We start from the raw sequence: 57671 nt of genomic DNA, 5'->3' as shown, positions 1-57671 counted from the left end.
ACTGTGGGGGCGGCCGGCATGTGTCCTTTGCCCTTGATTCAGCAAGGTTTGCATTAAACGGCAAAAAGCTTTTGAATGCAAGACCTTAAAGCAGAAAAAAATTTCATTTTTCAGACGGCCTGAAGCTATGGTTTTATTCATAAACAACATTTTTTCAGAAACGGTTTCATGCCGTCTGGAAAAAACTGTGGGCTTATTCAGACGGCCTCAAGATTTGTCAAAACCGCCCAATTTGTGGGAAAATTGCACGATTGAATTTAATGAAGGGCGACACCGTGTTAGACAGAGAAGGCTATCGCCCCAATGTCGGTATTATCCTGATTAACGAACGTAACGAAGTCTTTTGGGGCAAACGCGTACGCGAACATTCATGGCAGTTTCCGCAAGGCGGCATCAAGCCAGGCGAAAGTCCTGAGACCGCCATGTACCGCGAATTGTACGAAGAAGTCGGCCTGTTGCCGCAACACATCAAAATCGTTGGCCGTACGCGCGACTGGTTGCGTTATGACGTTCCTAGTCATTGGGTGCGCCGCGAATGGCGCGGTTCGTATCGCGGACAAAAACAGATTTGGTATCTTTTGCGCTTGGTCGGCCGCGACAGCGACGTCAACCTCCGTGCCTGCCATCATCCTGAATTTGACGGCTGGCGCTGGCATCAATACTGGGCACCGGTTGACGAAGTCATCGATTTCAAGCGCGGCGTGTATTTGGACGCATTGACCGAACTCTCCCGTTTCTTGCGCGGCATAGAAAGCTATGAAGACTTTATCCGTCGCAATCCAATAGAAAACCTATAACCCAAACGCTTTCAGGCCGTCTGAAAGCGTTGTTTTTCATCTTTTCAGACGGCCTTTACATTATTCCTATGGCTAAAAACAATCAATACAGCGAATCCAGCATTACCGTCCTCAAAGGCTTGGAGCCGGTCAAAGAACGCCCCGGCATGTACACCCGTACCGACAGCCCAACCCATATCTGTCAGGAAGTGATTGATAACGCGGCGGACGAGGCGTTGGGTGGTTTCGCGACTGCAATCGACGTGCAAATTCATGAAGACGGTTCACTTTCCGTCCGTGATAACGGCCGCGGCATTCCCGTCGGCCTGCACCCTGAAGAAGGCGTACCCGTAGTCGAACTCGTGTTCACCCGTCTGCACGCAGGCGGCAAGTTCAACAAAAAAGACGGCGGCAGCGCGTATGCCTTTTCAGGCGGTCTGCACGGCGTCGGCGTATCTGTTACTAACGCCCTTTCCACCCGCCTTGAAGTAACGGTCAAGCGCGAAGGCAAAATCCACCGCATCGTCTTTTCCGGTGGCGACGTCATTGAACCTTTGACTGAAGTGGGCAAATGCGCCGTCAAAGACAGCGGCACCGAAGTGCGCGTGTGGCCGGACGGCAAATATTTTGAAAGCCCGAATTACAGCATTCCCGAACTCGAACGCTTATTGCGCGCCAAAGCTGTATTACTGCCGGGCGTGCGCGTTTCCCTGACCCGTCCGGTCAAAGGCGAAGACGAAGCGTACACCCAAACTTGGCACTATCCAGACGGCCTGAAAAGCTATCTGACCGACCTGATTGCCAATGCACAAGAAGCCGTGCCTATCTTCTCTTGCGAAAACTACATTTCAGACGGCCACAACGGCGATTTCAGCATCGGCGAAGGCGCCGCGTTTGCCCTGACTTGGCTGGAAGAAGGCTCGTGCGCCAACGAAAGCTACGTCAACCTCATCCCCACCCCGCTGGGCGGCACGCACGAAGCAGGCTTGAAACAAGCCGTGTTCAACGCCGTCAACAACTTCATCAATCTGCACAACCTTCTACCGCGCGGCGTGAAAGTGCAAAGCGACGACGTGTTCAGCAAAACCGCCTTCGTCCTCTCCGCCCGCGTCCTCGACCCGCAGTTCCAAGGTCAGACTAAAGATAAGCTGACCAACCGCGACGCGTTGAAACTTGTTGCCGCCGTATCGGGCGACCCTTTGGAATTGTGGCTGAACCAAAACGTGGACTTCGGCAAAAAAATCGCCGAACTCGCCATCCGTCAGGCACAAGCGCGGATGCGTTCGGTGAAAAAAATCGAAAAGAAAAAAGGCAGCGGCGTCGCTGTCTTGCCCGGTAAGCTGACCGACTGCGAAAGTGAAGACATCCGCGAAAACGAACTCTTCCTCGTCGAAGGCGATTCCGCAGGCGGCTCCGCCAAACTCGCCCGCGACAAAGCCACCCAAGCCATCCTGCCCCTGCGCGGTAAAGTGCTTAACAGCTTTGAAGTCCATCCCGACCAACTCTTCGGCAACGCCGAAATTCATGATATTTCCGTCGCCATCGGCGTCGATCCGCACGGCATCAACGACAATCCCGATTTAAGCGGCCTACGCTACGGCAAAATCGCCATCCTGTCCGATGCCGACGTGGATGGTTCGCATATTCAAGTTTTGCTGTTGACCCTGTTCTACCGCCACTTCCCGAAACTGGTCGCCGACGGACACATCTACGTCGCCCAGCCGCCGCTGTTCCGCGTCGATGTCAACGCACAAGGCAAAAGCAAACCCGCCCGCAAATTCTATGCCCTCGACCAAAACGAACTCGACAGCATCTTGGAGCGGCTGCAAAAAGAAGGCGTCAAAGAAACCGCCTATTCCATCAGCCGTTTCAAAGGCTTGGGCGAGATGAACCCAGACCAGCTCAAAGACACCACCATGCACCCCGACACCCGCCGCCTGTTGCAGGTACAAATCCCCGAAGGCGCGGATGATGAAACACGCGACATCTTCGTCAAACTGATGGGCAAAGGCGAAGCCGCCGCCCGCCGCGCATGGATGGAAAAAGAGGGCGATACGGCAGAATTGGATATCTAATCTATTGTTTCAATAGACTAAAGGCCGTCTGAAACTTTAAAAATTTCAAACGGCCTTTTTTAAAATCATCAGAAATTAAGATTAAACAGTATTTCAATATCCTGTTACTTACCTGTTTCTATTTTCGCAGCTTAATTGTGTCTTTAAGACAAATAAAAAAGCACTGATATAATCAGCGCTTTTTAAATAATGGCGCGGCGGACGGGGCTCGAACCCGCGACCCCCGGCGTGACAGGCCGGTACTCTAACCAACTGAGCTACCACCGCGCATCCACTGTCAAAGACAATGAAAAAGAAAGTGGTGGGTGATGACGGAGTCGAACCGCCGACATTCTGCTTGTAAGGCAGACGCTCTACCAACTGAGCTAATCACCCGATAAGTCGTCATTAAATCAAAAAATTAGGCCATGCGCAAGGTTTTTATTTAAATAAAAATATATCCCATTGAAAGAATATAGAATATTTTATTTAACCGCAAAAATTACCGTTATGCCTATCCATCAATCGAAAATCAAATGTCCCAATTTATCCGCTTTAGTATGCAGATAACGCTCATTTTCCACATTTTCGCCGACATGCAATGCAATCCGTTCGACCACATTAATACCGGAATCTTTCAACGTTTGGATTTTTTCAGGATTATTGGTCAACAATCTGACCTCACGAATATGCAGATAATCATAAATCTGCTTGGCTAAAGTGAAGTCGCGCGCATCAACAGGAAGGCCGAGCGCTACATTGGCTTCAACCGTATCCAAGCCCTGATCTTGCAGACGATAAGCACGGATTTTGTTTATCAAACCAATGCCCCTGCCTTCTTGGCGCAAATATACGATAACGCCACGCCCTTCTTTCTGAATGGCTTGCATCGCCGCTTGAAGCTGAGGGCCGCAATCACATTTCACCGAAAATAAAGCATCGCCGGTCAAGCACTCGGAATGGATACGTGACAACACAGGCAGGCCGTCTGAAACATCGCCCATCGTCAATGCGACATGTTCCTGCCCGCCCTCTTCTTCGAAGCCGTGCATCGTAAATTCGCCCCATTCCGTAGGCAAACGGCATGACGCGACAAACTTCAACGCGTTACTCATTTTCCGCTTCCTCGTTTTCAGCCACGCCCAAGAGGTTTTTCAAAGGTTCCACCAAGGCTAATGCAAGGGCAATCCAGGCCACCAACACTTCGTCAGGCGCACCGTCCTTGACATCAAATTCAGCATGTACCACGCCTAAAACCGCACCGCTGGGCATACAGACAGGAACAGAAATCTGACTCAAACCGGGATGATTGCGTTCGTCCGACAATTCACCGATTTCCTGCCAATACGCCACATTCTGGCAAACATTCATCCAGCCGCTTTGCGCCGTACGCACAGCCAAAAAAGCCTGCCCGGCCGGCTCATCGATTGGAATCACATTTTCCAACGGCACGCCCCAACGGCTTAGACGAACCAGCGACAACGCGCCATCTTTCGGAAACGCAGTATAAACGGCTGCGCTTTTCAAATGCTCGGTGCGCTCGGCAACCGAATCCAAAGCCATAAAAATCTGTTTCAGCAATAATTCATGTTCGGCATCGACATAATCCGCCAATTGCCAACCATTTTCAGACGGCCACAAAATCGAACGCTCAACCGAAGCATTGCCCATTTTAATCACAGCCTGGGCAGTCAAATAAGCAACATGTATCTCATCCGCAGGCAACTTCAAACCTTGCGTCTGCAAAAAATCTTTAATCAATAAAGCAGGCATCAGCCCTTCCTCACCAAATGGAAAGTTGAGGCCGTCTGAAAACAAACCCTGCTTTCAGACGGCCGGAATAAGTCATTATATAAGGGATAAACCGACAAATTCAAGCAAACAAGACTTTGCGCCCCCATTAATCTTGTGTATAATCCACGATTCAAATTAGTGCGGACGTGGCGAAATTGGTAGACGCACCAGATTTAGGTTCTGGCGCCGCGAGGTGTGAGAGTTCGAGTCTCTCCGTCCGCACCACACTCAAAATAAGCAGCTTTCGGGCTGCTTTTTTTACATCTATTCCACTATATACCCAAAATCAAAACTGCTTTTAATTTTTTGACCTTTGCAAAAAAGGGGTTTATTTGGGGGTATAACAGACGTTTCCATTTTATCTTTCAGACGGCCTATCATTTATGTTGAATCCATCGCAAAAACTTGTCGAATTGGTCCGTATCCTTGAAGAACGTGCCTATATTTTTCCAGGAGATCCTGTGCAGGCGACGGAAGCGTTGCGACATATTGATGGTGGCAATGAGGAAAAACTGATACGCCGTGCCCAAATTATTGACCGCGACAAGCATTTGAAATATGTGTTGCAACAGGTGGAGACAGGCTCGTTTTGGCTTTGGATTGTTGCGGCGACGTTGTTATTTACGGTCGGTTTTTCCAGCACTTATCTGTTGATGGACCATCAGGGACTGAACTTTTTTCTGGTATTGGCCGGGATTCTGGGCATGAATACGGTCATGCTGCTGGTGTGGCTGGCGACTTTATTCCTGCGTTTGAAAAATGTGCACTTTATCAGCAGTCCGGCAACTTGGTTCCGAGGTAAAGACCCGGTCAATCAGGCAATTTTGCGGCTTTATGTGGATGAATGGCGCAAACCGCAAACGCGTTGGCTGATTGGCGCAACCTCACACAGTCTGTGGCTTTGTACGCTGTCGGGGATGTTGGTTTCTGTTTTGCTGCTGCTTTTGGTGCGTCAATATACGTTCAACTGGGAAAGTACGCTTTTAAGCAATACGGCATTGGTGAAAACGGTTGAGGCTTTGTCATGGCTGCCGGAACGTTTGGGCTTTCCTGTTCCAGACAGTCAGGCCGTAATTGCAGGCCGTCTGAACAATCATATCGAAGATGCGCGCGCTTGGGCGGGTTTACTCATCGGCAGCATTGTCTGCTATGGTATTCTGCCGCGCTTGCTTGCTTGGCTGGCTTGCAAGATTACTTTAAAAACCCTGCGCGAACGTTTGGATCTGAATCAGCCCTACTATCAAAACATTCTCCGCACATGGCAGACGAAGATTGTTGATGCCGATGATTTTCAGGAAAATATCGTTCCCGTTTCATCTAAAATTACGCTGAACAATGCGCCCAAATGGGCTGTTACACTGGAAACGGAATGGCCTGAGCCGCTTTGGTTTTCCGGCGTTTTGGCGCAAGAATGGATAGACAAAGGCGTAGTCGCCGGCAGAAAAGATTTGGAACAATTGGAAGCCGAATTGAAACAAACTCCAGTGCAACTTCTCATCGGCGTACGCACGCAAACTGTTCCCGACCGCGGCATTTTGCGTCAAATCAGCCGCTTGGCCGAAGCTACGGATGGCGGCGTTATCATTCAGCTTTTGAATCAAGACAGTTTCTCTGAAGATTTAGATACCAAACTGGATTATTGGCGCGATGCGCTGGCAGAAAGAAACATTGCCTGGCTGGAGCCGACCCGTTTGGCACAAGAAAAACGGCAAAGTGCTATTTGACAGATAAACCGAAGGCCGTCTGAAACCTGATGTTTGGGTTTCAGACGGCCTTATTTATTGTTGAGGATTCATCTTAATGAGGTTCGTGGCGATGCTCTTGATGATGTTTGGGCTTGGCTGCGTGGTGTCTGGCTTTAGGTGCAGGTTTTTTCATTTTTTGCGGTTTGGCTTTTTCGTGCATACGCTCTTGTTTCGGATGCATGTCGTGTTTGCCATGCGCAGAAGCGACTGGAGCCAAGACCAAACCGGCAGCGGCAACCATCAAAGAGGTCATTTGAATCAGTTTTTTCATATTTATCTTCCTTCAAGAGGTTGATTTGAGGTAAAAATAAGCATTTATTCACACTCAAGCGATGGACAAATATTAATGGCTTTGACTGTCAGCTGCTGTCTGCATTCGGCGAAATCTGTTCAAAATTCAGCAATAGAAGTATGGCAACACAATGATGCAATAAGGTTCGTCAATTTTGACAAAGCGTCTTTACACATTCCCCAAACAACAAAAAGCGCGAACCTTTCGATTCGCGCTTTTTTCAGACGGCATCAATTATTTTTTGTCGTCTTTTACTTCTTCAAAGTCGGCATCTACAACGTCGTCGTCTTTCTTAGCTGAAGACTCGGCTTGTGCGCCCTCGCCTGCTTGTGCTTCGGCTTGCGCTTGAGCGTAAACCATTTCGCCCAGTTTTTGGCTGGCTGTACCCAAAGCTTCGGCTTTAGCATCGATAGCGGCTTTATCGTCGCCTTTAACGGCTTCTTCAGCTTCTTTCAACGCAGCTTCGATTTTTTCTTTCTCGGCAGCGTCGAGTTTGTCGCCGTAGTCGGCCAAAGATTTTTTCACGGAGTGAATCAGAGCTTCGGCTTGGTTGCGTGAAGCGACCAATTCAGTCAGTTTTTTATCTTCTTCAGCGTTGGCTTCGGCATCTTTCACCATGCGTTCGATTTCTTCTTCGCTCAAACCTGAAGAACCTTGGATGGTGATGTTGGCGGCTTTGCCGGTGCCTTTGTCTTTGGCAGAAACGTGCAGGATACCGTTGGCGTCGATGTCGAAAGTAACTTCAATTTGAGGCATACCGCGTGGTGCAGGTGCGATGTCGGTCAAGTTGAACTGACCCAAAGACTTGTTGGCAGAAGCACGTTCGCGTTCGCCTTGCAGCACATGGATGGTTACAGCGCTTTGGTTGTCTTCGGCAGTAGAGAACACTTGAGACGCTTTAGTCGGAATAGTAGTGTTCTTTTGAATCAGCTTGGTCATCACGCCGCCCATGGTTTCGATACCCAAGGACAGAGGAGTTACGTCCAGCAGCAATACGTCGCTGCGGCCGCCGCTCAATACTTCGCCTTGAATTGCTGCGCCTACGGCAACGGCTTCGTCAGGGTTCACGTCTTTGCGAGGCTCTTTGCCGAAGAAGTCTCGAACGGCTTCTTGTACTTTCGGCATACGGGACTGACCGCCGACCAAAATCACGTCGTCGATGTCGCTGGTGCTCAAGCCGGCATCTTTCAATGCGATTTTGCAAGGCTCGATAGAACGTTGAATCAAATCTTCAACCAGGCTTTCGAATTTGGCACGGGTAATTTTCATGGCCAAGTGTTTCGGACCGGTTGCGTCCATAGTAATGTACGGCAGGTTGATTTCGGTTTGCTGACCGCTGGACAATTCGATTTTGGCTTTCTCGGCAGCTTCTTTCAGGCGTTGCAGAGCCATGACGTCTTGTTTCAAATCAATGCCTTGTTCTTTTTTGAACTCGTCAATGATGTAGTCGATCAAGCGTTGGTCGAAGTCTTCACCGCCCAAGAAGGTGTCGCCGTTGGTTGCCAATACTTCGAATTGTTTGTCGCCGTCGATGTTGGCGATTTCGATGATGGAAATATCGAAAGTACCGCCACCCAAGTCATACACGGCGATTTTACGGTCTTTGCTGTCGCCTTTGTCCATACCGAATGCCAAAGCGGCTGCGGTCGGTTCGTTGATGATTCGTTTTACTTCCAAACCTGCGATACGGCCTGCGTCTTTAGTCGCTTGACGTTGGCTGTCGTTGAAGTAGGCAGGAACGGTAATCACGGCTTCTGTTACTTTCTCGCCCAAGTAAGCTTCGGCTGCTTCTTTCATTTTACGCAAAACTTCTGCGGAAATTTGAGGAGGAGACAGCTCTTTGCCTTGTGCTTTCACCCATGCGTCACCGTTGTTGGCTTTGATGATTTCAAAAGGCATGGATTCAATGTCGCGTTGTACTTCTTTGTCTTCAAATTTGTGGCCGATCAAACGTTTGGCCGCGTAAATAGTGTTTTTAGCGTTGGTTACCGCTTGGCGTTTTGCTGGCGCGCCGACGAGGATTTCGCCGCCGTCCAAATAAGCGATAACGGAAGGAGTGGTGCGTGCGCCTTCTGCGTTTTCGATTACTTTGGTTTGACCGTTTTCAGAAATGGCCAAACAAGAGTTGGTTGTACCTAAGTCAATACCGATTACTTTTGCCATATTATGTTGCTCCTAAATAAACTTTTCTTAATTAATAATCCTGTGGAACATTTCGTTCCGATGGCTTGTAAATAAGGTTGCTTCATTTTTTTTCAAGGCCTATTTTGAATTTTTTTTAAGATTAAATTCAAGTGCTTGATTTATTTATCCACAAGCCGTTTATTCTTTTTTCAGACGGCCCGGTTTTCATTTTCCGATTCCGGTTTATCGGAATGATTTTCCAATAGCGGAACATCGGGTTTTGAAACCGGATAAGGCCGTCTGAAGATTTTATGCTTGATAAACTTTATCAAGCGATGCCTTCAATCTTCTTTTTTCGCCACGACAACCATTGCAGGACGCAGCACGCGGTCGGCCAATGTATAGCCTTTTTTCATTACGCTGACGATGGTATTCGGCTCTTGCTCGCTGACGACTGCCTGCATGGCTTGATGTTGGTGCGGATCGAGTTTGTCGCCCGGCTGCGGGTTGATTTCTTTAATATGGGTGGCATCAAATGCTTTTTGCAGCTCGTTTAAAGTCATTTGCACGCCCATTTTCAGCGCATCGAAATTGCCGCTTTGGTCCAGCAGCGCCATTTCGAGATAATCTTTAACCGGCAACATTTCTGCTGCAAATTTTTGTCCGGCGAATTTATGGGTGTCGGCGATTTCCTGCTGATGGCGGCGGCGCAGGTTTTGCTCGTTTGCCAAACCGCGCAATTCGCTGTCTTTGAGCTGGCCTTCCAACTCGGCGACACGCGCCTGAAGTTCTTCGTAAGTCGGTTCGGCTTGTTCGGTTTCAACGGTTTCGGCAGTTTCTACGGCTGCCGCTTCTTCTGCTTCGTGTTGATGTTGTTCGTTATGCTCCGTCATTTCTGACATCCTTTTAGCGTGTTGATATTCGATGTTTCATATATAAGGCCGTCTGAAAAAACTTCAAGCATTTGAATGCCGATTATCAAATGCCTTGTTAAAATACGTTGGAAAACGGTAAGATAACCATCTGATTGTATTCTTCAGACGGCCTCAAACATGAAAAAAGACCATTTGAATTCAACTGATTTTAATCTGTGGCACACCATCCGCGAAGAAACCGAAGCCGCCGCCGCGGCCGAACCGATGCTGGCGAGCTTCCTGCATCAAACCGTATTGCGCCACCAGTCTCTCGATTCGGTATTGGCCTACCATCTTTCCAGCAAGCTCGGCAGTCCGATTATGGACGTGCGCGCGCTGTTTGAAATTTATCAGCAGGCTTTAAGTGCGGACACCCGCATCAGCAAATGTGTCGAGGCCGACTTGAAAGCCATTTACGAGCGCGACCCAGCTTGTGATGAATATTCGCTGCCGCTGTTGTATTTCAAAGGTTTCCACGCCGTACAGGCACACCGCATCAACCACTGGCTCTATCAAAACGGCCGCAAAACGCTGGCGTATTTCCTGCAAAACCGCATGTCGGAAGTGTTCGGCGTCGATATCCACCCGGCTGCGCGTTTCGGTCATGGTTTGATGCTCGACCATGCCACCGGTTTTGTGGCCGGCGAAACCGCCGTCTTAGGCAACAATATTTCCATCCTCCACGGCGTAACGCTGGGTGGTTCGGGCAAAGAAAGCGGCGACCGCCACCCGAAAATCGGCGACGGCGTGATGATTGGTGCGAACGCTTCGATTTTGGGCAATATCCGCATCGGCAAAAATGCCAAAATCGGCGCAGGCAGCGTGGTGGTTGCCGACGTACCGTCTTCGATTACCGTCGTCGGCGTACCGGCCAAACCGGTCGGCCGCTCTTCCAAAACCCCTTCTGCCGATATGGATCAAAGCATTCAATTATCATCTACGGATTTTGTGATTTAAACCGTCTGTCATTAAAAAGGCCGTCTGAAAAAACAAATCTTTCAGACGGCCTTTTTATGTTTTGAATCTTGGCGTCAACCGCGTTTGCGCAAGGCTTCCAAATGCGTTTTAACCTGCTTGACTTTCTCTTCGGTAAACAGCTTGGCAATGTTTTTCCAAATGCTGTGATAACCGTAAGGCCCGTGTTGCATTTCGGCTTTTGCCTCTTCCACCGGCCAGCCTTGATAAATGATGCGGTACATTCCGGCAATCAAACCGGTACGGTCCGCACCGTGATAACAATGGATGAGTACCGCGCCGTTTTGCTGTTGTTTTTCAATCAGGTATAGGATTTCCGCAATCTCTTTCGGCTTAATGCTCCATGACAGCAACGGACGGTTTAACAAGGTTAAACCATACGCCTTCAAATGGTCGTCATCGTTGCGGTCGAAAAAGCGCAGGTTGATCACGCTTTGAATGCCCAGCTTGACAATGGCTTCGCCATCTTCGGCAACAGGCTGCTCGCTGCGGTAAAGCTTGTCATCGATGCGATAAAGGTTGGCATCGTGTTTGATGGGGGTTGCCCAACGTTCGGACTGAACGGCTTTGTTGCCGTTATCCGGCGGCGCGGACGAGCAAGCGATGGGCAAGCCGGAAGCGAGAAGGCACAATAAAAGACGGCGCATAAAATTCCTGTATGAAAATCAATGGGAAAACAAATATCGAAAGATTTTATCAAAACCCGTCCGGATATTCTATCTGCGCAAACCGCGTTACAATAAAGCCTCTTTTTTTCAGACGGCCTTTCATCATGACCTGCCTTGCTTGGAACACCACGCCTTCCCTTGCTACCCTTTGCCGCGCCATCGAACAACATACCGCGCCGCTTTATTTGATTGTCTGCCTGCCTGAAAACCATATTCCCGATTTTCCATTATCGAATCAGCCATCCGAGCTTGAAGGCCGTCTGAACAACCGCCTCGTTCAAGCCATGAAATGTCTTCAATTCAACAGCGTCAATATTTTGGAAAACCTATTGCCTGATGTGCATCTCTGGCTGGTTCCTCCACACCGTGCCGACTGCTTACACGAACATTTCCATCATATCGAATGGCAAACCGAAGCCATATCCCAAGCACACCCCTCTCCTCTGAAACCTTGGTTCAGACGGCCTGAACATCAAGCCGCGCCCGAACACGTACTGATTATAGGCGCAGGCATTGCCGGCGCGGCAACCGCGCGCAAACTAGCAGAGCACGGCATACGCGTTACGGTTTTGGAGGCAGGCAAAGCGGCACAGGCAGGCAGCGGCAACCGCCAAGGCTTGCTCTACGCCAAAATCTCGCCACACGATACCGAACAAACCGAGCTGTTGCTGACAGGCTACGGCTACACGCGCCGATTGCTGGAAGACTTGCTGCCCGACTCCAACGCATGGGGTGGAGACGGCGTATTGCATTTAAACTTTGACGACAGCGAACGCAAACGCAATCAGGCCTTAGGTTTGCAACACCAGCATAAACACCTCTACCGCAGCGTATCCGCCGAAGAGGCTGCGCACATTGCAGGCATAGACGTATTTTCAGACGGCCTTTACTGGCCGCAAGGCGTATGGCTGAATCCGCCCGCCGTCGTGCATGCCTTATTGAACCATCCGCTGATCGAGTTACACGAACACTCGCCGCTGACCGCCGTATCGCATGACGGCGCACAATGGACGGCACACACACCAAACGCGCATTTCAACGCCAGCCATATCGTTTACTGTATGGGTGCGCATAGCCCGAATGCCGCCGACACCAACGTCTCCGTCCTGCCTTTCCGCCAAATCCGCGGCCAAACCGGCGTTGTGTCCGCCAGCCCGTTTTCACAAAAGCTGCGTTGCGCCATTTCCGGAGAAAGCTACATCAGCCCGAGCTGGCAAGGCCGCCACTGCTACGGCGCAACATTTGTCCTCAACAGCAACGATGAAACTTGGTATCCACACGAAGAAGCCGACAACCGCGCCGCCCTGCACCAGCTTAATCCGCCATTGGCACAATCCCTGTTTTCAGACGGCCTGCAAACTCCCCCGCTCCAATCCACACAAGGCCATGCCGCCCTGCGTTGCGACAGCCTCGACCACTTGCCCGTTGTCGGCGCACTCGGCGACATCGCCGCCATACAGTCCGCCTACGCCAAACTGGCATTGGACAAAAACTACCGCCTCGACAATATCCCCTGCCCTTACCTGCCCCATGCCTACATCAATACGGCACACGGCACACGCGGCCTGGCGACAGCCCCCATCTGCGCCGCCGCCATTGCAGCCGAAATACTCGGCTTGCCGCATCCGCTATCGCAAAAGCTGAGAACCGCGCTACACCCCAACCGCGCCATCATCCGCGCGATTGTTCGGCAGCAGCCGTTGTTATCCGTTTAAAGATTTCGTTTTAAATAAAAAAGGCCGTCTGAAAGTCATCAAAACTTTCAGACGGCCTTTGGCTATCCGTTAACTGCTTAGAATTTCCATTCCAGCGATACAGCGTAATTGCGGCCTGGGGCGCGGTAGCGGTCTAAGCCTTTGCCATCGCGGTCAACCCCGTTGGTTGTGCTGTAGCTGTACAGGCCGCGCAGGGAGTCCCAAGTGGTGTATTTGCGGTTGAACATATTGTACACACCGGCACGCAAAGTCAGGTTTTTAGCCGGTTTGTAGAAGCCGTAAATATCAAACACATAAGCCGATTTGTTCAGCCATGGGTAATCTACTACTTTTTCTTGCAAAGGCGTACCCCAACCAGTGTTTTCAAACACGGTATATTGAGCGTCTTTGGCCTTTTTCGCTCCCAGATAGGTCAAGCGGGAGAACACACCCCATTTTTCGCTCGGGCTTTCGTAATCGACACCGGCAATCACTTTCAGAGGCTGAGTGGACAGCAGGCTGTTGTTGCCTGACAGTTTGCTCTTCGCATAACCGACAGAACCAAACAATTTCCAGCCTTCAGGTACGAAAGAAACCACTTGACCTAAATTCAGACGGCCTGTCAGCTCAAGACCACGGATTCGGGCCTTGTCGATGTTTTGCATCTGCCATTCCAGTTTTTCGGAATAAGGATTGCTACAAATACCATAGTAGTAATTCATCTGAGTACAGCCGACATCGCCACTGGTGGTCAGCTTCTGCTCTTCAGACAAGAAGTTGCGGTAATTGCTTTGATACAGGTTGGCATCCAAAGTACCTTTTTCGCTGCGGCCTTGCAGAGAAAGGGTATGGGTGGTGCTGCGCTCGGCTTTCAGGTTCGGATTAGGCAACCAGGTACCTGAGCCGTGGTTGTAAGTGAAATACACTTCAGACGCATTCGGCACGCGGAAACCGGAAGTTACATCGTAACCCAAACGCCATGTCTGACTCAGCTGTGCAGCCAAGCCGACAAAACCGCTCCAGCCTTTATAAGTGTTGGCTGCAGGTGGTGTTTTGTCACAAGCATGACACTCGGCATTCAGTTGCTGCGGCGTCATTTTGGTGTAGTCGTAACGGATACCTGCGCGGCTGCTGAACACGTCGTTCCATTGGATTTGGTCAGACAGAGAGAAACCGTAGTTGGTGGTTTTCACAGGGTGTTGAATCGAGCTGGTCGTGCGCAAAATACGGCCGCTGAAGTAGTAATCGTCGCGGTTTAAGTTTTCAAACTCACGTTGGCTGGCAAATGTTTTAAACGACAGGCGGTGTTGCCCGCCCAGTTGCAACGGCTGGCTGTCCATACGCAGCGTAATGCGTTTGAAGGTTGTATCCATGCTGCGGTTGTAGATTTCGTCCAAATCCTTCTGGTTGTAGTTGCGCGTCCAGGTGGAATAATCCATCGGGAACGAGCCTTTGTAGTTAACTGCCGCCACTTTGGTTTTCTGATAATCGAAGTCCACCTTCAACAACGACAACCAATTTGAATCAGGCGTCCATTCGTAAAACAGGTTAGCATTGCGCCGTCTGTTGACATCGTCGGCTTCGCGCCAAGAAGAAGCGGTCAGGTTATAAGACTCTTCAGTCGTGTAATTGTGGCCCTGCTGACCGTTGAGCGATGCTCCGATACGGTGGTTGTCGTTGATTTGATAAGCAATCTTACCCAAGAAGCTGTGGTATTTATGTTTGGACGGATCAGGAATACCGCGCGCAGAACCACGGATATTCGCTCCGCTTCCGGCACCCTCTACCGGATAGCCACGCTCACCCGCACTTTCGGTCTCATGACCGCGACGTTGCGAATACAGCAAAGCAGCATCCACGCGGTCGTTGCTCACGCCGAAACCGAGTGTATTTGTCCATTCGCGGTTGCGGCTGCTGTAACCGTTTTTCATCATCACGCCAAACTGACGCTCAGGCAACAGCAAATCATGACCTTGCAGGGTTTGGTAATTCACGCCGCCACCCAATGCACCGCTACCGGTATTGAAAGAGTCTGCGCCCTTCACGATTTCGATGTTGCGCACGAGTTCGGGGTCGATAGACAGACGCGAGCTGTTGAAGTTGCCATAACGGGCATACAGCGAGTTTTCTTCAGAATCAGGCAGGTTTACGCCGTCAATGCTGACGCCGACACGGTTGCCTTCCACGCCACGAATGGCAAAGCCTTTTTGATGGCGGCCGCTGTCGCTCAAGCCAACGTCGGTGGAATAACGTACCAAGTCTTTGTTGTCACGTACCATTTCTTGTTGGATACGGCCAAGGTTGACACGTTCCACGGCTGCAGGCGCATTACGCTGGCCTTTAACGCGGACTTCTTTTATCTCTGCTTTAACGGGTGTGGTTTCGGTTGCAGCTTCATCCGCTGCCAAGACTGGATTGCCGAAAATACTGCCGACCAGCGCGGCAATAGGAAGCATGTGTAATGGTTTCATATTATCAACTCAAGATGTAATGGATTGTTCATCCATCAGTTAATGCATAAAAAATTTCTGATAATCATTAATGATTAATAAGACAGCAACCCGTTCAAACAAAACTTTGTAGTGTAATTAAAGGCCCCTGCAAACATCTACGCCGAGACCTTGTCTGTTTGATTTAATTATTTTTTAGAGTCTGTGCGGCGTCATACCTTCAGGCGCTTCCGCACCTTCCGGCAAACCGAAGGTTTCACGCAAAATCACTTTATAGAATTCAAAAGCTTCGCGCGCGCCTTGAATGGCTTCTGCCTCGGCTTCCGGAGTCAAGTTCAAAGCGTTCAGATGCTCAACAAAAGCGCGCCAGTGTTTGCCGCGGCCGTTCGGATGAGGAGCCAGGTGGCGTGCGCCGAATTCGCCGGTGTATTCGAGTTTTTGAGCGTGTTTGAACAAGAATGCCGCGCCCAAATTAGAACCTTCGGCGCAATACAGCCAGCCGATGGCTTTATTGCCGGTTTCGTGTGGCAATTCTTTGTCAAATTTGTAAGGCTCTTCGCCCAAGTCTTTCAAGTCTTGAGTCACGGCATCGTAACGCGCCATGTATTCAAGCTCTGGAATGGCTTTGTTCAATTCGGCATCTTTATAGATATGATCGACAGCCTTGTGGAAAACAGATTGAAGTTTCAAGAATTTGATGTAGTTTTCTTTGCTGGAAAAAGGCTGAACGGACATAACCAAGTTATCAACGCTGTCGTGCGTTGTCGTGGTTTGCTCTTTCAAGCGTTTGGCAAAAGTCAGCTCTTGGGTTTCACTCATGATGTTTCCTTTGAATAGGGGACAAACGGCTTCAGACGGCCTCTTTTGTTTTGAAATGCCGTCTTCTTTGAAAAAATCGTTTTAAAAATAAAGAATGTAACTTTTTAAATGCTTCCGGCTCAGTGTTGGCGTGCCTTTTGCAATTCAATAAGTCTCATCATTTTTTATAATTAGAATATATATCATTTTTATTTTAATGGCAATAAACTCAATTGGGTCTTATTAATAAAATCTAACGGCCCATAGCCAGCATCTTCTAAAACCTTTGCTGCCTTTTCAGACGGCCTTCTTATGAAGCAGCCGCCATTCAACTAAATATCTGCTAAATTTGGGCTATCCTGCTGTTTTCCTTTATAATGCGACACTCTTTGCACCTTCTTTATCCCCTGCCGAACCATGAAACGGATTCCTGCCTACCATCGCTGGTGGCGCTACAAGTCTTATCTTCCTGATGCGACGCTGCCTGCACATACGGTGGAATGCCCCGATTGCGGCTGCCGTATGGATATTCCGCGTCTGCGTCAGGGGCAGGAAGCGCATTGTCCGGTGTGCAACCATGAAATCGTGGAGGTGGAAAACAATCCGTATATCGCGCCGATCGCCTATGCGCTGACAACCTTGATTCTGATGGCGTTTGCGTACAATATGGTGTATATCCGGGTGGATTTGTTCGGCGTAACATCGATTTTGTCGCTGCCGCAAATGATGCGGCTTTTGATTTCGCTGGATTACGGTTTTCTGGCGGAAGTGATGTTTATCCTTACTTTCGGTGCGCCTTTATTGTTTTTACTGCTCTGCCTGTATGTTTATACGGCTTTGATACGCGAAAAGGCTTACCCTGCGCTGCGCTTTGCGACGCGTGTATTGGTGCGGCTGCGTCATTGGATTATGGTGGATGTGTTTTTCATTTCCACTTTGGTGGCGTATATCAAGCTCTCGTCCGTTGCTACAGTGGAATTCGGCTCAGCGTTTTATCTGATGTTTCCGTTGTCGGTCATGCTGATTCGGACTTCGGTATCGATTCCGCAGCATTGGGTTTATTATAAGATTCACCGTTTAACCGGCGGCCATGCGGTTCAGACGGCCTCTGAAGACAAAATCTGTTGCAGCCGCTGCCTGTATTTCCGCGATAAAAACGAGCAGCCTTGCGGCGTTTGCGGTGCGGACTTATACCGCCGCCGCCCGAAAAGCCTGAGCATTTCACTGGCGTTTTTAGTGGCGGCGTTTATCCTGTATTTCCCTGCCAACATCCTGCCGATTATGATTTCGTCCAACCCGACGGCTTTGGAGATCAATACGATTTTCAACGGCATTGTTTATATGTGGGACGACGGCGACCGGTTGATTGCGGTGATTATTTTCAGCGCCAGTATTATGGTGCCGGTATTGAAGATTATCGCGATGGCGGTTTTGATTTATTCCGCATACTTCAAGCCTGTAATGAGCGCGGACAAGATGTCGGTTTTGTATCGGATTACCGAATCCATCGGCCGCTGGTCGATGATTGATATTTTTGTGATTATTATTTTGATGAGTTCGTTCCACACCAATATGGCGCGTGTTGTGCCGGGCGGTGCGGCGGTTTATTTCTGCCTGGTCGTTATTTTGACCATGCTTTCGGCCTATTATTTCGATCCCCGTCTGATTTGGGACAAGCAACAGCAGCTTTCAGACGGCCTTGATTCTGAGCAGACCTTAAAACAATGAAAAAACACGATTCTTCACCTAATTATCACGCCCCGGCGCGTGTCAAGAAAACCAATGTCTTCACGTCTGTCGTGTGGCTGATTCCGCTGATTGCGCTGATTGCCGGCGGCTGGCTTTTGGTTAAAGACATCCGCAACCGAGGCCCTGTCGTTACGCTGTTGATGGACAGCGCCGAAGGTATCGAAGTCAACAACACCATTATTAAAGTGTTGAACGTCGATGTCGGACACGTTACCCGCATCAAACTGCGCGACGACCAAAAAGGCGTGGAAGTTACCGCCCAACTCAGCGCCGATGCCAAAGACCTTATCCGCAGCGATACCCAATTTTGGGTGGTCAAACCGCGTATCGACCAAAGCGGCGTTACCGGTTTGGGAACCTTGCTTTCCGGTTCATATATTGCATTTACACCTGGCAAAAGCCAAGAAACCAAAGATGTATTTGTCGTCCAAGACATTCCGCCGATTGCCGCCATCGGTCAAAGCGGCCTGCGCCTGAATTTGATCGGCAAAAACGACCGCATCCTCAACGTCAGCAGCCCTGTTTTGTATGAAAACTTTATGGTCGGCCAAGTAGAAAGCGCGCATTTCGACCCGTCCGACCAAAGCGTGCATTACACCATTTTCATCCAAAGCCCCAACGACAAACTGATTAATTCGGAAAGCCGTTTCTGGTTGGAGAGCGGCATCAATATCGAAACCACAGGCAGCGGCGTCAAACTCAACTCCGCTCCTCTGCCTGCCCTGCTGTCGGGCGCGATTTCGTTTGATTCGCCGAAAACCAAAAACAGTAAAAACGTCAAAAGCGAAGACAGCTTCACGCTTTATGACAGCCGCAGCGAAGTGGCCAATCTGCCTGATGACCGCTCGCTGTATTACACCGCATTCTTCAAACAATCCGTACGCGGCCTGACTGCCGGTTCGCCCGTCGAATACAAAGGCCTGAATGTCGGCGTGGTTTCCGACGTTCCCTATTTCGACCGCAACGACAGCCTGCATTTGTTTGAAAACGGCTGGATTCCCGTGCGCATCCGCATCGAGCCTTCCCGTTTGGAAATCAATGCCGACGAGCAAAGCAAAGAGCATTGGAAACAACAATTTCAGACGGCCTTAAACAAAGGCCTGACTGCCACCATCTCCAGCAACAACCTGCTGACCGGCAGCAAAATGATTGAGTTGAACGATCAGCCTTCTGCCTCGCCCAAGCTGCGACCGCATACCGTTTATGCCGGCGATACCGTTATCGCAACCCAAGGCGGTGGTTTGGACGATTTGCAGGCAAAAGTTGCCGATTTGTTAGACAAGTTCAACAACCTGCCATTGGATAAAACCGTTGCCGGCTTGAACGGCTCGCTTGCCGAGCTCAAGTCCACACTCAAATCTGCCAATGCCGCCCTAAGCTCTATTGACAAACTGGTCGGTAAACCGCAGACACAAAACATTCCGAACGAGCTGAACCAAACCCTGAAAGAGTTGCGTCAAACCCTGCAAGGCGTATCGCCGCAATCGCCCATCTACGGCGATGTACAAAATACGCTGCAAAGTTTGGACAAGACCCTCAGAGACGTTCAACCCGTGATTAATACTTTGAAAGAAAAACCCAATGCGCTGATTTTCAACAGCAGCAGCAAAGACCCCATCCCGAAAGGAAGCCGATAATGCGCCTCTTCCCGATTGCCGCCGCCCTGACGCTTGCCGCCTGCGGCACCGCGCAAAGCACACAATATTTCGTCCTGCCCGACAGCCAGTACATCCGCCCGGCTGCACACGGCAACGAAATCGCGGTCAAAGTCAACCTTGCCGAACCGCTTGCTAACGGCGGCCTCGTTTACCAAACCGACGCCTATCATGTGAATCTGGCGAAAAACCACCTTTGGGCAGCACCGCTCGATGGCGCGTTGGCGGCCAACCTCAGCAACAAGCTCAACCGCCTCAATCCGCGCCATACTTTCGTCCCTGCTTCACGCAGCCAAAGCAGCCAAACCCTGAAAGTCTATATCGAAGCCTTCCAAGGCAGCTATCAGGGGCAGACCACCATCAGCGGTTATGCACAATGGCCGGACGGACGCAGCAAACCGTTTAACGCCATCACGCCGCAACAAGGCGACGGCTATACCGCCATGCTTGAATCATTGGAAAACGGTTTGTCACAAGTTGCCGATACGATTGCCTATTAAACAAAAAGGCCGTCTGAACATTTTCAGACGGCCTTTTTATGTTTCAAACATTCATCACAATGCGCGGTCAAAATACAGAGCCACGCCGGATCGCTCGCTCATCGCCAGCAAATAATCCATCAATTTTTGCGGCCATTGAATACCCCGCACAACGGTCAGGTTGCGCAAAATAGGGAAAGTCAGGATATCTTCCAAACTGATTTCACCTCCCAAACCCTCGCCTTCACACACCAACGTTTCCAGTTCGGCCAAGTCTTGATGCAGACGCTCCAGATACTGCGCCGTTTTGTGCAGATTAGTCTCGAAATTGCCGATATTTTTCTCTTTTTTGTCGATATAGTATTGTTTCGCTTCATCGGTCTCAAATTCGGGCAGGCCGATTTTGACCATGCGCGGCTGTACCAATTTGTTATTGTATTCGCCCACTTTGTCCAACCAAGCCTGAACCTCAGGACGAACCTCTTCTTTCAGACGGCCTTGATCGATATAGCGGACAATATCCAAACTTTCACCCATAAACGAACCGTCTTCTTTTTGCAAAATCGGCACTTGTTTTGAGCCAATCATGCCAATCGGCGTAGCTTCGTCATCGTTCGCCAAAACAACCTCTTCCACCGCCACATCGCGCAAGCCGAAAATCATCCTTGCACGAACGCAAAACGGGCAATGGTCGTAAATATACAGTTTCATCAAAATACTCCTTAAAATTTCAAAACGGTTAACCATAACACCCAAGGCCGTCTGAAACAAGGCTTCCTGAAACATAGTGCCACCTTTGCATACAAATCTAGGGCTGTCGGCAATAAACTGTTACAATGGCAACGTTTTTATCAAAAAGAAAAAAACGCACGCCATGACCACTATTCGCCAAACGCCCCAAATATCGAGCGTAACGCTGGAAGGCCTCCTCGCATGGTTCGACGGCTATGTTGCCGCGCTGCCTGATCCCGATAAAAACCTGATTCAGACGGCCTTTGACCTGGCTAAAGAACATTATCCCGCCGATGCCCTAACGACTTACGGCGAGCCTTTAATGGAACATTTTCTCGGCTCGATGCAAATCGTCAGCGAACTCGACCTCTTGCCCGATGCCGTAGCCGCTACGATTTTGTCCGACATCGGCAAATACGTTCCCACTTGGCAAGAATTGGTTACCGAACGCTGCAACAGCACCGTTTGCGAGCTGGTCAAAGGCGTAGACGAAGTACAAAAACTGACCCAATTCGCACGCGTGGACAGCCTTGCCACGCCGGAAGAGCGAGCCCAACAAGCCGAAACCATGCGTAAAATGCTGTTGGCGATGGTTACCGACATCCGCGTCGTCCTGATCAAACTGGCGATGCGCACGCGCACCCTGCAATTCTTAAGCAACGTTCCCGACAATCCTGAAAAACGCGCCGTTGCCAAAGAAACCCTCGACATTTTTGCCCCGCTTGCCAACCGCTTGGGCGTGTGGCAACTCAAATGGCAGCTCGAAGATTTGGGCTTCCGCCATCAAGAGCCGGAAAAATACCGCGAAATCGCTCTGCTTTTGGACGAAAAGCGCACCGAACGCCTCGAATACATCGAAAACTTCCTCAATATCCTGCGTACGGAACTGAAAAAATACAATATTCATTTTGAAGTTGCCGGAAGACCGAAGCACATCTACTCCATTTACAAAAAAATGGTGAAGAAAAAGCTCACTTTCGATGGTTTATTCGACATCCGCGCCGTACGGATTTTGGTCGACACCGTTCCCGAGTGTTACACCACGCTGGGTATCGTCCACAGCCTCTGGCAGCCGATTCCGGGCGAGTTCGACGACTACATCGCCAACCCGAAAGGCAACGGCTATAAAAGTTTGCACACCGTCATCGTCGGCCCAGAAGACAAAGGTGTGGAAGTCCAAATCCGCACCTTCGACATGCACCAATTCAACGAATTCGGTGTCGCCGCCCACTGGCGTTATAAAGAAGGCGGCAAGGGCGATTCCGCCTACGAACAGAAAATTGCCTGGTTGCGCCAACTCTTGGACTGGCGCGAAAACATGGCCGAAAGCGGCAAGGAAGACCTCGCCGCCGCCTTCAAAACTGAACTTTTCAACGACACGATTTACGTTTTGACCCCGCACGGCAAAGTCCTTTCCCTGCCTACGGGCGCGACCCCCATCGACTTTGCCTACGCCCTGCACAGCAGCGTGGGTGACCGTTGCCGCGGTGCAAAAGTTGAAGGACAAATCGTGCCGCTGTCCACGCCTTTGGAAAACGGACAACGCGTTGAAATCATTACTGCAAAAGAAGGCAATCCTTCCGTCAACTGGCTCTACGAAGGCTGGGTCAAATCCAACCGCGCCATCAGCAAAATCCGTGCCTTCATCCGCCAGCAAAATGCGGATACCGTGCGCGAAACAGGCCGGGCCCAGCTGGACAAACAGTTGTCAAAAATCTTCCCCAAACCCAATCTGCAAGCATTGGCGGAAAAACTCGGCTTCAAAAAAACCGACGAACTCTATACGGCCATCGGTCAGGGCGAGATTTCCAACCGCGCCATCAGTAAGGCCTGCGGCGCTTTGATCGAACCGGCTCCGGTACCGGTTGACGAGACCAATATCGTCAAACAGTCCAAAATCAAAAAAGGCGGCAAAAACGGCATTCTGATTGACGGTGAAGACGGCCTGATGACCACGCTTGCCAAATGCTGTAAACCCGCGCCGCCCGACGATATTGTGGGCTTTGTTACCCGCGACCGCGGCATTTCCGTCCACCGCTGCACCTGCCCTTCTTTCCGCCACCTTGCCGAGCAGGCTCCGGAAAAAGTGTTGAATGCAAGCTGGGCAGCCCTGCAGGAAGGACAAGTGTTTGCCGTCGATGTCGAAATCCGCGCCCAAGACCGCTCCGGTTTGCTGCGCGACGTTTCGGATGCGCTGGCACGGCACAAGCTCAACGTTACCGCGGTGCAAACCCAATCACGCGATTTGGAAGCCAGCATGCGCTTTACCCTTGAAGTCCGCCAAGTCAACGACCTGCCGCGCGTATTAGCCAGTCTGGGCGACATCAAAGGCGTTTTAAGTGTAACGCGCTTATAATTCCCATTCCCCCATCTAAAGGCCGTCTGAAAGTATTGCTTTCAGACGGCCTTTCACACATCGGCTGCCAATATATAACCTACGCTTCTATCCTTACAATCAGCCGTTATTTCCTGTCCGCCATATTCTCAGGCAAACTCGCCATCCGCATGATAAAGAAAGATATTTTTATTCTTATATTAACCTTAAGGAAACTTCATGGATACACGAGACCTGTTCCCTCATGAAATTTTGCAGGACGCCATCGGCAAGAGTTGTGCCAAATCTGAATTCAGCATCAAGATGTTGGTGATTTTGAGTTTCTTGGGCGGCGGTTATGTCGGCTTCGGCTATCTTGCCTGCCTGCGCGTCATCAGCGGCATTCCTGCCGAATGGAACGGTCTGGCCGCCCTGTTGGGCGCATCCGTGTTCCCTATCGCACTGATTTGTATCTTAATCGGCGGCGGCGAGTTGGCAACAGGCAATATGATGATTATGGCCTTGGGTAAGCTGACCGGCCGCGTCAGCACCCACAAACTGGTGCGCAACTGGCTGATTGTCAGCTTGGGCAATCTGGCAGGCGCCGTAGCCATGGCCTATTTCCTCGGCCACTACGTCGGCCTTGCCGAAGGACCGGCCACAGCGAAAACCATTGCCATTGCCGAAGCCAAAGTCAATATGGACTTCGGCCGCGCATTCGTTTCCGCCATCGCATGTAACTGGATGGTGTGTATGGGCATCTGGTTTTACTTCGGCGCACGCCATACTTCAGGACGAATCTTGGCCATGTGGTTCCCGGTTATGATCTTCGTATTAATCGGCTTTCAACACTTTGTTGCCAATATGTTCATCATTCCGGCCGGCATTTGGGCGGGCGCAAACGTCAGCTGGGGTCAATTTTTCTACAACATGATTCCCGTTTTCTTAGGCAACGTCCTGGGCGGATCATCCTTTGTTGCAGCCTCTTATCTCTTTGCTTACAAACACTTATTAAAAGACGATTTTTCTATTTAATGTAGTCTTTTTTTCTAAAAACCCCGTATCTGCCCGACACAGATACGGGGTTTCTGCATAGGGCCGTCTGAAAGCCCAAGTCGTTTAATTACTTTTTCTCTTTAATCCCCAAAAAACATCAGGAAAGATAGTTTCACACACTTTCCTTCGTCATCATCGGTAAAAATTTATATATTTTTATGTTTTTAAATGACTTAGCCAAAAGGCGGCATCAATTTCGAATAAAGGCTGAGTTCTTCGCTTTGCAAAAGCGACTTTTTACGGTATGCTGGTTTAAATTATTTACAATTTAATGCATTAAGATTTCGTATTTTATTGTATTTGAAAATAATTTATCCTGTCTCTCTCGCAAAAAACAGGATTTTTAAGCTGTATTTTTATTAGAAAAAAGTTTGGGTATGAATTGCTTGCAATTTCAAACCCGTTTTAAAAGTTAGATGAGGAATAAGTACATGAATCCCATGTATATCACTTTCGCGATCTATTTGGTCGCCGTATTACTGATCGGCCTTGCCGCCTATTTTTCAACCCGCAACTTCGACGACTACATCCTCGGCGGCCGTAGCTTGGGCCCGTTCGTGACTGCGATGTCTGCCGGTGCTTCCGATATGTCAGGTTGGCTCTTGATGGGTTTGCCCGGTGCCATTTACCTGAGTGGTTTGAATGAAGCTTGGATTGCCATTGGTCTGATTGTAGGCGCATACTTCAACTGGCTTTTGGTTGCAGGCCGTCTGCGCGTGCATACCGAATACGCCAACAACGCACTGACGCTGCCTGACTACTTCTTCCACCGCTTCGGTGCCGGCGGTCACTTGATGAAAGTGGTTTCCGCACTGATTATCTTGTTCTTCTTCACTATTTACTGTGCTTCAGGCATCGTGGCCGGTGCTACCCTGTTCCAAAGCCTGTTCCACGGTATGTCTTACACTCAAGCCATGTGGCTGGGTGCCGGCGCAACCATCGCCTATACCTTCTTGGGTGGTTTCTTGGCCGTAAGCTGGACCGATACCCTGCAGGCTTCTTTGATGATTTTTGCATTGATCCTGACCCCTGTAATGGTGTACTTGGGCTTGGGCGGTGCAGATCAAATGAATGCCGCTATGCAACAAGTCGCTGCCTCTACCGGTAAAGAATACGGCAGCCTATTTGCTGGTACGACCGTCATCGGCATTATCTCCACCGCGGCTTGGGGCTTAGGCTATTTCGGCCAACCGCACATCTTGGCTCGCTTCATGGCTGCCGAAAGTGCCAAATCCTTGGTTTCCGCACGCCGCATCGGTATGACTTGGATGATTCTGTGTATGGCCGGTGCCGTGGCTGTCGGCTACTTCGGTATCGCTTACTTCGGTGCCAACCCTGCCCACGTTGATGAAATGAACGGCAACCACGAACGCATCTTCATCGCTTTGGCCACCCTGCTTTTCAACCCTTGGATTGCCGGTATCATCTTAAGCGCGATTCTCGCCGCCGTAATGTCCACCCTGTCTTGCCAATTGTTGGTTTGCTCCAGCGCGATTACCGAAGACTTCTACAAAGGCTTCCTGCGTAAAAAAGCACAACAAGCCGAGTTGGTATGGATTGGCCGTCTGATGGTTTTGGCAATTGCCGTGATTTCCATCCTGATTGCTTCTGACCCTAACAGCAAAGTATTGGGCTTGGTGGCTTACGCATGGGCAGGTTTTGGTGCCGCATTCGGCCCGGTTGTTATCCTGTCTGTACTGTGGAAACGCATTACTGCCTACGGCGCACTCTCCGGCATGATTGCAGGTGCGCTGACTGTAGTGGTTTGGGCCGAATGGATCAAAAAACCTGCTTTGGCCGCACAAGAAACAGGTTTCTCTACTGTCTATGAAATCGTTCCAGGCTTTATCATTTGCACGCTCGTGATTGTTTTGGTGTCCCTGATCGACAAAAAACCTTCACGTGAATTGCAAGAACGCTTTGAAAAAGCAGACGCAGAATACCGCGCCTCTAAATAAGGTGTTTTCAGACGGCCTGCATGATTCCGTGCAGGCCGTTTTTACGACATAAACTGTCTCAAAATAATCTGATACTTATCAGAAAAAACAGCAATTTATGCGGATGCATCTTGTATCCGCATCATAAATTTATTACGATATTACTATCCTTCAGAATACCTGTTTTAGCAATCCTATCCAGGCCGTCTGAAATCATGAAAAAACCTCTGGAGAACTTAAATAATGTTTAACTTTGCTTTTCCAACACAAACTCCTCTGCGCCAAGCGATAACCGATGCCTACCGCCGCGATGAAATCGAAGCCGTACAGGATATGTTGCAACGTGCACAGATGACCGACGAAGAGCGCAATGCCGCTTCCGAGCTTGCCCGTCGTTTGGTTACCCAAGTCCGTGCCAGCCGTACCAAAGCCAGCGGTGTAGATGCCTTGATGCATGAGTTTTCCCTCTCCAGTGAAGAAGGTGTTGCACTGATGTGTCTGGCCGAAGCCCTGCTGCGTATTCCGGACAATGCCACCCGTGACCGCCTGATTGCCGACAAAATCTCTGAAGGCAACTGGAAAAGCCACTTGAACAATAGCCCTTCCCTCTTCGTTAACGCGGCCGCATGGGGTCTGCTGATTACCGGCAAACTGACCGCGACAAACGACAAACAGATGAGTTCCGCATTGAGCCGTCTGATCAGCAAAGGCGGCGCGCCTCTGATCCGTCAAGGCGTTAACTACGCCATGCGCCTGCTGGGCAAACAGTTCGTCACCGGTCAAACCATTGAAGAAGCGCTGCAAAACGGTAAAGAGCGCGAAAAAATGGGTTACCGCTTCTCCTTCGATATGTTGGGCGAAGCCGCATACACCGAAGAAGATGCCAACCGCTACTACAACGACTACGTCCAAGCCATTCACGCCATCGGTAAAGATGCCGCAGGTCAAGGTGTTTACGAAGGCAACGGTATCTCCGTCAAACTTTCCGCCATCCACCCACGCTACTCACGCGCCCAACACGAACGCGTGATGAGCGAACTGCTGCCGCGCCTGAAAGAATTGTTCCTTTTGGGTAAAAAATACGATATCGGTATCAACATCGATGCCGAAGAAGCCAACCGTCTCGAATTGTCTTTGGACTTGATGGAAGCTTTGGTTTCCGATCCTGACTTGTCCGGCTACAAAGGTATCGGTTTCGTTGTTCAAGCCTACCAAAAACGTTGCCCGTTCGTTATCGACTACCTGATCGACCTGGCCCGTCGCAACAACCAAAAACTGATGATCCGTTTGGTTAAAGGCGCATACTGGGACAGCGAAGTGAAATGGGCCCAAGTAGACGGCATGGACGGCTACCCGACTTACACCCGTAAAGTCCACACCGACATCTCCTACCTTGCCTGCGCACGCAAACTCTTGGATGCGCAAGATGCCGTGTTCCCACAATTTGCCACACACAACGCCTACACCTTGGGCGCAATCTACCAAATGGGTAAAGGCAAAGACTTCGAACACCAATGTCTGCACGGCATGGGCGAAACCCTGTACGACCAAGTGGTCGGCCCGCAAAACTTAGGCCGCCGCGTACGCGTGTATGCCCCGGTCGGCACACACGAAACCCTGCTTGCCTACTTGGTACGCCGCCTGTTGGAAAACGGTGCGAACTCTTCTTTCGTGAACCAAATTGTTGACGAAAACATCAGCATCGACCGCTTGATTAAGAGCCCGTTCGACACCATCGCCGAACAAGGCATCCACCTGCATCCGGCCTTGCCTCTGCCGCGCGATTTGTATGGCAAAGGCCGTCTGAACTCCCAAGGCGTCGATTTCAGCAACGAAAACGTATTGCAAAACCTGCAAGAAAAACTCAACCAAGCTTCTTCCGAAGACTTCCACGCTGCATCTATCGTCAATGGCGAAGCGCGTAACGTGGGCGAAGCGCAACCCGTCCGCAACCCTGCAGACCACAACGATGTTGTCGGCACTGTCAGCTTTGCCGATGCAGCATTGGCTCAAGAAGCTATTGGTGCAGCCGTTGCCGCACTGCCGGAGTGGAGCGCCAAACCTGCTTCAGAACGCGCCGACTGCCTGCGCCGTTTTGCCGATTTGTTGGAACAACACACGCCTGCATTGATGATGCTGGCCGTCCGCGAAGCCGGTAAAACCCTGAACAACGCCGTTGCCGAAGTACGCGAAGCCGTTGACTTCTGCCGCTACTATGCCAACGAAGCTGAAAACACCCTGCCTAAAGATGCCAAAGCCGTCGGCGCAATCGTTGCCATCAGCCCATGGAACTTCCCATTGGCCATCTTTACCGGCGAAGTCGTTTCCGCCCTGGCTGCTGGTAACACCGTTATCGCCAAACCTGCCGAACAAACCAGCCTGATTGCCACTTACGCAGTTTCCCTGATGCATCAAGCCGGTATTCCGACTTCTGCGCTGCAACTCGTACTCGGCGCAGGCGATGTCGGCTCTGCCCTGACCGGCGATGCCCGCATCGGCGGCGTGATCTTCACCGGTTCTACCGAAGTGGCGCGCCTGATCAACAAAGCCCTGTCCAAACGCGACGACAGCCCTGTCCTGATTGCCGAAACCGGCGGTCAAAACGCGATGATCGTGGACTCTACCGCCCTGCCGGAACAAGTCTGCCTCGACGTATTGAACTCTGCCTTCGACAGCGCGGGCCAACGTTGTTCCGCCCTGCGTATCTTGTGTGTTCAAGAAGATGTTGCCGATAAAATGATCAACATCATCAAAGGCGCAATGGACGAGCTGGTTGTCGGCAAACCGATCCAACTGACCACAGACATCGGCCCTGTCATCGATGCTGAAGCCCAACAAAACCTGTTGGCCCACATCAACAAAATGAAAGGCGTAGCAAAGGCTTACCACGAAATCAAAACTGCCGCCGACGTTGATGACAGCAACTCTACCTTCGTTCGTCCAATCCTGTTTGAATTGAACAACCTGAACGAGTTGCAACGCGAAGTGTTCGGCCCTGTACTGCACGTTGTCCGCTACCGCGCCAGCGAATTGGATCAACTCATCGACCAAATCAACGCCAAAGGCTATGCTCTGACCAGCGGTGTACACAGCCGTATCGAAGGCACTGTCGACCACATCCGCGACCGCATCGAAGCCGGTAACATCTATGTTAACCGCAACATCGTCGGTGCCGTTGTCGGCGTACAACCTTTCGGCGGTCACGGCTTGTCCGGTACCGGTCCAAAAGCAGGCGGTTCATTCTATCTGCAACGCCTGGTACGTACTCCTGAATGGGTTGCCCCAACCCTCAGCCGCATCGGTCAAGCAGACGAAGACGCGCTCAAACGTTTGGAAACCCTGGTTCACAAACTGCCGTTTAACGCCGAAGAGAAAAAAGCCGCAGCCGCAGCTTTGGGTCACGCACGCGTCCGTACCCTGCGCAAAGCCGAAACCGTATTGGTCGGCCCGACCGGCGAACGCAACTCATTGAGCTGGCGCTCTCCGAAACGCGTTTGGGTACATGGCGGCAATCTGCTGCAAGCCTTCTCTGCCCTGACCGAGCTGGCAGCCGCAGGCATACAAACCGTTGTTGAGCCTAACAGCCCATTGGCTTCCTACTCAGCCGATTTGGACGGTTTGTTGCAAGTCAACAGCAAACCTGAAAACGCAGGCATCAGCCATGTTGCCGCTATCGAGCCTTTGAGCAGCGAGCGCAAACAAGAGTTGGCCGGCCGCGACGGTGCGCTCATCCGCATCCTGCCTTCTGAACAAGGTCTGGACATTCTGCAAGTATTTGAAGAAATCTCTTGCAGTATCAATACTACCGCTGCCGGTGGTAATGCCAGCCTGATGGCAGTTGCCGACTAATCGTAGCCAAATCAAAGGCCGTCTGAAATTCAGACGGCCTTTTTTTATCTGTTTTTATTTACAGTTTTGCCGGATATTCGCACAAATCATTAATCAAACATTTGCTGCATTGCGGTTTCAAAGCCTTACATGTATAACGGCCGTGCAAAATCAACCAATGATGGGCATCCATCAAAAATTCTTTGGGAATAAAGCGCATCAGCTTGTCTTCAACTTCACGCACATCCTTGCCCGGCGCGATTTTGGTGCGGTTGGCCACACGGAAAATATGGGTATCGACCGCCATAACAGGTTGCCCGAATGCAGTATTCAATACCACGTTGGCGGTTTTCCGGCCGACACCGGGCAAAGATTCCAAAGCCTCGCGGTCGGCAGGCACTTCGCCGTTGTATTTCTCCAGCAAAATACGGCAAGTCTGCATGATGTGTTTGGATTTGGTTTTGTAGAGGCCTATGGTTTTGGTGTATTCCATCACGCCGTCCAGCCCCAAATCCAACATGGCTTGCGGTGTATTGGCAACGGGAAAGAGCTTGGCAGTCGCTTTGTTCACGCCGACATCAGTCGCCTGCGCAGACAATAAAACAGCGATGAGCAGCTCAAACGGCGAACTGAAATTCAACTCGGTAGTCGGATGCGGATTGGCAGCGCGGAAACGCTCGAAAATTTCTTGGCGGATTTGTTTGTTCATGGTTGGAATTGTTTTTATATGGCGCGGCAATTATATCCGATGGGGCTGCTTCAAACAAAGCAGGCCGTCTGAAACGCATTCAGACGGCCTGATGATCAAACAGCCTACTGTTTATTTTTTACTCAAAGTCAGCCCTGTCCAGCCAAACACCAGCGTCAGAGCCAAACTCAAGTAGCAGAAGAAGGCATAAGGCAGGTATTCCCAAACAGGCACGCCCAAGGCATGGCTGATGAATACGCCGCAGACGCTCCAAGGCACCAACGGGTTGATGACCGTACCCGCATCTTCCAGCGTACGGGCAAGGTTGCGCGAATGCAGGCCAAGTTTGTCATAAACCGGCTTAAAGGTTTCACCGGAAAGCAGAATACTCAAATATTGCTCGCCAATCAGGAAGTTAACGCCGACCGATGTCATGGCCACGCTGAAAGTAGCGCGTCCGGCATTGGTCAGGAACGCACGAATGGCTTCCAACAAAGACGGAATCACACCAATGCTGAACAACAGGCCGCCCAAGCTCATGCCGAGTATCACGATGGTTTGCGTAAAGAACATGCTTTCCAAGCCGCCGCGCGAAATCAATCGGGCAATATCTTTAAATGCTTCGCCTTCGAGTTTGTATCCGCTGTAAAACCACGCGCCCAGCTGTTTCAAATCAGGCGCACTGTGGAAGTAAGTGACAATCAGCGCCACCACAACGGTAAACAACATGGCCACAATGGCATTGACGCGCATCAGGGCGAGGATAACCAATAAAGCAAACGGAATCAGCGAGTAAGCATGCACCAAACCGGTTGCTTCCAATTGCGCGCGGAAAGCTTCGACGCTGTTCATGTCATGCGCGGCAACATTGGGTAAAAGCCACAACATCAACGCCGCACTGATCAACCACGCAGGCACAGTGGTGTACATCATGTTTTTGATATGTTCGAACAAATCAATGCCGACAATCGAAGCGGAAATACCGGTCGTATCGGAAAGCGGCGACATTTTATCGCCGAAGAACGCACCCGACACAATCGCACCTGCCGTCATCGCCATATCGGCATGAAACGCAGCCGCCATCCCCATAAAGGCCACGCCGACAGTCGCACAAGTCGTCAAACTACTGCCGATGGAAATACCGATGACCGAGCAAAGCGCAAACGCCGAAAAATAAAAATAAGTCGGCGAAATCAATCCGAAACCGTAATACATCAGCGTCGGAATCGCACCGCTCATCATCAGCGCGCTGACCATCAGACCGATAAAGAAAAACAGATAAATCGCGCCCATGCCCTGCCCGACCGCGCCGATCATACCGTTTTGCATGTCTTGATATTTCAAGCCGCGCATCAAACCGTACAAAAGCAAGACCACGATCGCCGTCACAATCGACATATGCGGCAGCCATTCAAGCGAAATAATCGTATAACCCATTGCCGCCACCAAAGCCAAGGCCACCGCAATGGCCTCGAAACGCGGCATATTGAGTAAGGATTTGAAAGCAAACATTGTTCTTTGCCTTTTTAATAAGTATTTAACAGATTTTAGCATAACAGGCCGTCTGAAAAACCGGTTTCAGACGGCCTGCTGATTATTTTACGAAAACAACGCTCACAAATCCTTGCCATTTTCTTTAAAATAAACGAATTATTTAGAATAAAATATTTTTTAATTAAAATAAATGGTGTTTTATTGCTTTTTAAAATATCCATCATGCAAAAATGCCACCACCTGTCCGGCAGTTTTGCGGTTGAACAGCATACCGCTATGGCTGACCGGCAAAACGACATGATCGCGCATATTCGGACAATGCGTTTCGCTGACCAAAACCGTACCATCATGTTCGCCGTGCAAACCTAAAACACGGCCCAGTCCATACGGTTTGTTACCGGCGATACTGCCCAGCTCAATACCGACAGGCAACTCAGGCATACTGCCGTCCAACGCCCCTTTGTAAGAGCCGCCCAATACCGGCTTTTGCAAACCCAAATTGAGCACACGTTGCGCAGCCCGGCTGCCTTGGTGCGGCGTACCCATGGTAACGATACGGCCACTGACTTTTTCCGGATATGCCGCCGCAAAATTGAGTAAAACCAAACCGCCCAAACTGTGGCCGACAAAGTGCAGCGTTTCATCAGCATGGTTCTCATCAATCCATCGCGCCAAGTCCTCAACATGCCGATTCATCGAGTGCAACACACTGCAATAATCGAACAGCGCAACTTCAAAACCTTCTTGTTCCAGCAAATACGCCAGCGGTCTCATGACCCACGAATGCATATGCAAGCCATGCAGCAAAATGATTTTGGCCATTTTTTCCTCCTGTCATTTAAATCATTATGCCACAAAGTCAAAAGGCCGTCTGAAATCCCATAAGGTTTCAGACGGCCTGTTATCATGATAAATTATTCGTCAGCTTTGTAGCCTTTTATAGCAAAGAAGACGATATAAACATAACAAATCGCTGATACAACGAAAGAAATCATCAAGCCGTAAGTATCCGCTGCCCAACCTTGTACCACAGGCACAACCGCACCACCGACAATCGCAGTACACAACACGCCGGAAGCGCTGCTGGTAAATCGACCCAGACCTTTGGTTGCCAAAGAGAAAATGGTCGGGAACATGATGGAATTGAAGAAGCCGATGGCCAACAATGCCCACATCGCAATATCCGCACTGGCTTTACCTGCCAACATAGCAACGCCCAACAAGGCAACAGCAGCAGTAGCGTTAAATGCCAAATAGCGGTTAGGCGCAATTTTCGCCATGATGGCAGAGCCTAAGAAACGGCCGACCATTGCACCGCCCCAGTAGAACGACAGATATTTTGCGGCAGATGCGTGGTCCAAACCTTTCAGATAGCCCAACACGCTGACCAATAAAGAACCGATGGATACTTCCGCACCGACATAACAGAAAATACCGGCCGCACCAAAAACCAAATGACGGTATTGCCAAACACTGTGTTTGCCATCATGGTTATGTTCGCTCTCTTCTTCGGCAATTTTACGCGCATCAGGCAAACGAATCATTTTGACAAACACAGCCAAAATAATCAGCAAACCGGCCAACCCTAAATACGGAATTTGAACGGAAGAAATTTGCTCGGCTTTGCTGACAGTTTGTGTTGCATCAGCCAAAATCAGGAATGCACCGATTTGCGGAGCAATGGTCGTACCCAAAGAGTTAAATGCCTGAACCAAAGTCAGTGTTGCAGATTCTTTACCCGGTTTGGACAGCAAAGTCACATAAGGGTTACCCGCTACTTGCAACAGGGTTACACCTGAAGCCAAAATAAACAATGCACCCAAAAAAGTTGCATAAGAATGACTGCCGGCAGCAGGATAGAAGAGCAGACAGCCGATGGCAGTCAATACGAAGCCGCTAATCACGCCGTTTTTATAGCCGATTTTGCCGACCAAATAGCCCATCGGAATCGACATAATCGCATAAGCGGTAAAGAAACAGAATTGAATCAGCATTGCCTGAACATAAGTCAGGTCGAAAATATCTTTCAAATGCGGAATCAAAATATCGTTCATGCAGGTAATGAAACCCATCATGAAAAAGAGTGTGGTTAGGACAACCAGCGCAGGAGTATGATTTTGTTGTGAATGCGCAGACATGATTTGCCTTTCGTTTTGTTAAGATTTGCTGGAAAAATGAGCTTAAATCAGTTCATTAAACTTAACACCCATTAACAGCCGCCCGTATCATACTGATAATCCGTCACTCTGAAAACTATTTTCCAACAGCCGACCACATTATCCTTCAACCGTTTAATTTTAAAAAATTCAACAATATTGGATTTATCTTTTAATAGATTAAAAAATAAAGGCATAATCCTCTTATTAAGCCTGTTATTTCTTTTTTACAATACTCATTGATATAACTCAAAATATGCCCCTTCTTTACGCTTACCTTGGCCTGATTGCCTCTGCCTTTACTTCTGCCACACTACTTCCGGGTACATCCGAGGCGGTATACGCCGCATTTGTGTACAAATACCCGCAACACGCCCTCGGCGCATGTTTGTGTGCCGGGTTGGCGAATGGCTTGGGCAGTATGGTCTCGTATTACATGGGCAGGATGTTTCCGGCCAAGAAAAGGCCGTCTGAAAAAATATTGGAGCGTATACAAAGATGGGGAATTTGGCCGCTATTGTTCGCATGGTTGCCGATTATCGGCGATGCCCTCCCCCTTGCCGCAGGCTGGCTCAGGCTTAATGCTTTGCATTGCGCCATTATTCTGATTGCAGGCAAACTGCTGCGCTATGCGATGATTTATTGGGGGATGAACGCAGTTGTCGGATAAGCTGACAAGTCAAAAATAAAGGCCGTCTGAACGATTCAGACGGCCTTTGCCTTTAATTCGACAATTACAACACTTTTACAATGCTCTCGCACAAATAATCGATGTTGTCATCAGTAATGCCGGCAACGTTGATACGGCCGGAGCGGACGGCATAAATGGCAAACTCGTTTTTCAAACGGTCGACTTGTTCGGGAGTCAAGCCGCTGAAAGAGAACATGCCGTTTTGTTCGATAATGAAATCAAAGTCTTGGCTAGCACCTTTGGCTTTGAGCAACTCGACAAATTTTTGACGCATGGCTTTGATTCGGCCGCGCATTTCATCGAGTTCGGCAATCCATTGTGCTTTCAAATCATCATTTTTCAACACCAGCGCAATGGTGTTCGCACCATGTGAAGCCGGGTTGGAATACAAGGTACGGATGATGGTTTTGACTTGGCTGTGGGCGCGGGCTGCTGTTGCTTCATCTTCGGCCACCAAAGTGAACGCGCCGACGCGCTCGTTGTACATACCGAAGTTTTTGGAATAAGAGCTGGCAATCAGCAATTCTTTATTGTATTTCAAGAATACGCGCAAGCCGTAGGCATCTTCCTCCAAGCCGTTGCCGAAGCCTTGGTAGGCAAAGTCAAACAGTGGCAACCAGCCTTTTTCGGCAGAAAGTTTTGCCAAAGTTTCCCATTGTTCGGGCGTAGGGTCGATGCCGGTAGGGTTGTGGCAGCAGCCGTGCAGCAGGACGATGTCGCCTTTTTGCGCTTGGCCCAAGTCTTCAATCATGCCGTCCCAATCCAAACCGTGTTTGGCGGCATCGTAATAACGATATGGTTTGTCTTGGATACCGACTGCTTTAGCGATGGCGTTGTGGTTTGGCCAAGTCGGATTGGAAATCCAGATGGTTTGCGCGTTCAACTGGCGTTTGGCAAATTCGGCCGCAATGCGCAATGCGCCTGTACCGCCAAGGCTTTGCGCTGTTTTGGCGCGACGGCTGGCAATGATTTCGTGGTCTTTGCCAAATAACAGGATTTGGGTTTGCTCGTTGTAATCGGCAACGCCGTCAATGGTGAGGTAATTTTTAGTTGTCTCGCTTTCCAACAGGCGTTTTTCAGCCTCTTTGACGGCTTTGACAATAGGCGTTGCGCCGGATGCGTCTTTGTACACGCCGATGCCGAGATTGACTTTTTCGGGACGGGTTTCGGCTTTAAACGCTTCGCCCAAACCTAAAATCGGATCAGCAGGAGCTGCTTCGATATGCTTGAAGAACATGATTTTTCTCTTTACAAGTAGTAAAACGGTTGAAAAAATACAAATTTATGTAATTTTACGCCGTTTCGGGCCGTCTGAAAACGGATTATTACAGGGTTTTAACGCAAGATTGCCAACAAATCCAAAGGCGTGGCAATACGGAAATCGGCAAGCCAGTTTTCGGTTTGGTCTTCGGCAGAAATATAGCCCCAATCGGCAAGCACGGTTGTCATCCCGGCATTCTTGCCTGCCTGCATATCGCGCTCGGCATCGCCGACATAAAAGCATCGCCGCGCTTCGACACCCATCTGTTCACACGCATAAAACATAGGCTTCACGCTGGGCTTGGGTTCATCGCAGGTATCGCCGCTGACAATGATGGCAGGAGGCACGGTAAACCCGAGTTTAGGCACGAGGACATCGGTAAAGCGCATGGGCTTGTTGGTGATAATGCCCCATTGGATACCGCGTTGAACTAAGGCTTCCAGCATTTCGTTTACGCCGTCGAACAAGATGGTTTGGTCGGCATAGCAGCGGCTGTATTCATCCAAAAATTCTTTGCGCCATTGCATATAGTCCGGATGCTCGGGCGTAATGCCTGCACCGAGTTTGAGCAAACCGCTCGCACCGTGGCTGGCCTGCGGACGGATTTCATCCATGCTTTTTTCAGGCAAACCGTGTCGGCGCAATACCGTGTTGAGCGCGCCACCCAAATCAAGTGCAGTATCGGCAAGCGTGCCGTCAAGGTCGAATAATACGGCTTGGGTCATAAGTGTTCCTTTGATGATTTTAGAAGGCCGTCTGAACAATCCAACAAGTTTCAGACGGCCTGAATATGGTTAATGGTGATGGTGTTCGTGCATTTCCTGCGAACACAAAACTTCATCTTTATGCGGATGCCGTTCGCTTTCAATCTGAATCGTACAATGTCCGATGTTGTGATGCGCCAACTCATGTTCGATGCGGTAGGCGATTTGTTCGGATTCGGCAACCGTCATGCTGCCATCGACAACAATATGGCAGGACAAAACGTGGATATTGCTGGTAATCGTCCAAACATGCAAGTCATGAACGGATTTTACGCCTTCCGTATTGCGGATCACGCTGAGCAACTCATCGGTCTGAATGTTTTCCGGCGCACCTTCCATCAAAATGTGCAAAGTCTGTTTAAACAGCGTCCAGCCGCTGCGCCCTACCAAAGCCGCCACCAATACGCTGGCAACTGTATCTGCCCATTGCCAGCCATACGCCATTATCAGCACTGCTGCGACAATCGCCCCTATCGAGCCGAACAAATCGCTGATTACATGCAGATACGCGCCTCGCATATTGACGTTTTCTTTAGTATCGCTATTTTTCAACATATAAACGGCGACGCCGATGTTGACCAGCAATCCGATGATACTGACCACCAACATGCCGCCCGTCAAAATTTCCGGCGGATAAAACAATCGTTTGACTGCCTCATAAAAAATCATCGCCGCAATCAACACCAGCGACAATCCGTTAAACATCGCCGTCAAAATTTCAAAACGCTTGTAACCGAATGTCTTTTGCAGCGTGGTCTGTTTCTCGCCAAGTTTGAATGCCCACAATGCCACGCCCAGCGAAAACGCATCGCTGAACATATGCCCCGCATCGGAAAGCAAGGCCAAAGAGTTAGTCAGCCAGCCGCCGACCGCCTCAACCAGCATAAATCCGGCAATAACGAAAAATGAAGTGCGCAATACCTGCTTGTTGGCGGTATGCGTATGCGCGTGCGAATGATCGTGATGATGTGCCATGATGGTTTTACCGTTTCAGACGGCCTTTTTATCCTGTTTCAAACTTTTCTCAAAATCTTCCAACATATCCAGCTCGAAACGGCTGAATCCTGCACGTTCCCGTGCTTCAATATTGACGTAGCCGCGGAAAATAAACATATCGTAACGCGCAATCAGACTGCGGAACAGGGCGACCGGTTCCAAACCGCGCTCACGGCAAAGATGCTGATACCAATGATTGCCGATGGCGACATGCCCCACTTCATCGCGATAAATAATATCCAACACATCGCAGGTTTCCACATCGCCGCGCTGCGCCACTTTTGCACGAATACCCGGCGTAACATCCAAACCGCGCGCTTCCAACACCCGCGGCACCAAAGCCATGCGCAACAAAGGATCATAAGCAGTTTTATATGCCATATCCCACAAATGCCCGTGCGCTTCAAAATCGCCGTAATCGTAGCCCAAGCTGTTCAGACGGCCACGCATCAAGCCGAAGTGAAACACTTCTTCTTTCGCCACCCTTACCCAATCGCGTACAAACTGAAACGGCATATTGCGGAAACGATACGCCGCATCCAAAGCCAGATTAATCGCGTTAAATTCAATATGCGCAATCGCATGCAACATCGCCGCATAGCCTTCGACCGTATTCATCTTGCGCGGTGTAACTTCCGAAGGCGCAACCAAACGCGGACACAACGGATGGCCGGCAAAACGGCAATCCACGGGTTTCGACGCTTCAGCCGTCAAACCTTCCGCCTCGCCCAACTGCGCAAACAATGCCTGCGTCAATTTTCCTTTTTCATCCGGATTGTCCGACAGCAAAGCCTGTTCCAATAAAGGATAAGGATTCAGATACATACAAAACCATTGTTTTCAAAAGATAAATATTATAACCGTTTTAAAAAGCAAACAGAAAGACTATAATTTCACGCTTTCCGTAAAATGACATTAAATACCACACCAAGCCCTTATGCGTTTCATTAAAAAAACGTCAAAACCAAATACAGGCCGCCTGAAGAAATGAAATTATTTCAGATACTTGCTTGGATTTTTCATATTTACACAAATTAAACCCGCCCTTCAGCCCCTTGCCTGTTACACCATAACGTCTATACTGACCCCATCTCTCCGAACAAGGAACCAAAACATGAAAACCAACCGACTGTTCACCCTGACCGCTGCCGCGCTGCTTTCTTCAGCTATCGGCTTTGCACAAGCCGGCGCAGTGGACGCACTGAAAAAATTCAATAATGACGCCGACGGTATCAGCGGCAACTTCAGCCAAACCGTTCACAGCAAAAAGAAAACCCAAACCACATACGGCACATTCAAAATCCTGCGCCCGGGTTTGTTCAAATGGGAATACACCAAACCCTACAAACAAACCATCGTCGGCGACGGCAAAACCATTTGGCTCTATGACGTAGATTTGGCGCAAGTAACCAAGTCCTCACAAGACCAAACCATCGGCGACAGCCCTGCCGCCATCCTCTCCAACAAAACGGCATTGGACAGCAGCTACACGCTGAAAGAAGATGGCTCTGCCAACGGCATTGACTACGTTTTGGCTACGCCTAAGAAAAACAACGCCGGCTACCAATACATCCGCATCGGCTTCAAAGGCGACAACCTCGCCGCCATGCAGCTGAAAGACAGCTTCGGCAACCAAACCAGCATCAGCTTCAGCGGTTTGAACACTAAGCCTAACCTTTCCAGCAGTATGTTCAAATTCACGCCTCCTAAAGGCGTTGATGTCTTGAGCAATTAAGCTTCTAATGAAACACAAAGGCCGTCTGAACAACAGACGGCCTTTTATTTAGTTCAATTCAACATCAAACACACTGTTACTTTTGACCTTGAATGGCGGCGGCAATTTTTTCTGCGCCTTTTTTCGCCCAGTCTGCCTGCTTGGCTTCCACCATTACACGCACAACAGGCTCGGTACCGGATGCACGCAAGACCACGCGGCCTTTGCCTTCGAGTTCTTTTTCCACTTCGGCCAAAGCCTCTTTAGAAGCATCCTGCCAGTTTTGGCCTTTTTTGATGCGGACGTTAATCATGGTTTGCGGATACGGCTGCCAATCGGCGCAAACGGTGGCAAGGTCTTGATTCAAGGTTTGCAATGCAGCCAAAACTTGCAGCGCGGAAATGATGCCGTCGCCGGTATTGTGTTTGTCCATGCACAAAATATGGCCGCTGGCTTCGCCGCCAATCAGCCAACCGCGTTGGTGGAGCTGTTCCAACACATAGCGGTCGCCCACTTTGGCGCGGCAGAAATCAACGCCCTGCTCTTTTAAAGCAACTTCCATCGCCATATTGGTCATTACCGTACCCACCACGCCGCCGATTTCCACGCCTTCGTGCGCGCGTGCTTTGGCAATTACATAAATCAAGCTGTCGCCGTCATACACTTTGCCATTGCGGTCAACCATCATCAAACGGTCGCCGTCGCCATCCAAGGCAATGCCGTAATCGGCTTCATTTTGCAATACAGCGGCTTGCAAAGCTTTCGGATGGGTCGCACCGCATTTTTCATTGATGTTGTAGCCGTTCGGCTCATTACCGATACTGACCACTTGCGCACCTAATTCATGGAATACTTTAGGCGCAACCGCATAGCCTGCACCATTAGCGGTATCGACCACCAATTTCAGACCGCGCAAGTCCAAATGGCTTGGGAAAGTGGATTTACAGAACTCGATATAGCGGTCATCCGCACCATTAATCCGACGCGCGCGGCCAAGACGGCTGGACGGCTGGGTTTTCATTTCCTCATCGATTTTGGCTTCGATTTCCAACTCGATTTCATCGCTCAGCTTCACACCGCCTTCGGCAAAGAATTTAATGCCGTTATCGGAATAAACATTGTGGGAAGCAGAAATCATCACACCTGCAGACAAACGCAAAGCACGGGTCAAATAAGCTACGCCCGGAGTCGGCAGAGGGCCGGTTTGAATAACATTAACACCGGCGGCGGTAAAACCGGCAATCAGCGCAGCTTCCAGCATATAGCCTGAAATACGCGTGTCTTTACCGATCAAGACAGTCGGTTTGATTTCGCCTTCGTGCTGCACCAAAACCTGACCTGCCGCATAGCCTAATTTCAGGACAAAATCAGGATTAATAGGGAATTGACCGACTTCGCCGCGCACACCATCAGTACCGAAATATTTTTTTGCCATGAGATAACTCCGTGATTGTTTTGTCGTATGTGAATATTGTTGAACTTCTTTAAAAGAATCTTGATTGTATTCGAAGGCCGTCTGAATCTTTAAGACGACCCTTGATCATGAGAATAATTTACTACTTCAGTATTATAGCAAGATCCGGATTGCCTGCACGAAAAAAGCGCATCCTTTTGCAGAATGCGCTTCCTATTCGAGATTCAAAATCAAATCTTAGAATTTAGCACCAGACTGATTAGCCATGTAATCAACTGCAGCTTTCACTTCATCATCGCTCAGGCTACCGTTACCGCCTTTAGCAGGCATTGCGTTAAAGCCTTCGAGTGCGTGTTTGTGCAGGGTGTCTTTACCTTGTTTGATACGAGGAGCCCAGTCTTCTTTTTTACCTACATGAGGAACACCTGGAACTGCACCGCCGTGACATGCTTGGCAGTTGGCTTCGTAAACTTTTTTACCGTCTGCGCCGCCGGCTGCCGGAGCTGCCGCACCTTTGTCATCTGCTTTAGCCGCATCTGCTTTAGGGGCTTCTGCAGGAGCTGCACCTTCAGCCGCCGGAGCTGAAGCGGCTTCACCGGAAGCGGCTGCATCGGCAGGAGCTGCGGCATCAGGATCAGGGAAAGTACCGCCGGCTTTGTTGGCCATATAAGTAATGACGCGTTTCAATTCTTGATCGGTCAAATCAGCCGCACCGCCTTTGGCAGGCATTGCGTTAAAACCGTTCAGAGCGTGTTGGAACAAGGTATCGAAACCTTGTGCAATGCGAGGCGCCCAATCGCCTTTGTTTTCAAATTTAGGTGCTTTGGGAACGATGCTGTCTGCCGCGTGACATTGAATACAGATTTTGTTGAAAATCTGATCGCCTTGACGCTCGCCGACTGGAATACCGTCGCCCAATTTCAGTTGGCCGACTGGCTGGATACGGGTTTGAGTCGCAGCTTCGGTTGTTTCGGCAACATCGCCGAATGAACCGCTTCCCGCCAGTTTGATCAGGAAGTAAATCACTGCAATGACAATAACGATACCGCTCACAAGGGTGAACAATGCAGAGCCTTGGGCTTTGTGGTCGCGGAGTTGTTTCATTTGGTAGGCCTCGCCGTTAGGTTAGGTTGTGCTGTAAGTTATAGTTTATGTGTTAAACGCAGTTAACAATATTTTGCTGGATTATACTGAATTCGCAAAGGCTTTCCAATCCATCTTGAGAAAAAGATACGCAAAAATCCTCAAAAAGGCCGTCTGATTCTTGTAAACCTTTGTAGTTATTTGAATATTCCACCCATGCAAAAGCGTGACCGCCAATGTCACTTTCTGACACTTTCAAGATAAACTTTGCCAACGGCGCCAATATGCGTTAACCTTACGGCTCTCGCACCCATAGCTCAGTTGGAAGAGTGTCAGTTTCCGAAGCTGGAGGTCACAGGTTCGATCCCTGTTGGGTGCGCCAATTATAAAGAGGCCGTCTGAAAGATGAAAATTTTTCAGACGGCCTTTTGATTTACTTCAAATAAAACTACATTCAATTTCAGATTAAACGGCTATTGCAACACTTTGGCAAATGCTTCGGCCACATAATCGATATTCGATGCATTCAATCCCGCCACACACATCCTGCCCGAATCCAACAGGTAAACGGCAAACTCGTCACGCAGGCGGTGTACCTGTTCTACGGTCAAGCCTGTATAGCTGAACATGCCGCGCTGTTTGATGAAATAGCTGAAATCGCGATTGGGGATTTTGGCCGTCAAAACATCATAAAGTTTCTGACGCATGGCACGGATGCGGTCGCGCATGGCGTAAACTTCGTTTTCCCACAAAGCGCGCAGATCCTCGCTGTTCATCACATCGGAAGCGATGTATGCACCATGAGCGGCAGGGCTGGAATAAATACGGCGGACGGTAAATTTTAACTGTCCGAACACCAGCTCTGCTTCTTCCTTATTGGGACACACTACGCTCAAACCGCCGACACGCTCGCCGTACAGCGACAGGTTTTTCGAAAAAGAGTTGCTGACAAACAAAGGCAGTCCCATTTCGACGGCTTTACGGATTGCATAGGCATCACTGTCCAAATCCTCGCCGAAACCTTGATAGGCAATATCCATAAACGGAATCAGCTTGTGCGTTTTAATGATGTCCAACACTTCATCCCATTGCGCTTGTGACATATCGACGCCGGTCGGGTTTTGACAGCATGGATGCAAAATCAAGACGCTGTTTTCCGGCAATGTTTTGAAAAACGTAGTCATTTCTTCAAATTTTACGCCGACGGTTTCAGGGTTGTAATAAGGATACGTCCCCACTTCAAAACCTGCGCCTTCAAAAATACCTTTATGGTTGTCCCAAGTCGGGTCGCTGACATAGGCTTTCGCTTCAGGGAACCAACGGTGCAAAAAGTCGGCACCGACTTTCAACGCCCCCGAGCCGCCCAAAGTCTGTACGGTCGCAATGCGCCCTTCTGCCAATGCCGGATTGTCCTGCCCAAACAGCAAACGCTGAACCGCGCTTCGGTAAGTGTCCAAACCTTCCATCGGCAGATAAGGCGATGGGCGCGGTACGGCCGCACGCTCTGCTTCTGCCCGGCGGACAGATTCCAAAACCGGCATTTTGCCTTCGTCATCAAAATAAATGCCGATGCTCAAATTGACTTTTTCAGGGCGCTCGTCGCGTTTGAAGGTTTCAACCAAACTCAAAATCGGGTCGCCCGGATAATACTCGACATGACGGTACATGGTGCTTCCTTTGTTTTTAGACAGAATGGGGAAGATTGTGGCACTAAAAGACCTTATTTGCAAAATCAGGCCGTCTGAAAAATTCAGACGGCCTGATTATTTTAAAACGCTACCAATCTACCCGTTTCAAATCATTTTGCGCCAATACGTCCGCATGCTCGCTGCGGCTTTGATATTCCCTGTCCTGCAAAATGCGGCGGGCGACATAATTCAAATGCAGTTTGGCCGCTTCCGCCGCCTCGGCCGGTTTGGCCTGGGCAATGGCTTCAAAAATAGTGCGGTGCTGGGCAATCAGCGTCGGGCGCGGGTCTTCGGTTTGATGGATATAGATAATGCCGCTGCGTGTTTGCTGATAAAGCATTTTGAGCAGGCTGCTGGAAAGGTGGCTGAACAGGATATTGTGTGCGGCATCGGCAATGGTTTGATGAAAGCTGACATCAGCCTCTGCTTGATGCTCCAAATTTCCGCTTTCGCAGGCCGCTTCAAATTTCTGCCGCCAAAAGTCAATGCGTTTCAAGTCGGCGTCAGTCCGTCTTTCGGCGGCCAGCGCCGCCATACAGCCTTCAACGTGACAACTGAAATCGAATACGTCTGTTTCCCAATTGGTATGTTTGCCGAGCAACTCCTGCCAGCTTTGTAAAAAATCCTGCTGCGGCTTGACGGAAACATAATAGCCATCGCCCTGCCGCGCTTCCAAAACCTGCTTGGCAATCAAGATATTCAATGCCACCCGGACCGACGGACGCGACACGCCGAATTCTTCCGCAAGCGTACGTTCGGGAGGCAATTTACTGCCTTCTTCATAAATGCCTGTCGCGATACGTTCTTCTAAAACGGCTAAAACCTGATCGCTGATTTTTTGCGGACGAACCAATTTCGTCATGTTGTATTCCTGATGATTGAAGGACAGTTTTATTCAGACGGCCATAAATTGGATTGACCAATTGGCCGCCCATTCTAATCAATCCCCTATTTTTTCGTCAAGAAATGCCATTTTCCCCATCGCAAGCAGTTTAATTCAAACACATTCATTTTTATTGATTAACCTCACTAATGTCTTCAAATCAATATTTTGGTATGACCAATCTTAATAAACAACCTATACGCCAAAAATCTGAAAATATTGATTTAGATTAAAATCCCACCGCTTCTATTTTACTAGACTTTATGTATAATACTTAGGTATTAGTTAACATAATTCCTAATAATAGAGAGAAACAACATGAAATACCCACCATTACTTATCTTACCCATTGCCTTAGCCGTATCCCAAGCATGGGCAGAGACTAACCCTACACCTGAAGAAACAGTTACCCTTTCCCCTGTCACCGTCACCGGCACACAACAACAAAAAGCCAATCGCGTTACTTTCAACCCCAAAGCTGCTTTGCAACCCCTCCCTGCCGGAGACGGGGCAGACCTTTTACAATCCGTGCCCAATATGAGCATCATCCGCAAAGGCGGCAGCTCGGGCGATCCGCTGTTCCGTGGTTTGGGCGGCTCGCGCCTCTCCGTCAATGCCGACGACCAGTTTATTTATGGTGGTTGCGGTATGCGCATGGACCCGCCGACTGCCTATATCCACCCAAATTCTTTCGACAAAGTCGTCGTCACCAAAGGCCCGCAAACCGTAACCCAAGGCATGGGCTTGGTCAGCGGCTCGGTGCAATTTATCCGCAAAGACCCTGATTTCACTGAAAAACCTTACAACATCAACGCAACCCTGACTGCAGGCAGCAACGACCGTCTTGACGGCTCATTGGAAGCCGAGTTCGGCGGCAAATACGGCTACGTCCGCAGCAATATTTCCCATAACGAAGCCGACGATTACAAAGACGGCGACGGCAACCGCATTCACTCCAACTTCAAACGCGACAGCCAAATGTTGCAACTGGGTGTTACCCCGACAGAAAACACCACCATTGCCGGCACATACGAGCGCAGCAGGGCCAAGGTTGCCTACGCCGACCGCATGATGGACGGCAGCAAGTTCGACCGTGATGCGTGGAATATCCGTTTTACCCAACGCAACCTCACCCCATGGTTCAGCGAATTGGAACTGCGCTACGGTAAAAGCGAAATCGACCACGTGATGGACACATACAGCCTGCGTACCATCCGCAACCCTGCCGGCATGCAGATTAAAAATGCCAACAACCCTAAACGTAATACCGATACAGGCCGTCTGAAAGCCACTTTCGACTGGGACAAGCTCAACCTGCAAACCGGTTTGGATTATTTGGATGACGTCCACGTCGCACGCATGGAGCGTGGTGACGACGGCTACAGCCACAAGCCTTACATGCCCAACCAAAGTTTCAAACAATGGGGTATTTTCACCGAAACTTCTTGGCAGCAAACCGACAATCAACGCTGGGTAGCAGGTTTGCGCCATGACCAAGTCAAAGCGCATTACGATACCGCGCGCGTGACCGACCCCGTTTTGAAACATCAGAAATTCAATTTGAACTCAGGCTTCCTGCGTTGGGAAAGAAATACGGACAACGGCCTGAAATACTATGCCGGATTCGGCATTGCCGAACGCGCGCCTGACTACTGGGAACGCCTGCGCTCCGAACACAAAGCCATCCGCGCAGAGCAAAACCGCCAAATCGATGCAGGCGTAATCTGGAAACGTCCTAACCTCCACGCATCCGTATCCGTATTCGGCAGCGACATCAAAGACTTCATCATGATGGAGCGCCAAGGCATGAATTTCAACGTGCGCAACATCAACGCTTCACGCTTTGGCGGCGAAGCCGAAGTCAAATGGACATTTGCGCCTAACTGGGAAATTGGCAGCAGCCTCGCCTATACCCACGGCAAAAACCGTACCGACGGCAAACCTTTGGCACAAACGCCGCCGCTCGAATGGAACAACACCCTTGCCTTTGACAACGGTAAATTCAGCGCAGGCGCATTATGGCGCGTCGTGGCCAAGCAAAACCGTTACAGCAAAGGCCAAGGCAATATCGTCGGCCAAGACATCGGCGCATCTTCGGGCTTTGGCGTACTTTCGCTCAATGCCGGTTGGAAATTCAGCAAATACGCCACATTGCAAGGCGGCGTGGACAACGTGTTCAACAAAACCTATGCCGAATTCGTCAGCCGTGGCGGCGACCCGTCTGCCGGCACACAAACCATGCGCGTGAACGAACCTGGCCGTACTGCATGGCTGAGACTGCAAGCGAAGTTCTAACCAACCTCGCGCATCTATAAAAAGGCCGTCTGAAAAATGTTCAGACGGCCTTAATATTTTTAAGGATGTTTTTAAACAAACAGTCCAGCGAAGCAATGCAACGCCGGACTGTTTGCTCACTATCGGATTAAATCAAACCCAAAGAGTTGATGAACACCACAATAATCGCAATCGGCGCAAGATAGCGAAGCGCACCCAGCCACAGGTAAAGCAGCTGTTTCGGCACGGTACTGCCCATGCCCGCATCGCGCAGGACGGACTGTTTGTCCTGAATCCATGACGTAAACACGGCAACGCTCAAAGCACCAATCGGCATGATGACGGCGGAAATGATGAAATCCCACAAGTCAAAAATGGTTTTGCCGAAAATTTTAAACTCGCTCCATACGCCGAAAGACAGCGCCGAAGGAATACCGACTATGAAAATCGCAATACCGATTATCCAAGTGTGGCTGCTGCGCTTTTTCTCGTCTTGGCGGATGGTTGCCGCAATCACGGTTTCCAGCATGGAAAATGCGGAAGTCAGCGTCGCAAAGACAACCAACAGCATGAATACGGCGAATAAATAAGTCCCCATCGGCATTTTCATGAAAACCGCAGGCAACACGACAAAAATCAGGCCGGGACCTTGGCCGGGTTCAAAACCGAAAGCAAATACCGCAGGGAAAATCACCAAACCGGCCAACAGCGACACAAACAGGTTCATCCACATAATCGTATGGCCGGAGCGGAACATATCCTGATCCTTACCCAAATACGAGGCATAGGTAATCATCGCAGACACGCCGATACTCAAGGCAAAAAATGCCTGGCCCAAAGCAGTCAGCATCGTGCCCGGTTTCAAATACGACCAATCCGGCTTCAACAAGAATGCCACGCCCTCCATTGCGCCGGGCAAGGTCAGCGAACGGACAGCCAGCGCGATAAAGAGGATAAACAAACCCGGCATCAACACGCGGTTTGCCTTTTCAATGCCGTCTGAAATGCCGCCTTTAACCACCCAAATGGTAATCAGCATGAACAAGCCTTGGTAAAACAGCGAACCAAACGGTGAAGAAATCGTGTTGCCGAACAAGGCTTCAAAGTCTGCACCGGCATGAATTTCACCGGTAAAGCTGTGCACGACGTAGTTCAATACCCAGCCGCCGACCACGCTGTAAAACGACAACAAAATAAAACACGCGGCCACACCCATGCGGCCGACCCACGGCCACTGCGAACCCGGGCGCAATACTTTAAAAGAATCAATGGCGTTTTTGCCGCCTGTACGGCCGATGTAAAACTCAGCCAGTTGAACCGGTAAAGCCACCAAAATGGTGAAAATCAAAAACAAAAGAAAGAATACGGCGCCGCCGTTGGTACCGGCTGTATAAGGGAATTTCCAAATTGCACCCAAACCGATGGCCGAGCCTGCCGCAGCAAGCACAAAGCCGATTTTGGATGACCAAGACGAATGATTGCTCATGATGTAAGTTTAAGAAACGTGAAGATGCCGAATTGTAACAGGGTGAAGTCAAGCCGTGAGTGGCCTGCAGACCGCCGATAAGCAATTCGCACGGATGGTGCGTACTTATCAAGCAAATTGGCATGAATTTTTGATAATTAAGTTTTTAATAGCATAAAACTAATTTTTATATTTTAAATTTGACGATTTGTTTCAAAAATAAGCATATAAAAGGCCGTCTGAAACTTTATTTCCAAGTTTCAGACGGCCTTTATCTTTAAACCGCTTTATTTTTTCATGGCATCGGTCAAAACTTTGACATTGTAGCGATACATGCCGATGTAGCTGTTGGCCGGTGCGCCACCCAGTGCATCGGAATACAGGCGGCCGCTGACGTTGACGCCGGTTTCTTTGGCAATACGGTCAATCATGCGTGTGTCTTTGATGTTTTCGGTAAAGACGGCTTTAATGCCCTCGCGTTTAATTTGGCGGATGATGGAAGCCACTTGTTTGGCAGACGGCTCGGCTTCGCTGCTCACGCCTTGAGGGGCGATGAATTCAATATTGTAGCGTTTGCCCATGTATGTGAACGCATCATGTCCGGTCAAAACTTTACGCTTGGCGGCAGGTACGGCATTAAAGGCAGCCTGCGCATCGCTGTGCAATTTTTTCAGCTGCATTTGATAGTTGCCCAAACGTTGCTGATAGTAGGTTTTGCCTTCAGGATCGGCTTGAATCAAAGCATTGGCAACGTTTTGCGCATAAGTGCCCATCAGGACGGGGTCGGTCCAAACGTGCGGGTCAAATTCGCCGTGATCGTGATGATGGCCTTCATGATCGTGGTCATGATGATGGCCGCCCTCTTCTGCTTTCAAAGCCTGAATGCCTTTGGTCGCTTCGGCGAAAGGCACTTTGCTTTGTTTGACTGCGCGTTGTACATCGGCGGCTTCCAAGCCCAAGCCGTTGAGCAATACCAATTTTGCGCTGCGGATTTTTTTGATGTCGCCGCTGGTCATGTGGTAGGCATGGCTGTCTTGGTTGGCACCCACCAAGCTTTGAACGGCCACGCGGTCGCCGCCAATCTGTTTGGCCACGTCGCCCAAAATGCTGAAGCTGGTCACAACAGGCAACGGAGCGGCATAAGCGGCACCGGTCAATAATGCGGCAACGATGCCGAGTTTCCAATGTTTCATATTCTCTCCATTGATATAACGTAACATTAACATCATCATAAAACAGACCGCCTGATTATTCAAGCGGCCGTCTGAAAAATCATGCCGTGCGGTGTTTTTTACGGCGCAACCATTTTGCCAAAATGCCGCCCTCCCAACCGAACACGACGGAAATCAGGTAAAGCGTGCCGCAGCATAAAATAATCGCCGGGCCGGACGGGATTTCGATATGGTAGGAAAACAACAGTCCTGCCAAGCCGCAAAGCAAAGCCAATGCGACCGACAAAATCATCAGCCAACCCATGCTTTTCGCCCACAGTCTGGCGGTAATCGCAGGCAACATCATCAAACCGACCGACATCAGCGTACCCAATGCCTGAAAACCGGCAACCAGATTCATCACGACCAGCACCAAAAACAACACATGCCAAAAACCGCCCTTACCGCCGACAGCCTTGAGGAACAAAGGGTCTATGCTTTCCAACACCAGCGGGCGGAACATGACCGCCATCAGCAAAATAGTGACGCTCGCAGAAACGGCAATCAGCTGCAAAGCCGGAATATCCACCGCCAAGACCGAGCCAAACAGCAAATGCAGCAAATCGACGCTGCTGCCGTTTTTGCTGACCAAAACCACGCCGATGGCGAGGCTGCTCAAATAAAATGCGGCAAAGTTCGCATCTTCTTTCAATGAAGTAAACCGGCTGACCAAACCGGCCAACAAAGCCATCAGCAAACCGGCCGCAAAACCGCCGACGCTCATCGCAGGCAAACTCAAACCGGCAAACATATAGCCAATGGCCGCACCGGGCAAAACCGCATGGCTCAAGGCATCGCCCACCAAACTCATGCGGCGCATCACCAAAAACACACCGACAGGCGCCGCGCTCAATGCCAGGCAGAAAATCGACGCCAGGGCATAGCGCATAAAGTCGAATTCGACGAACGGCGCGACGACCAAATCATATAAATCCATGTTTTATCGCTTTTTTATTAATCTCTGAAAGCCTGAGGCCGTCTGAAAAATACTCACTTTCAGACGGCCTTGTCCATTAAACCGCGCACCAATCGGCCGCTTCCTGCTTCTGCATCATTCGGTTTGCCTGTGCCAAAAATTCATCGGTCAACACATTTTCCGTTGCACCGGCAGTCACTTTTTCACGCGCCAAAAGCAGCGTGTTGGCAAAATATGCCCGCACCTGCTCGTAATCATGCAACACGGCAATCACTGCCTGACCGTCCTGATGGCACTGCCGCAAAACTTCCAACAGCGCATAAGTCGTCCGCGCATCCACTGCGTTAAACGGCTCATCCAGCAGCAAAAATTTGGCATCCTGCACCAGCATCCGCGCAAATAATACGCGTTGGAACTGGCCATTGGACAAGTGTGCGATTTGGCGCGTGGCAAAATCCTGCATTTCCACGCGTTCCAAAGCCGCCATCACGCGCTTTTTCTGCGCCGCGTTCACACGTCCGAAAAAGCCGATTTCATACCACAGCCCCATCGTCGCCAGTTCAAATACCGTCATCGGCTGGCTGCGGTCAATGTCCGACTGCTGCGGCAGATAGGCAATATCCTTGCGTGCCATATTTTCATAGCGCACGCTGCCCGTATCCGTCTTCTGCAAACCCATAATGGCTTTGAGCAGGGTCGATTTGCCCGCGCCGTTCGGCCCGAAAATCGTCCACATCTTGCCATCTTCAAACACCATATCGACATGGTGCACCACCGGCCTGCGCTGATAGCTGACCGTCAGATTTTCCACCACAATACTCATGGCGATACCGCCCAAAAATACACAGCCCACAACGCCGCCAATGCGACAAGCGCAATCAGCAGCCTTTGCAGCAATCCGGTCAACAATACAGAATTCATAAGCCTAAAACCGCCCTTGCCCGAATACGGACAACAGGCCGTCTGAAAGAAATTAAAACCCTAAAATGATACTGTATAACGTTAACCCTGTAAATTTCTTTCGTTTTCAGACGGCATCGGGCAAAAGGCCGAATATCGGTTACAATCCGTTTTTTATTTGATGATTGTCCTATGTCTATTCCACTCTTAAACGAAAAACTCAATACCGAAACCGCCCGCATTTCATGGGAAGAACTGCAACCCCACTTCGCACGCGGTGCCGCCGTTTATGTTGCGCCCGATTTGGATTTGATTGCCGTCGCCCGCCATGTTGCCGAAGATGAAGCCGCGCCATTGAAACAATGGATGGAACAAGGCAAATTCGGTGCCGTCAGCGATGATATGGCGCGTACTTTTCTAGCAGATAATCAGGAAATGTGGGCGGTCGTTGTAGCGCCGTGGGTATTGGTACAGCCTTGCAAAGACTGATAAGGCCGTCTGAAAAAACAAAACCGGAACATTTCCCATGCTCCGGTTTTTCATTTTTCAGACGGCCTATTGCAACGTAAAGCCTGCTTTGAATTCAAGCTTCGGCACCCCGATAACGAAACGTTTGCCGATACTGTCTTCAAACTCATACGCGCCTTCGATGCTGCCCCAAGGCGTGCTGATTTGCGAGCCGCTGTTGTACTCATAGGCTTCGCCCGGGTACAAAACAGGCTGCTCTTCAATCAGGCCGACATGGCCGACTTGCTCTGTTTCACCGTGTCCGTCGGTGATTTCCCAAAAACGCTGACGCAAAGTAATGATTTCATCACTGCGGTTGCAGATGGTAATCAGATAATTGAAGGCGTAGCGGTCGCGGTAGACGTCGCTTTGGCCGGCCATATAACGCGGCTCCACGTTAATCTCGATTTCGTTCATAATTGTTCACCCGTATATTTATTTTATTTAAAACCGGATAATTCCGGCGTGTCCGCCCTATTTTTACAAAGGGTCGAACACTTAAAACACATCACGCAATCCAATGAAACAGCCCCAAGACCAATAAAGTCATCACAGCCGCAATTAAATCATCAAGCATAATGCCCAAACCTCCATGAATCCGCCGGTCAAACCATTTGATCGGCCAGGGTTTCAACGCATCAAACAAGCGGAAAATAACAAAAGCCGCCAGCCACCAGCTCCATTTAAACGGAATCAGCGACAGCACCAGCAGCATCGCGACAATTTCATCCCAAACGATACCGCCGTAATCCTGAATACCCAGTTCCCTCTCGGTATAACCACAAATGCGGATACCCCAGAAAAACAAGGCGATACACAATAAAAGCAATATCCAGCCGTCTATACCCAACAGGCACAATACAAAAGCCAGGGGTAATGCGGCCAGCGTTCCGGCCGTACCCGGCGCAACCGGCGATAAGCCGCTGCCGAAACCAAATCCTAAAAAACACAATGGTTTGTGCAACAGCCAAGAAAAAGTAGGTTTACGTTCAGCCAAAATGATCAAATCCTAAAGAAGTCAGTTCCAATACGCCGCCTTCGGCATCTAAAATATTCAGACGGCCTGAGTCAGTCATTTTACCAATTCGGGCGACCGGTACGCCACTTTGTTCCGCCGCCTGACAAACACGTTCCCTGTCTTCTGGAGCGGCAGTAAAAATCAGTTCGTAGTCATCGCCGCCGGCCAATACTGCCGACAACCATTGCTCGCGCGACAAAACGTTTTTCAATTCAGGCAACGACGGCACACAATCGGCAAAGATTTCCGCCCCGACAGCAGAGGCTTTTAAAATATGCCCCACATCTTGAGCCAGGCCGTCTGAAACATCTTGCGCAGCATGGGCAAATGGCAGCAATGCCAGCCCCAATGAAACGCGCGGCTCCGGACGGAGCAATTTATCATCGCAAACCGCCATGATTTCAGACGGCAATTGATAATGCCCCAGATGTTGGTTCAAAGCAGCGGCAGCCAAACCCAAGCGGCCCGATACCCAAATATCGTCGCCGACTTCGGCTCCATCACGCCGCAAGGCACGCCCTGTCGGAACTTCGCCTACTATCGTTACATTAAAGACCAAATCGCCTTTGGTGGTATCGCCACCAATCAACACCGTATCAAAACGCGCGGCCAAAGCAAAAAAGCTATCGCAAAAACGTTTGAGCCAGTCTTGATTCAATTCAGGCAGCGCAGCACTGAGCAACACCCACCGCGGCTTGGCACCCATAGCGGCCATATCGGATAAATTTACTGCAAGCATTTTCCATGCCAAATCTTCAGGCGAAACATCTTCAAAAAAATGTCTGCCCTTAACCAACATATCAGCGCTAAAACATAAATCAAATCCGTTACTTGGGCGAATAATAGCGGCATCGTCGCCTATGCCCAAAATCAAACCTTCCGATTTTTGTCGCTGCAAATATTGTCTGATAAAGTCAAATTCCGTCATATTTATCCAATATAACTATAACTTAGATTACTACATCTAATTTTGTACCAGCCCGACGGTTGCCTATTAGCACATCAAACATCAAACCTACACCAGTATTTAGATATAAAACTCAATAATTTAAAGGCCGTCTGAAAATATAGATTTCAGACGGCCTCATGTTCTCAAACCACTCTGAGCAGGTAGATTTACAGATAGACGATTTCGCCTGTCCGCCCCCTGCTCTCTCGGCTTGCCCACCAAATAAATTGCGGCAGGACATCTTCGTAGTTTTTACGTTCGCTTTTCGATTCGCCCGGATGAGATTTGATACGTTGCGGCGAATTGATGGCACCCGGCACCAAAACATTGGCACGCAGGTTGTCAAAACGTTCCCACTCGTCCGCAGCCACTTTACACAAATAATTAAGCGCGGCTTTAGAAGCTCCGAAACCGCCCCAATAGGCTTGCGGTTTTTCGCCGTGGCTTTCGCCGACAAAAATTACAGAAGCGTCTTCGGATTGCTTCAATAATGGGAACAACGCACGGGTCAAGCCCATAGGCGCAACGGTATTGATGCGGTATTGGTTGACCCATTCCGATACGGTTTGGAAATCCAACGGCGACAAAGCATAGAAATAGCTGGCGCAATGTACCACACCATCCAATTTTCCGCCGGTAGCTTCATCAATGGTTTCTGCGAATTGCTTAAACTCTTTCTCCTCCGCACTCATCAAATCAAAGCAGATGGCAAACGGTTCTGGGCTGCCCGCAGCCACAATGGCATCATATACTTTTTCCAAACGCTTTTGATGACGCGCCACCAAAATGACAGTCGCTCCGGCCGCCGCATAGGCTTTGGCAACCTGCTCGCCCAAACCTTGGGATGCGCCGGTAACCAAGATGGTTTTGTCCGCTAATGTCGTCATGACTTTTCCTTGAACTTTATGGTTTTAGATATTGTATCGGCTTGGTAAGTTTTGTAAAGTCAAAAAGGCCGTCTGAACATTCAGACGGCCTCAGTTTATTCAAACCGCAAATCCAGCATAAGCTTTTCAGCCGCGGCAAAACCTGACTGAACCGCCGCTTCCAAGGTTGCCGGATAGCGCGGATGAAGATAATCGCCGGCCGGATAAATACGGCGATGGTGCAGCCATGAGAAATCAGGTTGTACAAAATCAACCGTTGCCGCCGTAGTCGCGCGTTTTTCCGTAATAATGCGTATAGCTTCGGGTTTATCCAAATCCGGAAAAACCCGCTTAATGTCCGCATGAATTTTCTCGGCTAAATCTTTGTCCTTCCAAGCCTCGACGTAATCGGAAACGCTGATGACGACCGCGACTTCATTATCCGGCAAACCCAATGCCCCCCGATGCAGCACCCACTGCGCCGTACCATCGGCAAACCCGGTTAAAGGCGCAGGCAGTTTGACTGCTTGGGCATAACGCAAATAAACCGTGGTAATCGCATGGTAATGCAACGATTGATAGGCCGTCTGAATATAGTCAGGCGTATCTTCAGGCAAAAGCGCGTCAACATGATATGGCGCAACAGCCAAAATCACCGCATCAAATACTTCGCCATTGATTTCAATTCGGCCATCGATATGATGGTTTAAATGTGTAATACGGGTTTCAAGATGTATTTTTGCACCATGTTTGTGTAGAAAATCCAAAGCCGGTTCGACTACGAGCTGCCCTAAATCCTGCTTGGGCAAAAGATAATCGCTGTTCGCCTTTTCAGACCACACGCCATCATTCAATACATTGCATAAAATGCGTAACGATGCCTGTTCTAACGGCGTATTTAAAGCACCCCAGACCAAAGGTTGCCAAAACTGGCCAAGCAGGCTGCGGGGAACATTTCGTGTTCTCAACCACTTTGCAACGGTCAAATCAGTTTTATGATGGCCTGCCCAACGTTGCAATGCCGACATATCTGACAGCAATTTGATTTTCAATGAAAAGGAAAGATTTTTTGCAAGCAGGATACCGACAAGCAAATGCCAAGGCGCAGGCAGAGAGGCCGTCTGAAACTGCAATCCCTCATGGATGTACCATTGCAAAGGCTTGCGTAAAAAGGCTGATTCAGGTTGAACGCCAATATGTTGCATCAAAGTTTGAACACCATGATACGCACCCAACAAGATATGCTGCCCATTATCCAAAAAGCTGAATCCATCATTTTTCCCGGTTAAGGCACGCGCCCTACCGCCAGCCTGTCTCCCTGCTTCAAACAAAGCAATATCAGCTCGATGAATCAGGGAAACCGCCGCAGACAAACCTGCCCAACCGGCACCAATCACAGCAATTTTTGGACGCTGAGTATTCATGGTTTAAATCCAAACAGCCAAGTTTTCAAAGCAATACGTTTTTTACGGGGAGAAGGAATCGCAATTTTGTAAGTCAAAACATTTTGTGCGCCATCACGGTCAATCTCATTCAACAGCGCATAATAAATAGCCGCCATAATCAGACCGACTTTTTGCGATTTCTTATCCGCAGCCGGCAAAAGCAACATAGCCTCACGATAAGTTTCACGCGCCCTATCCACTTGAAACTGCATTAATTTCGCAAAATTGTCTGTCGGTTTACATTGCATGATGACGTTGGCAGGTACATCAAATTTCTGCATTTCCTCTATCGGCAGATAAATTCTTCCCTGCCGCGCATCTTCGCCCACATCGCGAATAATGTTCGTCAACTGCAAAGCCAAGCCCATTTTGTCCGCATATTCCAAAGTTTTCGGATTGGAAAAACCTAAAATCCGTGCAATAAGACGTCCCACAACTCCGGCAACACGGTGACAATACAGCTTTAATTCATCAAAACTACCATAACGAGCCTGCTCCAAATCCATCTGCATACCATCAATCAAAGCTTCAAATTCATTCTTCGGCAAATCAAAATTTACCTGAATATCTTTTAAAGCCTGATGAACGGGATGCTCAGACATCTCATTGTTGAATACTTTTTCCAAATCACTGCGCCACCAATTCAAGGTAATCTGAGCCACATTCGGATCGGTACAGCCATCGACCACATCATCCAGTTCGCGACAAAAAGCATATAAAACAGTGATCGCATTTCGTTTTTCTACTGATAAAAAACGAAAACCGGATAAAAAACTGGAATGGCTTTCCGCAGCCTTTTGACGACAATAATCCAAAGCAAGCACTGTGTATCCTAAAAATATTGTTATAAATAATTAGCAGGGATTTTATCTGTATTTAAAAAAGTACGCCAATATCAAAACTCATCTTACGACAAGACCGTCTGAAAGCTGATTTCAGCATCTTTCAGACGGCCCAAGACTCTTACAATAATATAAAGTTGCTAAAATTTTCTGATTTTCCAACTTTTATTCAAGATGAAGAAGATTTTAGTCAATTGAAAATTTTATGGCACATTTTTATGCATTAAATGTCGTTAAAAGATTATTTTTATGAAGGTCTCAACCTGAAACCTATTTTGTAGATTCTATTTCATTTCCCCTACTCATGCTCCTTTCCCAACAACCGTTTTTTAATGCAATATCGTCAAATCCCCCTTGCCTCTTACCTTATTACCCAACGGAAGCCCCCACTGGTTCAAGCTTTATTCCCCCC

47 protein-coding genes and 4 tRNA genes are annotated in these 57671 nt (G+C 49.5%); 18 read left to right on the top strand and 33 right to left on the bottom strand.

Annotated features, from left to right (window positions below; genetic code table 11):
* The first annotated feature begins 260 nt into the window (after positions 1–260).
* The gene (locus HMPREF2596_RS10520; protein ID WP_004520487.1) at positions 261–797 is read left to right on the top strand and encodes an RNA pyrophosphohydrolase; all 537 of its coding nucleotides are present in this window, start codon (positions 261–263) and stop codon (positions 795–797) included.
* A gap of 68 nt (positions 798–865) precedes the next feature.
* Positions 866–2851: a DNA topoisomerase IV subunit B gene (parE, locus tag HMPREF2596_RS10515; protein WP_070850992.1), complete on the top strand. Its 1986-nt coding sequence runs from the start codon at positions 866–868 to the stop codon at positions 2849–2851.
* Positions 2852–3041: 190 nt separating this feature from the next.
* Here parE and HMPREF2596_RS10510 read toward each other — a convergent pair.
* From HMPREF2596_RS10510 to HMPREF2596_RS10495, 4 genes are all read right to left on the bottom strand, one after another.
* Positions 3042–3118: transfer RNA gene (locus HMPREF2596_RS10510), tRNA-Asp, on the bottom strand.
* Positions 3119–3150: 32 nt separating this feature from the next.
* Positions 3151–3226 (bottom strand) — tRNA-Val (locus tag HMPREF2596_RS10505).
* 125 nt (positions 3227–3351) lie between these two features.
* Positions 3352–3945, bottom strand: coding sequence for a GTP cyclohydrolase II (gene ribA / locus HMPREF2596_RS10500; RefSeq protein WP_070850991.1), 594 nt, complete (start codon positions 3943–3945; stop codon positions 3352–3354).
* Positions 3938–4603 (bottom strand): hypothetical protein, encoded by a 666-nt coding sequence (locus HMPREF2596_RS10495; RefSeq protein ID WP_070850990.1) that lies wholly within the window; start codon positions 4601–4603, stop codon positions 3938–3940. Before HMPREF2596_RS10495 ends, ribA begins: the two co-directional genes overlap by 8 nt.
* Positions 4604–4764: 161 nt before the next feature.
* On the opposite strand from HMPREF2596_RS10495, the gene HMPREF2596_RS10490 reads away from it, so the two are divergent.
* A tRNA-Leu gene (locus HMPREF2596_RS10490) sits at positions 4765–4849 on the top strand.
* 158 nt (positions 4850–5007) lie between these two features.
* Complete coding sequence (locus tag HMPREF2596_RS10485) at positions 5008–6348, top strand: DUF2868 domain-containing protein (RefSeq protein ID WP_070850989.1); 1341 nt, start codon at positions 5008–5010, stop codon at positions 6346–6348.
* Between the two features lie 73 nt (positions 6349–6421).
* Here the strand turns inward: HMPREF2596_RS10485 and HMPREF2596_RS10480 are convergent, their stop codons facing one another.
* The 3 genes from HMPREF2596_RS10480 to grpE all read right to left on the bottom strand — a co-directional run bounded on the left by HMPREF2596_RS10480 (position 6422) and on the right by grpE (position 9687).
* On the bottom strand, positions 6422–6640 hold the full coding sequence (locus tag HMPREF2596_RS10480) for a hypothetical protein (protein WP_070850988.1): 219 nt from the start codon (positions 6638–6640) through the stop codon (positions 6422–6424).
* Between the two features lie 255 nt (positions 6641–6895).
* Entirely contained in the window at positions 6896–8824 is a 1929-nt protein-coding gene (dnaK, locus tag HMPREF2596_RS10475; protein ID WP_049348822.1) for a molecular chaperone DnaK, read from the bottom strand.
* A gap of 302 nt (positions 8825–9126) precedes the next feature.
* Entirely contained in the window at positions 9127–9687 is a 561-nt protein-coding gene (gene grpE / locus HMPREF2596_RS10470) for a nucleotide exchange factor GrpE (RefSeq protein WP_003747507.1), read from the bottom strand.
* 150 nt (positions 9688–9837) lie between these two features.
* Here grpE and cysE point away from each other — a divergent pair, with 150 nt between their 5' ends.
* Positions 9838–10656: a serine O-acetyltransferase gene (cysE, locus tag HMPREF2596_RS10465; protein ID WP_003747509.1), complete on the top strand. Its 819-nt coding sequence runs from the start codon at positions 9838–9840 to the stop codon at positions 10654–10656.
* Positions 10657–10730: 74 nt separating this feature from the next.
* Here cysE and HMPREF2596_RS10460 read toward each other — a convergent pair whose 3' ends face one another.
* Positions 10731–11321, bottom strand: coding sequence for a tyrosine-protein phosphatase (locus tag HMPREF2596_RS10460; protein WP_049344632.1), 591 nt, complete (start codon positions 11319–11321; stop codon positions 10731–10733).
* A gap of 125 nt (positions 11322–11446) precedes the next feature.
* Between HMPREF2596_RS10460 and mnmC the strand changes: the two genes are divergently transcribed.
* A complete protein-coding gene (mnmC, locus tag HMPREF2596_RS10455) occupies positions 11447–13057 on the top strand; it encodes an FAD-dependent 5-carboxymethylaminomethyl-2-thiouridine(34) oxidoreductase MnmC1 (protein ID WP_070850987.1) in 1611 nt (536 codons plus the stop codon).
* Between the two features lie 77 nt (positions 13058–13134).
* Here the strand turns inward: mnmC and HMPREF2596_RS10450 are convergent, their stop codons facing one another.
* Positions 13135–15507, bottom strand: coding sequence for a TonB-dependent hemoglobin/transferrin/lactoferrin family receptor (locus tag HMPREF2596_RS10450; RefSeq protein ID WP_070850986.1), 2373 nt, complete (start codon positions 15505–15507; stop codon positions 13135–13137).
* A 174-nt stretch (positions 15508–15681) separates the two neighbouring features.
* Complete coding sequence (locus HMPREF2596_RS10445; protein WP_049329094.1) at positions 15682–16305, bottom strand: biliverdin-producing heme oxygenase; 624 nt, start codon at positions 16303–16305, stop codon at positions 15682–15684.
* 396 nt (positions 16306–16701) lie between these two features.
* Between HMPREF2596_RS10445 and HMPREF2596_RS10440 the strand changes: the two genes are divergently transcribed.
* From HMPREF2596_RS10440 to HMPREF2596_RS10430, 3 genes are read left to right on the top strand one after another with little or no spacing between them, the layout of a single operon-like run.
* Positions 16702–18012, top strand: a complete 1311-nt coding sequence (locus HMPREF2596_RS10440; protein ID WP_083325025.1) for a paraquat-inducible protein A — start codon at positions 16702–16704, stop codon at positions 18010–18012.
* Positions 18009–19670 carry an intermembrane transport protein PqiB gene (pqiB, locus tag HMPREF2596_RS10435; RefSeq protein ID WP_070850984.1) on the top strand — a complete coding sequence of 554 codons (1662 nt, stop codon included), beginning with the start codon at positions 18009–18011 and terminating at the stop codon, positions 19668–19670. Before HMPREF2596_RS10440 ends, pqiB begins: the two co-directional genes overlap by 4 nt.
* Positions 19670–20188, top strand: coding sequence for a PqiC family protein (locus HMPREF2596_RS10430; protein ID WP_070850983.1), 519 nt, complete (start codon positions 19670–19672; stop codon positions 20186–20188). The genes pqiB and HMPREF2596_RS10430 overlap by 1 nt, the downstream gene beginning before the upstream one ends.
* A gap of 54 nt (positions 20189–20242) precedes the next feature.
* Here the strand turns inward: HMPREF2596_RS10430 and grxB are convergent, their stop codons facing one another.
* Positions 20243–20953: a glutaredoxin 2 gene (gene grxB / locus HMPREF2596_RS10425; RefSeq protein WP_070850982.1), complete on the bottom strand. Its 711-nt coding sequence runs from the start codon at positions 20951–20953 to the stop codon at positions 20243–20245.
* Positions 20954–21041: 88 nt separating this feature from the next.
* Between grxB and HMPREF2596_RS10420 the strand changes: the two genes are divergently transcribed.
* The 4 genes from HMPREF2596_RS10420 (at position 21042) to putA (ending at position 30055) form a co-directional block, all read left to right on the top strand.
* Positions 21042–23255, top strand: coding sequence for a RelA/SpoT family protein (locus HMPREF2596_RS10420; protein WP_070850981.1), 2214 nt, complete (start codon positions 21042–21044; stop codon positions 23253–23255).
* Between the two features lie 198 nt (positions 23256–23453).
* Positions 23454–24248: a formate/nitrite transporter family protein gene (locus tag HMPREF2596_RS10415; protein ID WP_049323149.1), complete on the top strand. Its 795-nt coding sequence runs from the start codon at positions 23454–23456 to the stop codon at positions 24246–24248.
* A 452-nt stretch (positions 24249–24700) separates the two neighbouring features.
* On the top strand, positions 24701–26227 hold the full coding sequence (gene putP / locus HMPREF2596_RS10410; protein ID WP_070850980.1) for a sodium/proline symporter PutP: 1527 nt from the start codon (positions 24701–24703) through the stop codon (positions 26225–26227).
* Between the two features lie 222 nt (positions 26228–26449).
* Positions 26450–30055: a bifunctional proline dehydrogenase/L-glutamate gamma-semialdehyde dehydrogenase PutA gene (putA, locus tag HMPREF2596_RS10405; RefSeq protein WP_070850979.1), complete on the top strand. Its 3606-nt coding sequence runs from the start codon at positions 26450–26452 to the stop codon at positions 30053–30055.
* Between the two features lie 58 nt (positions 30056–30113).
* On the opposite strand, the gene nth is transcribed toward putA, so the two are convergent.
* The 4 genes from nth to HMPREF2596_RS10385 all read right to left on the bottom strand — a co-directional run bounded on the left by nth (position 30114) and on the right by HMPREF2596_RS10385 (position 34354).
* On the bottom strand, positions 30114–30743 hold the full coding sequence (gene nth / locus HMPREF2596_RS10400) for an endonuclease III (protein WP_003747538.1): 630 nt from the start codon (positions 30741–30743) through the stop codon (positions 30114–30116).
* 111 nt (positions 30744–30854) lie between these two features.
* Entirely contained in the window at positions 30855–32234 is a 1380-nt protein-coding gene (gene nhaC / locus HMPREF2596_RS10395) for a Na+/H+ antiporter NhaC (protein WP_070850978.1), read from the bottom strand.
* A 180-nt stretch (positions 32235–32414) separates the two neighbouring features.
* Positions 32415–33038, bottom strand: coding sequence for an alpha/beta fold hydrolase (locus HMPREF2596_RS10390; protein WP_070850977.1), 624 nt, complete (start codon positions 33036–33038; stop codon positions 32415–32417).
* 92 nt (positions 33039–33130) lie between these two features.
* Positions 33131–34354 (bottom strand): sugar MFS transporter, encoded by a 1224-nt coding sequence (locus HMPREF2596_RS10385; RefSeq protein ID WP_070850976.1) that lies wholly within the window; start codon positions 34352–34354, stop codon positions 33131–33133.
* Positions 34355–34628: 274 nt separating this feature from the next.
* Here HMPREF2596_RS10385 and HMPREF2596_RS10380 point away from each other — a divergent pair, with 274 nt between their 5' ends.
* The gene (locus tag HMPREF2596_RS10380) at positions 34629–35042 is read left to right on the top strand and encodes a YqaA family protein (protein WP_070850975.1); all 414 of its coding nucleotides are present in this window, start codon (positions 34629–34631) and stop codon (positions 35040–35042) included.
* A 64-nt stretch (positions 35043–35106) separates the two neighbouring features.
* Here HMPREF2596_RS10380 and HMPREF2596_RS10375 read toward each other — a convergent pair whose 3' ends face one another.
* The 4 genes from HMPREF2596_RS10375 to HMPREF2596_RS10360 all read right to left on the bottom strand — a co-directional run bounded on the left by HMPREF2596_RS10375 (position 35107) and on the right by HMPREF2596_RS10360 (position 38909).
* Complete coding sequence (locus tag HMPREF2596_RS10375; protein WP_070850974.1) at positions 35107–36300, bottom strand: amino acid aminotransferase; 1194 nt, start codon at positions 36298–36300, stop codon at positions 35107–35109.
* Between the two features lie 98 nt (positions 36301–36398).
* Positions 36399–37049, bottom strand: coding sequence for an HAD family hydrolase (locus tag HMPREF2596_RS10370; protein WP_070850973.1), 651 nt, complete (start codon positions 37047–37049; stop codon positions 36399–36401).
* A 69-nt stretch (positions 37050–37118) separates the two neighbouring features.
* Positions 37119–38063: a cation diffusion facilitator family transporter gene (locus HMPREF2596_RS10365; protein WP_070850972.1), complete on the bottom strand. Its 945-nt coding sequence runs from the start codon at positions 38061–38063 to the stop codon at positions 37119–37121.
* 15 nt (positions 38064–38078) lie between these two features.
* Positions 38079–38909: a ferritin-like domain-containing protein gene (locus tag HMPREF2596_RS10360; RefSeq protein WP_070850971.1), complete on the bottom strand. Its 831-nt coding sequence runs from the start codon at positions 38907–38909 to the stop codon at positions 38079–38081.
* 289 nt (positions 38910–39198) lie between these two features.
* On the opposite strand from HMPREF2596_RS10360, the gene lolA reads away from it, so the two are divergent.
* Positions 39199–39819: an outer membrane lipoprotein periplasmic chaperone LolA gene (lolA, locus tag HMPREF2596_RS10355; RefSeq protein WP_070850970.1), complete on the top strand. Its 621-nt coding sequence runs from the start codon at positions 39199–39201 to the stop codon at positions 39817–39819.
* Between the two features lie 76 nt (positions 39820–39895).
* Here lolA and glmM read toward each other — a convergent pair whose 3' ends face one another.
* Both glmM and HMPREF2596_RS10345 read right to left on the bottom strand, forming a co-directional pair.
* A complete protein-coding gene (gene glmM, locus HMPREF2596_RS10350) occupies positions 39896–41233 on the bottom strand; it encodes a phosphoglucosamine mutase (RefSeq protein WP_003747557.1) in 1338 nt (445 codons plus the stop codon).
* Between the two features lie 216 nt (positions 41234–41449).
* Positions 41450–42316 carry a c-type cytochrome gene (locus tag HMPREF2596_RS10345; RefSeq protein ID WP_049323135.1) on the bottom strand — a complete coding sequence of 289 codons (867 nt, stop codon included), beginning with the start codon at positions 42314–42316 and terminating at the stop codon, positions 41450–41452.
* A 285-nt stretch (positions 42317–42601) separates the two neighbouring features.
* On the opposite strand from HMPREF2596_RS10345, the gene HMPREF2596_RS10335 reads away from it, so the two are divergent.
* Positions 42602–42677: transfer RNA gene (locus HMPREF2596_RS10335), tRNA-Arg, on the top strand.
* Positions 42678–42768: 91 nt separating this feature from the next.
* Here the strand turns inward: HMPREF2596_RS10335 and HMPREF2596_RS10330 are convergent.
* Together HMPREF2596_RS10330 and HMPREF2596_RS10325 are read right to left on the bottom strand one after the other, a co-directional pair.
* Entirely contained in the window at positions 42769–43962 is a 1194-nt protein-coding gene (locus HMPREF2596_RS10330) for an amino acid aminotransferase (RefSeq protein WP_070850969.1), read from the bottom strand.
* A 109-nt stretch (positions 43963–44071) separates the two neighbouring features.
* Entirely contained in the window at positions 44072–44845 is a 774-nt protein-coding gene (locus tag HMPREF2596_RS10325) for a FadR/GntR family transcriptional regulator (RefSeq protein WP_049348800.1), read from the bottom strand.
* Positions 44846–45184: 339 nt separating this feature from the next.
* On the opposite strand from HMPREF2596_RS10325, the gene HMPREF2596_RS10320 reads away from it, so the two are divergent.
* Positions 45185–47161 carry a TonB-dependent copper receptor gene (locus HMPREF2596_RS10320; RefSeq protein WP_070850968.1) on the top strand — a complete coding sequence of 659 codons (1977 nt, stop codon included), beginning with the start codon at positions 45185–45187 and terminating at the stop codon, positions 47159–47161.
* 127 nt (positions 47162–47288) lie between these two features.
* On the opposite strand, the gene HMPREF2596_RS10315 is transcribed toward HMPREF2596_RS10320, so the two are convergent.
* The 4 genes from HMPREF2596_RS10315 to HMPREF2596_RS10300 all read right to left on the bottom strand — a co-directional run bounded on the left by HMPREF2596_RS10315 (position 47289) and on the right by HMPREF2596_RS10300 (position 51555).
* Entirely contained in the window at positions 47289–48626 is a 1338-nt protein-coding gene (locus tag HMPREF2596_RS10315) for a sodium-dependent transporter (RefSeq protein WP_070850967.1), read from the bottom strand.
* A gap of 266 nt (positions 48627–48892) precedes the next feature.
* Entirely contained in the window at positions 48893–49798 is a 906-nt protein-coding gene (locus HMPREF2596_RS10310; RefSeq protein ID WP_049323129.1) for a metal ABC transporter solute-binding protein, Zn/Mn family, read from the bottom strand.
* A gap of 79 nt (positions 49799–49877) precedes the next feature.
* Entirely contained in the window at positions 49878–50753 is an 876-nt protein-coding gene (locus tag HMPREF2596_RS10305) for a metal ABC transporter permease (protein WP_003747573.1), read from the bottom strand.
* Positions 50754–50829: 76 nt separating this feature from the next.
* Complete coding sequence (locus tag HMPREF2596_RS10300; protein WP_083325024.1) at positions 50830–51555, bottom strand: metal ABC transporter ATP-binding protein; 726 nt, start codon at positions 51553–51555, stop codon at positions 50830–50832.
* Positions 51556–51824: 269 nt separating this feature from the next.
* Between HMPREF2596_RS10300 and HMPREF2596_RS10295 the strand changes: the two genes are divergently transcribed.
* A complete protein-coding gene (locus tag HMPREF2596_RS10295; RefSeq protein ID WP_003747577.1) occupies positions 51825–52121 on the top strand; it encodes a DUF2288 domain-containing protein in 297 nt (98 codons plus the stop codon).
* Positions 52122–52187: 66 nt separating this feature from the next.
* Here HMPREF2596_RS10295 and apaG read toward each other — a convergent pair whose 3' ends face one another.
* The 6 genes from apaG to hpnD all read right to left on the bottom strand — a co-directional run bounded on the left by apaG (position 52188) and on the right by hpnD (position 57241).
* Positions 52188–52556, bottom strand: a complete 369-nt coding sequence (apaG, locus tag HMPREF2596_RS10290; protein ID WP_070589688.1) for a Co2+/Mg2+ efflux protein ApaG — start codon at positions 52554–52556, stop codon at positions 52188–52190.
* A 91-nt stretch (positions 52557–52647) separates the two neighbouring features.
* Positions 52648–53136 (bottom strand): phosphatidylglycerophosphatase A family protein, encoded by a 489-nt coding sequence (locus HMPREF2596_RS10285; RefSeq protein WP_003747579.1) that lies wholly within the window; start codon positions 53134–53136, stop codon positions 52648–52650.
* Positions 53129–54085 (bottom strand): thiamine-phosphate kinase, encoded by a 957-nt coding sequence (gene thiL, locus HMPREF2596_RS10280; RefSeq protein WP_070850965.1) that lies wholly within the window; start codon positions 54083–54085, stop codon positions 53129–53131. Before thiL ends, HMPREF2596_RS10285 begins: the two co-directional genes overlap by 8 nt.
* Positions 54086–54273: 188 nt before the next feature.
* On the bottom strand, positions 54274–54993 hold the full coding sequence (locus HMPREF2596_RS10275; protein ID WP_003747583.1) for an SDR family oxidoreductase: 720 nt from the start codon (positions 54991–54993) through the stop codon (positions 54274–54276).
* Between the two features lie 95 nt (positions 54994–55088).
* On the bottom strand, positions 55089–56396 hold the full coding sequence (hpnE, locus tag HMPREF2596_RS10270; RefSeq protein WP_070850964.1) for a hydroxysqualene dehydroxylase HpnE: 1308 nt from the start codon (positions 56394–56396) through the stop codon (positions 55089–55091).
* Positions 56393–57241 carry a presqualene diphosphate synthase HpnD gene (gene hpnD / locus HMPREF2596_RS10265; protein WP_070850963.1) on the bottom strand — a complete coding sequence of 283 codons (849 nt, stop codon included), beginning with the start codon at positions 57239–57241 and terminating at the stop codon, positions 56393–56395. Before hpnD ends, hpnE begins: the two co-directional genes overlap by 4 nt.
* Positions 57242–57671: the final 430 nt, after the last annotated feature.

This window comes from Neisseria sp. HMSC078C12, from assembly GCF_001838065.1.
Taxonomy (GTDB): Bacteria; Pseudomonadota; Gammaproteobacteria; order Burkholderiales; family Neisseriaceae; genus Neisseria.
Note: the sequence above shows the minus strand (reverse complement) of the source record. Positions and strands in the feature narration are given on the sequence as shown.

Bases quoted from the DNA above. Each gene is read 5' to 3' on its own strand.
- HMPREF2596_RS10520 (WP_004520487.1), top strand. From the start codon at position 261: ATGAAGGGCGACACCGTGTTAGACAGAGAAGGCTATCGCCCCAATGTC.
- parE (WP_070850992.1), top strand. From the start codon at position 866: ATGGCTAAAAACAATCAATACAGCGAATCCAGCATTACCGTCCTCAAA.
- ribA (WP_070850991.1), bottom strand. From the start codon at position 3,945: ATGAGTAACGCGTTGAAGTTTGTCGCGTCATGCCGTTTGCCTACGGAA.
- HMPREF2596_RS10495 (WP_070850990.1), bottom strand. From the start codon at position 4,603: ATGCCTGCTTTATTGATTAAAGATTTTTTGCAGACGCAAGGTTTGAAG.
- HMPREF2596_RS10485 (WP_070850989.1), top strand. From the start codon at position 5,008: ATGTTGAATCCATCGCAAAAACTTGTCGAATTGGTCCGTATCCTTGAA.
- HMPREF2596_RS10480 (WP_070850988.1), bottom strand. From the start codon at position 6,640: ATGAAAAAACTGATTCAAATGACCTCTTTGATGGTTGCCGCTGCCGGT.
- dnaK (WP_049348822.1), bottom strand. From the start codon at position 8,824: ATGGCAAAAGTAATCGGTATTGACTTAGGTACAACCAACTCTTGTTTG.
- grpE (WP_003747507.1), bottom strand. From the start codon at position 9,687: ATGTCAGAAATGACGGAGCATAACGAACAACATCAACACGAAGCAGAA.
- cysE (WP_003747509.1), top strand. From the start codon at position 9,838: ATGAAAAAAGACCATTTGAATTCAACTGATTTTAATCTGTGGCACACC.
- HMPREF2596_RS10460 (WP_049344632.1), bottom strand. From the start codon at position 11,321: ATGCGCCGTCTTTTATTGTGCCTTCTCGCTTCCGGCTTGCCCATCGCT.
- mnmC (WP_070850987.1), top strand. From the start codon at position 11,447: ATGACCTGCCTTGCTTGGAACACCACGCCTTCCCTTGCTACCCTTTGC.
- HMPREF2596_RS10450 (WP_070850986.1), bottom strand. From the start codon at position 15,507: ATGAAACCATTACACATGCTTCCTATTGCCGCGCTGGTCGGCAGTATT.
- HMPREF2596_RS10445 (WP_049329094.1), bottom strand. From the start codon at position 16,305: ATGAGTGAAACCCAAGAGCTGACTTTTGCCAAACGCTTGAAAGAGCAA.
- HMPREF2596_RS10440 (WP_083325025.1), top strand. From the start codon at position 16,702: ATGAAACGGATTCCTGCCTACCATCGCTGGTGGCGCTACAAGTCTTAT.
- pqiB (WP_070850984.1), top strand. From the start codon at position 18,009: ATGAAAAAACACGATTCTTCACCTAATTATCACGCCCCGGCGCGTGTC.
- HMPREF2596_RS10430 (WP_070850983.1), top strand. From the start codon at position 19,670: ATGCGCCTCTTCCCGATTGCCGCCGCCCTGACGCTTGCCGCCTGCGGC.
- grxB (WP_070850982.1), bottom strand. From the start codon at position 20,953: ATGTTTCAGGAAGCCTTGTTTCAGACGGCCTTGGGTGTTATGGTTAAC.
- HMPREF2596_RS10420 (WP_070850981.1), top strand. From the start codon at position 21,042: ATGACCACTATTCGCCAAACGCCCCAAATATCGAGCGTAACGCTGGAA.
- HMPREF2596_RS10415 (WP_049323149.1), top strand. From the start codon at position 23,454: ATGGATACACGAGACCTGTTCCCTCATGAAATTTTGCAGGACGCCATC.
- putP (WP_070850980.1), top strand. From the start codon at position 24,701: ATGAATCCCATGTATATCACTTTCGCGATCTATTTGGTCGCCGTATTA.
- putA (WP_070850979.1), top strand. From the start codon at position 26,450: ATGTTTAACTTTGCTTTTCCAACACAAACTCCTCTGCGCCAAGCGATA.
- nth (WP_003747538.1), bottom strand. From the start codon at position 30,743: ATGAACAAACAAATCCGCCAAGAAATTTTCGAGCGTTTCCGCGCTGCC.
- nhaC (WP_070850978.1), bottom strand. From the start codon at position 32,234: ATGTTTGCTTTCAAATCCTTACTCAATATGCCGCGTTTCGAGGCCATT.
- HMPREF2596_RS10390 (WP_070850977.1), bottom strand. From the start codon at position 33,038: ATGGCCAAAATCATTTTGCTGCATGGCTTGCATATGCATTCGTGGGTC.
- HMPREF2596_RS10385 (WP_070850976.1), bottom strand. From the start codon at position 34,354: ATGTCTGCGCATTCACAACAAAATCATACTCCTGCGCTGGTTGTCCTA.
- HMPREF2596_RS10380 (WP_070850975.1), top strand. From the start codon at position 34,629: ATGCCCCTTCTTTACGCTTACCTTGGCCTGATTGCCTCTGCCTTTACT.
- HMPREF2596_RS10375 (WP_070850974.1), bottom strand. From the start codon at position 36,300: ATGTTCTTCAAGCATATCGAAGCAGCTCCTGCTGATCCGATTTTAGGT.
- HMPREF2596_RS10370 (WP_070850973.1), bottom strand. From the start codon at position 37,049: ATGACCCAAGCCGTATTATTCGACCTTGACGGCACGCTTGCCGATACT.
- HMPREF2596_RS10365 (WP_070850972.1), bottom strand. From the start codon at position 38,063: ATGGCACATCATCACGATCATTCGCACGCGCATACGCATACCGCCAAC.
- HMPREF2596_RS10360 (WP_070850971.1), bottom strand. From the start codon at position 38,909: ATGTATCTGAATCCTTATCCTTTATTGGAACAGGCTTTGCTGTCGGAC.
- lolA (WP_070850970.1), top strand. From the start codon at position 39,199: ATGAAAACCAACCGACTGTTCACCCTGACCGCTGCCGCGCTGCTTTCT.
- glmM (WP_003747557.1), bottom strand. From the start codon at position 41,233: ATGGCAAAAAAATATTTCGGTACTGATGGTGTGCGCGGCGAAGTCGGT.
- HMPREF2596_RS10345 (WP_049323135.1), bottom strand. From the start codon at position 42,316: ATGAAACAACTCCGCGACCACAAAGCCCAAGGCTCTGCATTGTTCACC.
- HMPREF2596_RS10330 (WP_070850969.1), bottom strand. From the start codon at position 43,962: ATGTACCGTCATGTCGAGTATTATCCGGGCGACCCGATTTTGAGTTTG.
- HMPREF2596_RS10325 (WP_049348800.1), bottom strand. From the start codon at position 44,845: ATGACGAAATTGGTTCGTCCGCAAAAAATCAGCGATCAGGTTTTAGCC.
- HMPREF2596_RS10320 (WP_070850968.1), top strand. From the start codon at position 45,185: ATGAAATACCCACCATTACTTATCTTACCCATTGCCTTAGCCGTATCC.
- HMPREF2596_RS10315 (WP_070850967.1), bottom strand. From the start codon at position 48,626: ATGAGCAATCATTCGTCTTGGTCATCCAAAATCGGCTTTGTGCTTGCT.
- HMPREF2596_RS10310 (WP_049323129.1), bottom strand. From the start codon at position 49,798: ATGAAACATTGGAAACTCGGCATCGTTGCCGCATTATTGACCGGTGCC.
- HMPREF2596_RS10305 (WP_003747573.1), bottom strand. From the start codon at position 50,753: ATGGATTTATATGATTTGGTCGTCGCGCCGTTCGTCGAATTCGACTTT.
- HMPREF2596_RS10300 (WP_083325024.1), bottom strand. From the start codon at position 51,555: ATGAGTATTGTGGTGGAAAATCTGACGGTCAGCTATCAGCGCAGGCCG.
- HMPREF2596_RS10295 (WP_003747577.1), top strand. From the start codon at position 51,825: ATGTCTATTCCACTCTTAAACGAAAAACTCAATACCGAAACCGCCCGC.
- apaG (WP_070589688.1), bottom strand. From the start codon at position 52,556: ATGAACGAAATCGAGATTAACGTGGAGCCGCGTTATATGGCCGGCCAA.
- thiL (WP_070850965.1), bottom strand. From the start codon at position 54,085: ATGACGGAATTTGACTTTATCAGACAATATTTGCAGCGACAAAAATCG.
- HMPREF2596_RS10275 (WP_003747583.1), bottom strand. From the start codon at position 54,993: ATGACGACATTAGCGGACAAAACCATCTTGGTTACCGGCGCATCCCAA.
- hpnE (WP_070850964.1), bottom strand. From the start codon at position 56,396: ATGAATACTCAGCGTCCAAAAATTGCTGTGATTGGTGCCGGTTGGGCA.